Origin of the sequence: Phytohabitans houttuyneae, assembly GCF_011764425.1 — a bacterium.
GTDB lineage: Bacteria > Actinomycetota > Actinomycetes > Mycobacteriales > Micromonosporaceae > Phytohabitans > Phytohabitans houttuyneae.
In genome coordinates this window covers 1717143-1774813 of the sequence record NZ_BLPF01000002.1, presented here as the reverse complement: position 1 = coordinate 1774813, position 57671 = coordinate 1717143, and the positions used below count along the sequence as shown (strand labels likewise).

Below are 57671 nucleotides of genomic sequence, written 5' to 3'. Positions count from 1 at the left end.
ACGGTCCTGGTAAAGGCGGTAACGGTCCTCGTGCTCCCGCTGCTCGCGTCGCAGCCGGGTCGCGTGCCGGGCCTGCATGAGGGCGGTCAGGACGCCCGCTCCGGCCGCCACGGCGCCACCGGTGAGCGTCAGCAGTATCGATTCCCACATGCATCGAATGTTGACGGGCCGGTCAACCCCGACGACAGGGGCGTGGTCGGGCTAGATTTTCGGTCGTGCTCGACTATGACCGGGAGGCAAAGCGCTACGACGAGTCGCGCGGGGGTGAGCCGCGCGCGGCCGCGGCGGCCGGCGCTGTCGAGCGGCTCCTGCCGCCCGGCGCGCGGCTGCTGGTCGACGTGGCCTGCGGCACCGGCATCGTCACCACCCGCCTGCGCCGGCCGGGTCGCACCGTCGTCGGGGTCGACCGGTCCACGGGCATGACCGCCGTGGCCGCCGCCCGGCTCCCCGGCGCCGCGGTCGTCGGCGACGCCACGGCGCTGCCCGTGGACTCCGGACGCGCCGACGCGGTGCTGATGATCTGGCTGCTGCACCTCGTGCCGGACCCGGAGCGGATCGTCGCCGAGGCGGCGCGGCTGCTCGGCCCGGCCGGTCGCCTCATCACCACAGTGGACAAGAACGAAGGACCGTTCGCGGTGGCAAGCGACGTCGCGGAGCTGACCGCGCCGCTGCGGCGCCGGCAAGGCGAGCGGCCCGACGGGTACCGCCGGGTCGTCGCCGCCGCGAGCCGGCACGGCCTGGCCCCGGCGGCCGAGACGGCGTTCGTGGGCGCCGGCCAGGGGCGCACGCCGCGGCAGTGGGTCGAGCACATCGGCCGCGACACGATCCCGTGGGCGGACAAGGCCGAGGCGGACGAGCTGTGCCGCGCGCTGGCGGCCCTGCCCGATCAGGACACGCCCCGCCCGGATCCGGTGTACCGCGTCGTCGCCCTCGCCCGCGCCAGCGCGTAGGTTGAGCGCGCTCAGCGGGTGGCTGATATCAGGATGGTCTGCGTCCTGATGCGGTAGCAGCCCTCTTCGGCTATCCGGGCCCGCACCAGGTCGCGCACCGCGGACCGCTGCGCCTCGGTCAGTGGCTCGGCCGGGAGGCTTTCCTGGTACGCGAGGATCGGCTCCGGTTCGTGCACCACGATGTCGCTCGGGTAGCGCTCGGCGGTGACCGCGGAGAAGTGCTCGGCCACCCGCGCGGGCCCGCTGTCGCCGGTGAAGTCGCTGCGGGTGAGCGCGGCGGCGAGGTCGGGGCGGCCGATCGCCGGGCCGAGCGCGTTCAGCTCCCGCAGGTGGTCGCGGCCGTTGGTGCTGACCGCGAGCCGGCCGCCGGGGCGCAGCACGCGGGCGAACTCCGCCAGGCCGGCACCCGGGTCGTCCAGGTGGTAGAGCATGTGGTTGGCGACCACGACGTCGAAGCTGCCCGACCGAAAGGGCAGGCTCGTCGCGTCGCACCGCAGCACCCGCGCGCCGGAGATGGCGCGCAGGCGGGCACACATGGCCGCCGACGAGTCGGTGAGGGTGAGCCGCAGGTCGCTGGCGCCGTCCGCCCACAGCATTCCGGTGCCGGCGCCCACTTCGAGAAGGTCGCCGGAGGCGGGCAGCCGGTCGCGCACCCACGCGTACCACGGCCGCGTCTGCGTGCTGTGCATGTGCAGCGCGATCCGGGCGTCGAGATTGGCGGTCGTCGCGGCGTACTGCCGGCGGGCGTGCTCCGCGGGCGTGGAGTCCATGCCGCCATGCTGCCCGGTCACGCCGCGGACGGACACTGGGTACGGTCAGCGTGTGGCGTACGACCCTTTGGCGGAGAGCGTCCGCCTGATCGCCGACGGGCTGCCGGACCGGCCGGTGCGGCTGAGCCGTCGCCACCGGTTCGCGCCGGTCGCGGTCGACGTCGACGGTGACATCGCCGCGGCCCGCTTCCTGCGCCGCGGCGCCGGCTGCTTCTGGGACGAGACGCACCTGCTGGTCGCCGACGCGCCCGGCGGCTGGCGCCGGCTCGGCAGCGGCGGGTCCTCCCACGGCACCGAGGATCACGCCGGCACGGAGTTCGAGCGGGCCCGGCAGGGCATCGCGCCACACGATGTCGTGGTGGGCGGCGGCGCCGGCGCCCTGCGCGACTCCGACCGCCTGCTGCCCTGGCGGGGTCGCTGGGTGCAGACCGCCTCGCTGCTCGCCGGCAGCGGGATCGCGCGGGTCACGGTCAAGGGGCGCGAGCTGCACGTCCCGTACCACGGTCATCTGGTCGTGGTCTGGCAGACCCGCCGGCCGCCGTCGGTGGCCGCGCACGACGCGGCCGGACGCCCGGTCCGCGCCGTCACCCTGCCGCGCGGACGGTGAACCACCCTTTGCCGGCCGGCCGCCGCGGCGATCGCCGCGCTGCGTGACGAGGCGCCGGTCTGACCCGCGCCTACCCGACCGGCCCGGACCACTCGGGCAGCGTGAGGTCGTGGCCCTCGGCCCTGGCGCGGGCCGCCAGCCGCTGCCACGCCCGCCACCCGGGACCGCCGGCGGTCTTCTTGAGCGCCGCCGGCGGTGCCGCCTCGACCTCGTCCGCGAAGGCGCGGTTCAGCGCGGCGACGATGGCCGGCTCGGGGCGGGGCGCCAGCAGGTACGCCAGCAGCAGCCCCAGCGTCAGGAACGGCCGCACCTCGGCGTCGTCGTGCCACGCGCCCGGCGCGTGGCGGCGGCACCACGCGAGGTACCGCACGGCGGCCTGCGTCGCGTCCGGGCCGAGCTCGACCGCCGACTCGACGAGGGTGGCGAGCGTGCCCGCCGGTTCCAGCAGGTCGTCCGCCCGCACCAGCACGAGGCAGGCGAACAGCCGCGCCACGTGGCCGCGCGCGTCCTCCGGCCGCGCGTAGCTGGACAGCTGCAGCACCTCGCGCGGCGTCCACGGCAGCTCGGCCGGCAGCCGGCGCACGAGCAGCAGCTCCTCGATGCCCTGCCGGTACTCCTCGACCCGCACGCCGTAGTCGAGCGCCGCCATCTCGCACACGATCGAGGCGTCCAGCCGGTCGCGCACCCAGTCGCGCAGCGCGAGCTCGGCGGGGTGCAGCGCGTCCAGCGTCGGCTCGATCACGCTCAGACCGTACTCGCCGGCGAACCGTTGACTTTGACGCTGCGTCAACCTCTACCGTCGAAATCACCGTACGAGATCGGAGGAGGTCGGCGATGGAGTGGTCGATCCAGGACATCGCCCGGCTGGCGGGGACGACGAGTCGGACGTTGCGCCACTACGGGGCCGTGGGGCTGCTGGAGCCCAGCCGCGTGGGGCGCAACGGCTACCGGTACTACGACCAGGACTGCCTGCTGCGGTTGCAGCGGATCCTGCTGCTGCGCGAGCTGGGCCTCGGCCTGCCCGCGATCGCCCAGGTGCTGGAGGGGCAGCGGGACCCGGTGGCCGCGCTGCGCACCCACCTGCGGGTGCTGGAGCAGGAGCGCGACCGCATCGGGCGGCAGATCGAGTCGGTGAAAACCACCATCCGAAAGACGCAGAGAGGAGAACGGCTGATGGCTGAGGAGGTCCTGGACGGGTTCGACCACACCCGGTACGAGCAGGAGGTGACCGAGCGGTGGGGCCGTGAGGCGTACGAGCGTGGCGACCGCTGGTGGCGCTCGCTGACCGCGGAGCAGCGGACCGAGTTCCAGCAGCGGCAGGTCGCGATCGCGGAGGACTTCGGGCGGGCACACCAGTCGGGCAGCGCGGCCGACAGCGAGGAGGCGCAGCAGATCACCGAGCGGCACGTCGAGTGGCTGTCCGCGACGACCACGCCCACGAAGGGTTACCTGATCGGGCTGGGCGAGATGTACGTGTCCGACCCGCGGTTCACGGCCAACTACGACCGGTACGGCGAGGGCACCGCGGCGTTCATCCGTGACGCGATGAAGGTGTACGCCGAGCGCCACATGACCGACTAACCCGCTGTGGTCGCCACCGCTCCCGGTGGCGGCCACATCGCGGTGCCGCTCACTGGCCGCCGAACCAGCCGGGGATGTCCAGCGGAAAGCCGCTGCGCGGCGCGACCTTGCGAAGGTCGGCCTCCAGCGCGCGCAGGCGCTCATCCCCCAGCACCACCGCCCATCGGGCGCGCAGCTCGTCGAAGATCCGCGCGGATCGCGTCAGCGCGTCGACGCCGCGCTCGGTGAGCAGCACGATCCTGCTCCGCGCGTCTGCGGGGTCGGGCTCGCGCCTGACGTAGCCGAGACGTTCGAGCGTGTCGATGTGCTTGGCGGCCGCCTGCTTGGAGACGCCGAGCCTGCGGCCGAGCCGCACGGCGTTTGTGCCGCCCCGCCCGATCGCCTGCAGGACGAACCCGTGCATCGGGCGCATGTCCGGGTGCCCCTGGCGGGCCAGCTCGGCGTGCATGTCGTCGATCAGCGCGCGGAAGCCCTGGAACAGCTGCAGCGGCAGCTCGAAGCCGGGCGGGTCAGTTGACACGTTAGACAACCTGGTTCACCATCCAGACAACCACGTTGTCTAACTTAGGGGAACCCGACGATGCCTGTCATCCGCCACGCCCAGAGCCGCCGCACCGAGACGCCGAACGCCGTCATGACCACGCTGGCCTCCCCGACACAGGGCGGCGCCGGGCAGGCCGTGTGGCGGGTGGACATGCGACCCGGCCAGTCGGGCCCGCTGCACGCCATCGACACCGAGCAGGTCTGGACCGTGCTGGGCGGCGCCGCCGTCATCGAGGTCGGCGACCAGGCCCACACCGTCGAGCCGGGCGACACGGTGGTGATCCCCGCCGACACGCCCCGGCGCGTGCGCACGCGGCCCGCGGACGGGTTGGTCGCGCTCGTCGTGGCGCCGGCCGGCATGCGGGCGTACACCCTGGACGGCACCGCCGTCGCACCGACCTGCGCCGTTCCGGACGCCGACAAGCTCATCCCGGCCTGGGTGGTCTAATTCGGCGTCAGGGTGGGGTGCGATCGTGGTAGCCGTTTCAGAAGATCTAATTCGAACAGATCCGGGCTACCGCGGCGTCCGTCGTGGTCCGGACCGTTGCTCCCACGGCCTCACCCTCCGCAATCGCCCAGCTCACCCCAACCCCCCGTTGCCGTTCAGACCGTGGCCGGCAACGGCGACACCCCGCTCGGTTGTGGACGGATTCGCCCACCTCGCCCCTAGCGAGTTCGGGTAGGCAAGTCCCGTCCACATCGTGGCGAGCCCTACTAGGACGCCATCCGGGACCGCAACCACTCGACTTCCCGGAGTTGGGTTTGCTTGCCGTGCGACAGCCTCCGGCGCCGTCGTCGCGATCGGTGACTGTCGATCAGGTGCACGCGGTGTGAGCTTCGAAATCTTGGTGAGTTAGCGCGTTATTTCGACGCCAACTTGCCAAGATCTGCCGGAGCGGGCTCCAGGGTTGAGCCGGCGACCGCGGAGGGTGAGGGCGGCAACCGCGGGCACAGCGGCAGCTCACATCTAACTCGGATCGGACTCCAAGAAGGCTCACCACGACGGGCATCGCGGTAGCCCGCGTCTGGTTCGGGGTTGGATCTCCCGAAGGCCGCGCAGATCGCCGCCCGCTCCCCCACCGGATCCAGCGAAGACGAGTATGGTTTCACCGGCTGTAGCCCCGAGTGGTTGGAGCGGCTGGTGCGCGTGCTGACGTGGAACCTGTGGTGGCGGTTCGGACCGGACTGGCAGAAAAGGCAGCCGTACATCAGGGACACGTTGCGCGAGGTCGAGCCCGACATCGCCGCCCTGCAGGAGGTCTGGGGCGCCGACGGTACGAGCCAGGCACACGAGCTGGCCGACGCGCTCGGCTACCACGCGGCGTACGCGGAGCCGTCGCTGCCGCCCGCGCCCCACACGCCCGAGCACGAAGGTGTGGAGGTGGGGCTGGGCCTGGTGAGCCGGTGGCCGGTGCTCGCGTCGGAGGCGGTGCGGATGCCGGCGCGGTTTCGGGTGCCGCCGGTCGCACTGGAGGCCACAGTGGACCATCCGGACGGGCCGCTGCACGTGATCGTCGCGTGCCTGGAGTGGGAGCCGGTGTTCGCGGCGGACCGGCACGCGCAGGCCCACGCCCTCGCCAAGCTGGCCGCCGACCCGGCGCGGGACGGCGCGTTGCCGGTGGTCGTGGCCGGCGACCTCAACGCGGCTCCGGACAGCGCGGTGCTGCGCCCCTTGACGCGGGCCGGCCTCGTCGACGCGTGGAGCGCGGCCGCGGGCGACCCGCACGCGGTCACGTTGAGCTCCAAGCACCCGCACGCGCCCCTGGAGGCCGACGAGCTGATCGACAAGCGGATCGACCACGTCTTCGTCCGCCCCGGCCAGGCCGGTCAGCGGGTCGAGTGCGCCGGCGCCACCCTCGCCGGCGGCTACGAGGCCTCCGACCACCACGCCGTGGTCTGCGACATCACCTGGTAGGTCAGGCGGGCGCCGGGCTGACGTGTGCGGCGATCAGGCGCCACCCGTGGTCGGTGTGCGTCCAGGTCCGGGTGTAGCGCACGCGCGCGGTGAACTCCTCGCCCCGGAAGACACCGGCCAGGGTGCCCAGAAACCAGGTGACGCCGGTCGTGCCGACCACCAGCACGTCGAGGTCCTCCTCGTCGACCCGGGTGAGGCGCTGCCCGCCGCCGCGTTGCAGCTCCAGATCGTCCTGTTTGGAGTAGAGCAGGCCGTCCGGTCCGGTGAACACGAGCCGGTCATCGATCAGCGCGTCGAGCGCGTCCGCGTCGGCGGCGAGTTGGGCGGCCTGCAGGCGGCGCTCCGCGCCCCGCAGCTCGTCGACCTGGTCAGCCATCGCACCAGGCTACCGGTGCGGTACGGTGCGGCCGCGACGCCGCGGCGGGCTTGTCGTGGCGCGTGCCACCACCGCAGCAACGCGAGCTGCGTGGCCGGCGGCGCCGGTGGCGGTGGCGACCCGGGAGATTCCGCCGCCTCGCCCGCTACCCCGACCGCGGACCCGGCAGCGGAGGTCGGGGATCTCGGCGAGCCCTGGCGAGCCGCCGACCGCAGCGGTGCCCGCGGGAGCAAACGGTCCGCAAGTGGCGCGGACCGGGGCAAATTTGCTGGAAGGAACGCACGGTCCCTACTCGTCGTCGGCGAACACCTCCTCGCGGCGCTTGCGGATCGCGGGCAGGACGGCGATGACCAGCGCGGCTGCGGCGAGCGCCAGACACGCCGCCGAGATCGGGCGGGTCAGGAACACCGAGGCGTCGCCGCGGGAGATGATGAGCGCCCGGCGAAGGTTTTCCTCCAGCAGCGGGCCGAGGACGAAGCCCAGCAGCAGCGGCGCGGGCTCGCAGCCGCACTTGATCAGGATGTAGCCGAGGACGCCGAAGAAGACGATCGCGTACACGTCGTAGGCGTTGAAGCCCAGCGAGTAGGTGCCGATCGCGGCGAACAGCATGATCATGGGGAACAGCACGTTGTACGGGATGCGCAGCATGCGCACCCACATGCCGATCAGTGGCAGGTTCAGCAACAGCAGCAGCGCGTTGCCGATCCACATCGACGCGATCAGGCCCCAGAAGAGCTCCGGCTCGTCGTTGATCACGTTGGGTCCGGGGGTGATGCCGTGCACGATGAACGCGCCGACCATCAGCGCCATCACCGGATGCGCGGGCAGGCCCAGCGTGAGCAGCGGGATGAACGACGTCTGCGCGGCGGCGTTGTTCGCCGACTCGGGGCCGGCGACGCCCTCGATCGCGCCGTCCCCGAACTCCTTCTGCCGCTTGGAGATCCGCTTCTCGACGGCGTACGAGGTGAATGACGCCAGCACGTGCCCACCGCCGGGCAGGACGCCGAGCGCCGCGCCCAGGCCGGTGCCGCGCGCGATCGGGCCGACGATGCGGCGCCGGTCCTCGCGGGTGGGCCAGAGGTTCTTGACCTTGCTGACCACGGCGGTGCGCGTCTGCTCGTTCTCCAGGTTGCGCAGGATCTCCGCCACCCCGAACATGCCGACGGCGACCGACACGAAGTCGATGCCGCCGTACAGCTCGCGCTGGTCGAACACGAAGCGCGGCGTGCCGGTGTAGATGTCCTGCCCCACGGTGCCGAAGGCGACGCCGAGCGCGATCATCGCCAGCGCCTTGAGCGCCGTGCCGCGCGCCAGCGCGATCGACACGATCAGGCCGAACAGCACCAGCGAGAAGTACTCGGCGGGGCCGAACTCCAGCGCGATGCTGGCCAGTGGTGGAGCGGCGACGGCCAGGACGACGGTGGCCACCGTGCCGGCGATGAAGGAGCCGACCGCGGCGGCGGCGAGGGCCGGCCCGGCGCGGCCCTGGCGGGCCATCGCGTGCCCGTCGAGCGCCGTGACCGCGGCCGACGACTCGCCCGGCAGGTTGATCAGGATGGCGGTCGTGGAGCCGCCGTACTGGGCGCCGTAGTAGATGCCGGCCAGCATGATCAAGGCGGTCACCGGCTCGAAGCTGAACGTGATCGGCAGCAGCATCGCCACCGTCGCCGTCGGCCCGATGCCCGGCAGCACCCCGACCGCCGTCCCGAGCAGCACGCCCACGAAGCAGTAGAGGATGTTCTGGATCAGCAGGGCGGTCGAGAAGCCCAGCACGAGGTTGTCGAAGAGTTCCATGCCTCAAATCCGGATGCCGGTCAGAACGGGAGCCAGGGGCCGAACAGCGGGATCCGCAGCTGGAGCGCGACGACGAAGATGAGCGTGCTCGCCAGGGTCAGCCCCGCCGCCACCGCCACCGCCATGAGCGGGCGTACCCGGGTGCTCGCGAAGGTGGTCAGCAGGGCGGTGACCGCCGAGGTCGGTACGAAACCGAGGCGCCGCACGGTGAACCCGAAGAACAGCAGCGCGAGCACGATGACCCCGACCGCCCGCCACGGTACCGTCCCGAACGACACCACCTCGCCGGCGACGAGTCCTTTGAGGACGATGCCGAGCCCGAGCGCGGCCAGGATGGCGCCGACGAGCAGGGGAAAGTACCCGGGACCCATCCGCAGTGGGGTGCCCAGCTCGTAGCTGAGCGACCCCACCGCGAATGCCCCCCCGATAAGGACGAAGATCCCCCGACAAGGACGTCCGGAAAGGACCGTCGGCGCTCCACGTCAGGAGACCCCGACGCCGGCGTCCGCGATGATCTTCGCCCAGGTCTTGAGCTGCTCGTCGAGGTGCGCCCGGTGTGCCTGCGGCGTGGCGTCCTCGGCCGGCACCGGCGCGGTGCCGAGCTTGGCCATCTGGTCCACGACTCCCTGGTCGGCCAGCGCCTTCTTCAACGCGTCCGACAGCTTCTGCACGACCTCCTGGGAGGTGCCCTTCGGCACGTACAGGCCGTGCCACACGCTCACCTGCAGCGCGGGCATCCCGGCCTCGGCCGTCGTCGGCAGGTCGGGCAGGCTCTTGACCCGCTCCGGCGTGGTGACCGCGTACGCCTTGACCTTGCCCGCGGAGATCTGACCGCTGGTGTTCGTGGTCTGGTCGCACATGAAGTCGACCTGGCCGCCGACGAGGTCGGTCAGCGCGGGCCCGGTCCCCTCGTACGGGACCTCCTGCAGCTTCACGCCCGCCGCGGACTGGAAGAGCAGGCCGCACAGGTGCGACGCGGCGCCGATGCCGGCGTTGGCGAGCGTGACCTTGCCGGAGTTGGCCTTCACGTAGGTCACGAGTTCCTGCAGGGTCGAGGGCTCGAAGTCCTTGCGGGCCACGATCGTCATCGGCACCTCGGTGACGAGCCCGACCATCTCGAAGTCCTCGAGCGGCTTGTAGTCGAGGTTCTTGTAGAGGGCCGGCGCCGTCGACATGCCGATGTGGTGCATCAGGACGGTGTACCCGTCGGGATCGGCCCGGGCGACCTCGCCCGCGCCGACCGTGCCGCCCGCGCCTTCCACGTTCTGGACGACGATCTTGCCGCCGAGCTCCTTGGCCATCGGCTCGGCGATCATGCGGGTGACGGTGTCTGTCGGGCCGCCCGCGCTGAACGGCACCACGATCGTGATGTTCTGGTCCGGGTAGCCCTCGGCGGTACCACCGCCGTCACTGGAGCCGCCGCCGTCGGAACAGGCGGCGACGAGCGAGACGGTGGCTATCGCGGCTATCGCCCGCGCGGCGCCGTGGCGCCGGATGGTTGAGCTCATTTTCGCGCCTCCTCGTCGGAGAGTGCGTGTCCGTCGAACGCGCACGGCCCTCAGTCTCGGCCGGCAAGGGCGCGACCGGTGTCAGAGAAATCCCAAGGAACGCGCCCCATGTCAGAGGAATCCCAAGAAGTAGCGCGCCGGAGCCGGCGCCCTCGCCGCGGGCCGTCCGCGGGGTTGGTTGCGCAACGGCGGAGGGTGAGGCTGCGGGAGCAACGGTCCGGACCACCACGGACATCGCGGTAGCCCCAACTCTCTTGGAACAGATCCGCCAGGGCTGCATGAGCGTCGATCCGGGCCGTACAATCCGCCGGTATGCGGATTACCGTCATCGAGGATGACGACCGCGTAGCGCGAGGTCTGGTGACCGTCCTGGCCCAGGCGGGCTTCGAGGTGCACCGCATCGCCACCGCCGCCGAGGCGGTGCGGGCCGACCCGTCCGACGTGGTCCTCGTCGACCTCGGCCTGCCCGACGGCGACGGGCTCGACGTGATCCGCCGGCTGCGCGACCGCCCGGAGACGGCCGTGATCGCGGTGACCGCGCGTTCCGAGGAGCACGAGCGGGTCCGCGGCCTGCGCGCCGGCGCCGACGACTACATCGTCAAGCCGTTCGGCATCCCCGAGCTGCTGGCCAGGATCGACGCGGTGCTGCGGCGCACCCGGGCCGCCCGCGCCCAGAGCCGCCCGGACGAGCCGCTCGTCCTCGGCCCGATGCGGATCGCGGTCGGCACCCGCGAGGTCAGCGTCGACGGCGTGACCGTGACGCTGACCCGCAAGGAGTTCGAGCTGCTCCTGCTGCTGGCCCGCCGCGCGCCGAACGTGGTCAGTCGCGACGTCATCCTCGACCAGATCTGGGGCGCGACCTGGGAGTCGTCCAGCCGCACGCTGGACACCCACATCGCGGCGCTGCGGCACAAGCTCGGTGCGGGCGTGCTCATCCGCACCATCCACGGGGTCGGCTATCGGCTCCAGGCCGATCAGCCGGAGCTGATCGGCTAGCGGACCGTGCACCGCCGCCTGCTCGTCGTGCTGGTACCGCTCGCCGTCTTGTTCGCGGCGGCGCTCGGGGTGCCGCTCGGCATCACCGTGGCCGAGCGGGAGATGCAGGAGACGTACGTCGACCGGCTCAATGACGTGGGCCGCTTCGCCTCGCTGGCCGAGACCGCGCTGTCGACGGGGCGGACCGAGGCGCTCGACCAGGAGCTGAGGCGGTACCACGCGCTGTACGGCATTCCCGTCGCCGTGATCGACACCTCGGGCACGGTGCTGCTCGAGCCGGCCGGCGCGTACCAGCGGGCGGCCCGCGGCGAGCCGTCGCTTGCCCGGATCGTGTCCGCGGCCCTGGCCGGGGCGAGATCGGAGCCGTCCCGGAAATGGGCGCCGTGGGACGACTCCGCGCTCGTGGTGGCCGAGCCGGTCGGCCGCGACAGCGAGGTCGTCGGCGCGGTCGTGACGATCTCCGACCTGTCCCGCACGCGCGACCGCATCCTCGTCCGGTGGGCGCAGCTGGCCGGCATCGGGCTGCTGCCGCTGATCGCGCTGGTGGCGGTCGCGTGGCCGGTCTCGGCGTGGGTGCTGCGGCCGGTACGCAAGCTTGACGCGGCGACCTCCCGCATCTCGCAGGGCGACCTCACGATCCGCGCCGACGCCGAGGCCGGACCGGTGGAGCTGCGCCGGCTGGCGGCCTCGTTCAACACGATGATGGAGTCGGTGGAAAACGGCGTGCAGCGGCAGCGCGCGTTCGTCTCCGACGCGTCGCACCAGCTGCGCAACCCGCTGACCAGCCTCCGGCTCGCGGTGGAGAGCCTGGCGCCGCACCTGTCACCGGGCGGGGCCGGGCAGCAGGTGTACGACGTGGCCGTCGACGAGCTCAAGGCGATGCAGCGCCTGCTCAACGCGCTGCAGGCCAGTGCGCGCATGGAGAGCATGCGGACCACCTCGCCGGTCGACCTCGACGCGGTGCTCGCCACCCGGGTCGAACGGTGGCGCGCGCTCACCACGACCGCGGGCCAGACACTCGCCGTCGACGTGCCGCCCGGGCTGCGGCTGCTGGAGCCGCCGGGCGGGCTGGGCAGCATCCTGGACGAGCTGATGAGCAACGCGCTGCGGCTGTCCGACGCCCGCCTGGTGCAGGTGAGCGCCAGCGCGGGCGGCGCGGCGGGCGGCGTCGTCACGATCGCGGTCCGCGACGACGGCCAGGGCATCGAGGCGTCCGAGCGGGAGCAGGCGCTGCGGCGGTTCTGGCGCTCGCCCAAGCACCAGAACGTGCCCGGCACCGGCCTTGGCCTTGCCATCTGCGCGGACCTGGTCGGCGCCGCCGGCGGCGAGCTCCGGCTGGAGGACGGGCTGCCGCGGCCGGACGGCTCCGGGCACGGCTTCGCCGCGGTGGTCGCCCTTCCCGTCGTCGACCCCGCGTGATCCCTGATGCCCGCGGCCCGCGAGGCGGGCCCACCGCGGTCGTCGGCCGGCGTGATCCCTGATGCTCGCGGCCCGCGAGGCCAGCCCCGCCGCGGTTGTCGGCCCGGCGTGATCCCTATGCTTGCGGCCCGCGAAACCCAGACCCGCCGGCCTAACGCTTGCGGTCGCGGAACCACGCCGCCGCGCCGGGATGCAGCGGTATCGACGACGTCGCGATGCCGGTGCGCACGTTGATCCGCCAGGCCTCCGGCAGGTCCTCGGCGTCCTCGCGGCTGGCCGAGGCGATCGTGCCGGTGTAGGTGAAGATCGTGTCGGTGATCGCGTAGACCAGGTCGTCGGGCAGGTCGTTGCGCACGAGGAGCACATTCGGCACGGCGACGGTGCGGGTCGCGGTGATGCCGGCGTATGCGGTCACCGGGATCGTCGCCGGCGCGTAGGGGTCGGGGTAGGCGGTGACGAGCGCGTCCGCCTGCTCGTCCAGCGGCACGAGCCGGATCGCGTGGCGCTGCGCCAGCTCCGTGATGGCCGGCGTCGGCACGCCGGTCAGGGAGAACATCGCGTCGATCTCGCCGTCGCGCAGCGCCTCCGCCGACTCGGCCTGGCTCAGGTACCGGCCGTCGACGCTCACCGGGCGAAGCCCCAGCACCCGCACCGACGTGAACTCCGTGCCCGAGTCGCGCGCGCCGAGAGAGACGCGCTTGCCCGCGAGGTCGCGGAACTCCTCGATCGGCGAGCCCGCCATGACGACGAGGTGCAGGTGGCTGTCGTAGAGGCGGCAGATCGCCGAGATCCCGTCCGGCACGCTGCCGTCAGTCATGATCATGGCGTCCAGGCTGGACAGTCCCAGCTGAACCTCGCCCGCGCGCAGCATCCGGATGTTGTCGGTGGACGCCCCACTCGGCACGGTGGTCACGGTCGCGCCGGGCACCTGCTGGCTGATGTGCTCGGCCAGCGCGCCGCCGATCCGCCGGTACACCGCACCCGCCGGCCCGGTCGCCAGCCGCAGCCGCACGTCGCCGACCTCGGGCTCGCTCGAACACCCCACGACCAGGCCGCCGGCTGCCAGGAGCACCGCCCGCCGGCTCACCCGCATCGGGTACGACATCCCGCGATGATACGTACGTCGATTGATCTCGGTCTCCAGATCAACCCCAAGACTGATGAGGGCTGCCGCGACGTCCGCCGTGGTCCGGACCGTCGCTCCCGCGGCCTCGCCCTCCGCGGCTGGCCGGCCTCACCCCAAACCGCCGCTCCCGCGGTCCGCGGGCGAGGACCCCGTCGCCGGGCGCTACGTGCCGGCGCGGTGTTTGGCGGCCATCAGGTTGGCGCGGACCCCGGCCGTGAGAAGCGAACCGTCCGAGGCGACCGTCAGCATGTCGAAGCCCTGCTCCGCGTACACCGCCGCGATCTCACCGCTGGCACAGTGGATGCCGGCGGCGATGCCGCTGTCCTTGCAGGCGGCCAGGACGCCGTCGATCACGCGGACGAACTCGGGGTCCGGTGGCGCGTGGCCGGGCAGCAGGCCCATCGACAGCGCGAGGTCGCTCGGCCCCACGTAGAGGCCGTGCACGCCGGGGTGGCGGCGATCTCGCGGACGTTGCGGATGGCGTCGGCGGTCTCAATCATGATCAGGCAGGCCTGGTCGGCCAGGATGTCCAGGTCGGCGGTGCCGAGCACCTCGCGGGCGCGGACCGGCCCGTACGAGCGGTCGCCGTGCGGCGGAAAGCGCAGCGCGCGGGCGGCCCGCAGCGCCTCCGCCGCCGTGTTCACCATCGGCACGACCACGCCGCGCGCGCCGGCGTCGGCGACGCGCATGATGCGGTCGGGCTCGTTCCAGCTGACCCGGGCGATCGGCACCGAGCCGCCCGCGTCGATCGCCTGCATCATCGGGATGGCGGTGCTGTGGTCGACGAGGCCGTGCTGGTAGTCGACGCACACGTAGTCGGCCCCCTGCCGCGCGATCAGCTCCGCCGGCACCGAGCCGGGCATGGTGCACCACACGCCGTACGTCTTGCGGCCGGCCCGCCAGGCCGAGATCAGCGGGTTGGTGCTCAAGCGGCTCACTCCTTCACAAGCTCCGCCGGCGGGCCCGCCGGCGGAGGAGTCGATACAAATCATTGCGATTTTACGAACCCCGACGGCGTTGTGCGGCACTCTTACGATCATTGCCATGACGTACGAGCCGATCTTCACCCCCGCCCCCAAACCGAGGCGAACGGCCCGCACCGTCCTCATCGTCGTCGGCGCGGTGCTCGCCGTCTGCTGCGTAGGCGGCGCGGTCGGCGGCTTCGCGCTCTTCCGCTCCGTCAGCAACGCGATCGAGCCAGCCCGCGACGCAGCGACGTCCTATGTGGACGACGTACGGGCCGGCGACTACCCGAGCGCGTACGGCCGCCTGTGCCAAGAGGTCCGCGACACCACCACGCTGGAAGACTTCACCCGCGCCATGTCCGCCGGCCCGCGGATCCAGAGCTACGAGATCAACGGCGTCAACGTCTCCAACTTCAACGGCCGCTCCACCGCCACCGTGACCGCCCGGATGACCCAAGACTCCGGGGCGACGCTCATCCAGGTGTTCCCTCTGGTCAAAGAGGACGGTGAGTGGCGCGTCTGCCAGTAGCCTCCGACCCCGGTCCCGGGCCGACGGCACGCGCCGCCTGACGACGCGCGCCGCGCCGACGACCGGGGGTTGCACCTCGCGGGTGTCCTGGCCGGCACCGAGGCCCGACAGCAGGAGGCCGTCGAACGCGGCGACGCGTCCGCGTTCTGCTCCCGCACCGGGCTACGCCATCCGGAGGCGGCCGAGGACGTCAACCGCCGCGCGGCCGACCAGGGCTGCACCGCCGTGCTGTTGTCACCCGCCGCACTCCGAGCCGGCTCGGTGACACCGCCGAAGCCCGACGCACCAGATCGAGGCGCAACGCCTGCGGCGATCCGGCCCGACCGGCGGCGGCCATCGGGCCGGGCTGACGCCAGCGGGCGTCTGTCCCAAGGGGTTCGGCTTAAAGGGTGCCTGGGCAGTTGACGAGGCGATGGCCTCCAGGATCGACGTTCTGAAGCGACGATGACCACGGTGATCGTGCACGTCGATCTCGATGGCATTCAAGGATCCGCTTTTGTCAGATTGACTGAAAGCTATGACGCAAAGTCATTGACTTTGATGTCCGTCATTGGAAAGAATCCTAAATGCTTTGATCCGTTCTACCCCCACCGGAGCGAATCAATGAAGCGTGCCGCCAGCGTCCCCGCCGCCCTGTTCGCCGTCCTCCTGCTCGTGCTCGCCGCCCTGCCGGCACCGGCACAGGCGGCGCCGCGCTTCCGGGTGCTCGTCTTCTCGAAGGTCACAAACTTCTACCACGACTCGATTCCGGCGGGCATCGCGGCGATCGAGCAGCTCGGCGCGGCCAACAACTTCGAGGTCGAGGCGACCGTCGACGCGGCCGCGTTCACCGACGCCAACCTCGCCCGCTTCGACGTGCTGGTGTTCAACAACACCAACTCGCTGCCGACGTCGGGCCCCCTGCTGGACGCGGCGCAGCGGGCGGCCTTCCAGCGCTTCATCCGGGCCGGTGGCGGCTGGGTCGGCCTGCACGCCGCCACCGCCAGCGAGCGGGACTGGACGTGGTACGAGGGGCTGATCGGGACGATCTTCGACCAGCACCCGGACTTCTCCTCCACCGGCGGCACGTACCCCGGGCGGATCAAGGTCCTCGACAGGGCGCACCCGTCCACCGCCGCGCTGCCGGAGCTGTGGGAGCGCGGCGAGGAGTGGTACAACTGGCGCACCAACCCCACCGGCAAGGTGCACACGCTCGCCCAGATCAAGGTGCGTGACGGCATCCCGGGCCTGGACGAGGGCAACGACCACGCGTACTCGTGGTGCCAGAACTACGACGGCGGCCGCTCGTGGTACACTGCCGGCGGCCACGCCCCCTCCTCGTTCAGCGAGCCGCACTTCCTCACCCACCTGCGCGGCGGGATCGAGTGGGCGGCCGGCGCGGTGCCCGGCGACTGCGGGGCCACCAAGGAGGCCAACTTCCATCGGGTACCGCTGGTCACCAGCAACCTCGCCGACCCCTTCGAGCTTGCCGTGGCGCCGGACCGGCGGGTGTTCTACATCCAGCGCACCGGTGCGGTGAAGGTCGTCAACCAGGACACGCTCGCGGTCACCACGCTCGTCGACTTCGCGTACACGCCGGAGCAGACAAGCCAGTCCGACGGCCTGCTCGGCATGACGCTGGACCGCCAGTTCGCGACCAACAACTGGATCTATCTACTGTGGTCGGACAAGGTGGCCAAGCAGCTCAACCTGTCCCGCTTCACGGTCAGCGGCAGCACGATCGCCATGTCCAGCGAGCGGCGGCTGCTGACGATACCGACGTGGCGCGGCGAGGGGCGGGCCAACTCGCACATGGGCGGCTCGCTGGCCACCGACCGGTCGGGCAACCTCTACGCCGCCATCGGCGACAACACCGACCCGTTCGACTCCAGCGGGTTCACGCCGATCGACGAGCGGGCGGGCCGCCGTGCCTGGGACGCGCAGGCCACCTCGGCCAACACCAACGACCTGCGCGGCAAGATCCTGCGGATCAGGCCGCAGAGCGACGGGACGTACACGATCCCGGCGGGCAACCTCTTCGCGCCCGGCACCGCGCAGACCAGGCCCGAGGTGTACGCGATGGGCATGCGCAACCCGTTCCGCATCACTGTCGACCCGCTCACCGACGCCCTGCTGGTCGCCGACTACGGCCCGGACGCGCGCGCCGCCGATCCCAACCGGGGACCGGAAGGCACTGTGGAGTTCAACCGGATCACGAGCGCCGGCAACTACGGCTGGCCGTACTGCTCCGGAAACAACACCCCGTTCAACGACTTCAACTTCGCGACGAACACGTCCGGACCGAAGTTCAACTGCGCGGCCCCGGTCAACAACTCGCCGAACAACACCGGCCTCACCACCCTGCCGGCCGCCAAGGCGCCGCTGGTGTGGTACGCCTACTCGGCCTCGGCGCAGTTTCCCGAGCTGGGCACCGGCGGCGGTGGCCCGATGAGCGGCCCGGTCTACGACTACGACCCGGCCAACCCGCGTCAGACGAAGTTCCCGCAGTACTTCGAGGGCAAGTGGATCGTGTACGAGCTCACCCGCACGTGGTTCAAGACGCTCTCGACCCACGGCACGGCGCAGACCTTCACCGACCCGCGCTTCGCGCCCACCCGCGTCGGCGACCTCCAGTCGATCAACGCGATCCTCGGTGGCATGTCGTGGATCCAGCCGTTCGAGGCGGAGTTCGGGCCGGACGGCTCGCTCTACGTCATCGACTTCGGCGCCGGTACCGGCAGTGGCCGCGGCGGCACCAACGAGGGCGCCGGCATCTACCGGATCGACTATGTCGCGAGTGGACGGCCGCCGGTGGCGAAGCTGACCGCCAGCACCGACAGCGGGCCGGCGCCCTTGACCGTGGCCTTCTCCAGCGCCGGTTCGGGCTCGGGTGACGGCGCGCCGGTCACCTACGCGTGGGACTTCGACGGCAACGGCAGCACGGACTCCACCGCCGCCAACCCCACGTACACCTACACCACCCGCGGGCAGTTCACCGCGCGGCTGACGGTACGCGGCACCGGCGGTACGACCGCGGTGGCCACGCAGCAGATCACCGCCGGCAACACCCGGCCCACGGTCACGCTGAGCGTGCCCAGCGGCGGGTTCTTCGAGTTCGGCGACCGCATCCCGTACACGGTGACGGTCAACGACCCCGAAGACGGCACCGTCGACTGCTCCCGCGTCGTCGTGCAGACCCAGCTCGGCCACGACAGCCACACCCACCCGCTGGACAACTACACCGGCTGCGGCGGCGTGGCGGTCACCGACGCCAGCGCCGGCGACGGGCACGGCCCCGGGCAGAACCTCTACGTGGTGCTGACCGCCCAGTACACCGACGGCGGCTCGGCCGGCGTGCCGGCGCTGGTCGGCTCGACACTCAGCGAGCTGCAGGTCAAGAACAAGGAGGCCGAGCACTTCGACGGCGCCGGCGGCGTACAGGTCCTCGACCGCACCACCGCCCGCGCCGGCAAGCGCCTCGGCGACATCGACCACGGCGACTGGATCAGCTTCGGCCCGGTCAACCTGGCCGGCATCGCCTCGGTCACGGTCGGCGCCACCTCGGGCAGCACCGGCGGCGCCATCGAGTTCCGCGCCGGTTCGCCGACCGGCCAGCTGCTCGGCCGCGCCACGATCGCCAACACCGGCGGGTGGGACGGCCTTGTCTCGCCCACCGCGACGCTGACCAGGCCCGCGGGCACGTTCACCCTGTACGCGGTCTTCGTCAACCCCGCCCAGGTCGGCGGTACCCCCGATCTGATGTCGCTGGACTGGCTGCGCTTCAACGGCGCCGGCGTGAAGCAGGAGACCGGCGCCGTCGTGACCGCCCGGGCCACCCCGGCGACCGGCACCGCGCCGCTGGCGGTGGCGTTCATCAGCACGATCACGCCACCGGCGGGCCGGACCATCACCGACCAGGCGTGGGACTTCGGCGACAACTCCCCGGTCGTGCACGCCGCTTCGACGAGCCACACCTACACGCGGCGCGGCACGTACACCGCCTGGCTGTCCACCACCGACAACACCGGCGCGACGACTTCCGCCAGCGTCAGCGTGACGGTGAGCTGAGGTCTATGCTTCCGGCAGGACCGCGGCATCGATCATCGCCAATATGATCAGAGGATGCCGCCAGGGAGTCGCCGGGAGGGGTTATGACGGAGATCCAGCGGTACCTCGCCGAGGAGGTCGCGGAAGACCTCGCCGACGGCATCATCACGCGCCGCGAGGCGATGCGCCGCCTCGGCCTGCTCGGCGTGACCGGCGCGGCCGCGACCGGGCTGCTGGCCACGCTGGCCACCGGCGAGGCGGCCGAGGGCCACCCCAAGACCGAGGGCGGGCGCGGCCCCGAGGAGACCTCCTGGGCACCGGTACCCCGCGAGTCGATCACGTTCGCCGGACCCCGCGGTCCGCTGCTGGCCGCGTGGGCGCCCGCCGTCAAGCCGCGCGGCGGCGTGCTCGTCATCCACGAAAACCGCGGCCTGACCGAGCACATCCGCACGGTCGCCGGCCGCCTCGCCGCCAGCGGGTACTCGGCGCTCGCCCTCGACCTTCTCTCCGAGGAAGGCGGCACCGGCGCCTTCCCGGGCGAGGCCGAGGTGGCCGCCGCACTGGCGCAGATCCCGCCGGAGCGCTTCGTCGCCGACATGAAGGCCGCCGTGACCGAGCTGCAACGCCGGGTGCGAGGCCGCAAGCTGGCCGCGATCGGCTTCTGCTTCGGCGGCGCGATGGTGTGGCGCCTGCTCGCCGCGAGCGAGCCGCGCCTCGCCGCGGCCGCACCCTTCTACGGCCCTTTCCCGAGGGCGGCGACCTGTCCGGCTCCCGCGCGGCGGTGCTCGGCGTCTTCGGCGGCCTCGACGCCCGCGTCAACGCCACCCGCCCGGCGGCCAAGGCCGCCCTCGACGCCGCCAGGCTGCGGCACGAGCTGCTCACCTTCACCGAGGCCGACCACGCCTTCTTCAACGACACCGGCGCCCGCTTCAACCCGCACGCCGCGACCGAGGCCTGGCGCCGCACGCTCAACTGGTTCGACGCCGTCGGCCACCGCCACTAGAGACCCGGCGTCAGGGTGGGCGCGATCGCGGCAGCCGTTTCAGAAGGTCCAATTCAAAACAGATCCGGGCTACCGCGACGTCCGCCGTGGTCCGGACCGTTGCGCGGGGCCCCCGGGGAAACGTGGAGCGCAGCGGAGCGTTTTCTTGGGGTGCGTTCCCGCGGCCTCACCCTCCGCGGTCGGCCAGCTCAGCCCAGGAGCCCGCTCCGGCAGATCTTGGCAAGTTGGCGTCGAAATATCGCGCCAACTCACCAAGATCTCGACTGCGGCGCCGGTTGGGTCCGACGGGTGGTGGCTGACGGTAGTAGAGCCCTCCAGGACGGCGCCGCATCGTGGGCGGACTCGGCGCCGCGGTCCGTGACTGCCGATTAGGAGCAGGTCCTTGGGGTTGAGCTCCGCAGACCGACCGGATCGTGCCTGACGGGCGGCTCGTAGCCTGGGCAGATGTTGTTCCAGGACGTGTCGATCGACCGCGTCGTGCACGTCGACGCGCCGGTGCGGCTGCCCACCGCGGAGATCGCGCGGCGGCTGCGGCCGGCCAGCGAGCGGCTCGGTATCACGGCGGACGGCTGGCTCTGGGTGAACGGCCGCTGCGTCTACCAGGTCAGCGGCCTGGGCACGCGCGCGCTCGGCGTGGGCGCCCCACTCACCCCTGGAGGCGCTCCTCAAGGCGGATAGTGACCGTGTCGCCCACGTCCTTGCCGATCGCCTTGCGCACGTCGGCCTTCACGGGCAGCTTGTGCGTGCCGTCTCCCAGCGCCATGAAGGAGCTGCGGAACGGATGCCCGTCGATCGTGCCGCGTATCTTGACCAGCCCTCGGGTGCCGAAGTACGCGGCGGACTCCGGCCAGACGACGTACGTCCAGCCGCCCTTGGCGGGGCTCTTCAGCAATGTCGCGGTGAATTCCTTGTCCATCGCTACTCACCCTTTCCGGTGGCGACCCTTCTCACACGGTACGTAGAAGCCGGGTCGCCGTTTTCGACATCGCGTCAGGCCGGCCACGCCTGCCGGTCGAGAAACTCCTCGACCGCGGACGCGACCTCGCCGAGGACCGCGGCGGAACGGGCCAGCGGGAGGCCCGGCAGGACCATGCCGTGGTCGGCGCCGGGCACCTCCAGCACGTGCGGGGTGAGGGTGCGGGCCAGCGCACCGTCCCACCACCCGTCGGCCGTACCGCCGACGAGCAGGCAGGGTGCGGTGGCGCGGCGCAGGGCGGCGACGCACCGCGCGTCGGTCAGCAGCGGCGTGTGCCAGACGGCCGGCAGCGCCCGGTCGGCCGCCAGCTCCGCCGCGTACGTGGCCAGCGACTTGCCGACCAGCACCGGCCGCTGGACGGGAATCGAATCCAACGCCCGCGCGACCTGCTCCACCACAAACGACGCCGAATCCGCCGGCACGCGCGACGACGGCCGGTCGGCGGGCCACTCGATGTGCAGCGCTTCGGCGCCCCTGGCCCGGCCGGCGAGCCAGGAGTAGTGCAGCAACGGCTGGTGAGGGCCCGATCCCCCGCCTGGGATGAGCACCATGCCCCGTGTCATTCGGCCAGTATGCGCGCCAGGTGCGCAGCTCAGGCGGTGGATCACCACTGTCCAAGATCTGCCATTGGTGGTCGTCCCGCGGGCGGTGGTGACCTGGTTGGCTCATGGTCGGTGAGAGCGGAGGCGCATGTGGACGGTCGTTACATCGGGATCGGCGTCGCCCGGTACCAACACCATCCCCCGCTGCCGAGGGCGGCGGCTGACGTGGCGGCGCTGGCCGGCGCGTTCGGCGGCCATGGTTTCGCCACCGCGACCGTCTCGGACCCGGAGTCCGCCGACCTCGTCCCGCGGCTGCGGACCGCGTTCGCGGGGATACCGCCGGTCGCGGTCGTGCACTGGGCCGGGCACGGCGTCGCGGCCGGTCCCGACGAGCTCGCGCTCCTGCTGAGCGACTCGGGCCAGCCGGTCATCCGGGACGAGACCTACGATCCCGCCACGCTCGTCGACCGCGCGCTGAGGACCGGGGCGCGGCAGGTGCTGCTGATCCTCGACTGCTGTTACGCCGGCACCGCGAGCCTCACCGCGCTGCGCCTCGCGAAGCGGTTCGAGGACACCCAGGTCGCGGCCGAGGGCGAGGACCGGTGGGTCGGCGTGCTGGCCTCGGCGCGCAGCTACGAGGAGGCGGTCGGCGGGCGGCTCGCCGAGACGCTGGCCAGGCTCGTGCGCTACGGGCCGACCTCCCGGGAGTACCAGATCCACTGGAGCGCGCACAACGAGGGCGTGTGCGGCATCGACATCATGCGTGCGCTCGTCGACGAGTGGCCGCACGACGGGCAGAAGCCGGTGGGCAGCGCGCTCGACGTGCGGTCGCTGCCGATGATCCCCAACCCGCGCTACGACCCGCACGCCCCCGACCGCCTCGTCGCGCACCTCGTGCTGTCCGCGCGCGGCGCCGCCCCCGACGAGGAGGGCTGGTTCTTCACCGGCCGGCTGCGGGTGCTCGGCGCGATCACCGCCTGGCTGGCCGGCCCCGGACCCGGCATGTTCGTGGTTACCGGGCCCGCCGGCTCGGGAAAGTCCGCGGTGGTCGGCCGCGTCGCGGCCCTTTCCGACCCGCGCACGCGGGCGGACATGCTCGCGCACGGCGCACTCGCCGCCCACGACCCGGACCCCGGCCAGGGTACTGTCGACGTCGCACTCTACGCCCGCGGACAGCGGTACACCGCGCTGCTCGGAGAGCTGGCCCGCGGGCTGGACATCGCGGCCGGGTCCGATCCCGTCTCGATCGACGATGTGCTGCGGGTCCTGGAAAGCCGCGGCGGCCACCCGACCGTGCTGCTCGACGCGCTGGACGAGGCGTACGCCCCCGACCTGCACCGGATCGCCACCGACCTGCTCGTGCCGCTCGGCACCCGCGCTAAGGTGCTCGTCGGCACCCGACCCGGACGCCTCGACCGGCAGACCACGCTCGTCGACCTTCTCGGTCCACAGGGTACGGTTGCCGACCTGGCAGCCGAGCCGGCCACGGAGGAGGACATCAGGTCGTACGTGTCCCGCCGGCTGGGCGACGTACCCGAGGCCGGCGCGGTCGCCGCCGAGGTGACCCGCCGCGCGGTCCGGGACGGCGGCGGCTTCCTGTACGCCCGCGTGGTCACCAGCCAGCTCGCCGCGGAGCCGGTCGACGCCACAGTGGATGGTTGGCAGCATCGGCTGGCGGCGAGCGTGACGTCGGCGTTCGCCGGCGACCTGGACAGGTCCGGCCAGCCCGGCGCGCGTCACCTGCTGACCGCTCTGGCCTGGTCGTACGGGAAGGGTCTGCCGGCCCGTGACGTCCTGCCGGCACTCGCCTCGGCCGTCGCCGGCGGGCCGGGCGCTGGAGGCTCCGATGTGGAGGATGCCCTGCACGCGTTCGGCCGGTACGTGGTCGAGAGCGGCGAGGACGGCCACGCGGTGTACCGGCTGTTCCACCAGGAGCTGGTGGACCACCTGGCCGGTGACCCCGAGGAAGGGCGCCGCGTGGACCTGGCCGTCGGTGCGCTGCTCGTGGCGCAGAGCGCCGGCGGCACCCGGCCCGCGGATGTCGCGCCGTACCTCCGCCGCCACGCGGCCAGCCACCTCGCCCGCGCCGGAACGGACGGCATCGCCGTGCTGCGCCGCCTGGCCGAGACGAACCCGGACGCGTACCGGCCCGGGCTCACCGCGGCATTGACCTATCGCTTCGCCAGCCTCGGCAGCGAGATGGCCGAGTCACACGCCGCCCTCGAAGACGCCATCGCGGGCGCCTGGGAGTCGACCACGCTCGCCCGCCACCGCGCAAATACCGGTCAGGCCCCGGACCTGTCCGACCTCGCGATGGAGGTGACCCGCCTCGGCACCCTGCTCGGGACAGCCGGCCGCCACGAGGAGGCGATCGGCCTCGTCGAGGAGGCGGTCGAGCTCTACCGCGGTCCGGTAGACCACGAGCCCAATCTGGCCCTGGCCTTGAGGCAGCTGGGCGACTGCCTGACCGCCCTCGGCCGGCCCCTGGAGGCACAGGTGGCGCTGCAGGAGGCCGTCGCCGTGAACAGAGGCCTCGCCGCGGCACACCCGGGAGAACACCTGACGAGCCTCGCCTTTGTGCTTGTCGACCTCAGCCGGAGTCACGCCTCACTCGGCCGCCACGACGAGGCGCTCGCGTCCGCGCAGGAGGCCGTCGCGACGCTGCGCCACCTCAGCGCCCGCGATCCCGGCACCGGCCTGGAACCGCTCGCCGGCGCCCTGGACAACCTCAGCAACCAGCTGGCCGCGAGCGGCCACGACGACGGCGCCCTCGCCGCCCTCCAGGAGGCCGTCACCATCCACCGCGGCTTGGCCGCCGCCGACCCCCGCCGCCTGACCGGCCTCGCCAACGCGCTTGTCAATCTCAGCGGCCGACTCGGCGGGCCCGCGCACCGCACCGAAGCCGTCGCCGCGAGCAGGGAGGCCGTGGCGATCCGGCGCCAGCTCGCCGATCCGGCCAACCCGGAAACCGTCCGCTTCCTCGCGATGGTGCTGCACAGCCACAGCGTGCGCCTCAGCTTCGACGGCGACCACCATGACGCCTGTGCGGCGAGCCGCGAGGCCGTCGCGATCATCCGGCTGTTCGCCGAGGCGGATCCGGACAGCCACCTCTTCTTACTCGCCCTCATGGCGAACCAGCTCGGGCAGTGCCTGCGCGAGCTCGGCCGCACCGACGAGCTGCTCGCGCTTCGCGCGGACCTGGTGGACGGGCCGTTCCTTCCGGCCGATCGCGCCTACCTGCTGCTGCACTGCGTCGGAGGGCTCTCCGACCGGCCGCTCGCGGACCGCTTCGACGATTTAGCGACGGCGCTCGACCTGCTGTCACCCGGTCCGATGTCGCGCCCGGACCGCGTTGCACAGGTCCATGCGGCCATGCGCGACCTGCGGGCGCAGGACCAGGCCGCCTTCGACGACAGCTGGCGGCGGCGGTTCGGCGACCTGCCCTTGTGGCTCACCTACGAGCACGGCCTCCTGCCGGCGGTGCGCGAATGGTTCGCCGCCCCCGGCTGGACCGCCTCCCGGGACTACCTCGCACAGCATCCGGAACTGCTCACCGACGAAGCCGACGCGCTCCTGGCCGACCTGCTGCTCGACCAGCCGGACGCCATGGGGATCTGGGCCAGGCGCCTCGCCGCGCGGCTCGTCACGCGATGCGGCTGCACGGTGCGGGAGGCGTACGCACCGCTGATCGCCATGGAAGACACCGCCGGACCGTTGGAGGATGCGCCGCTCTACGTCGCGACGGTCGCGGCCCTCGCGCACAACAGGGTGAACGACGCCGACGCCGCGCCCTTGCCCGTCACCGACGGGCATGCGGCGACGTGGGTCGACCGGCTCACCACGCTCGCCGGTGCGCATCCGGAGCGCGCCGAGGCCCTGATCGCCCTTCGCGACACCGTCGCGGAGCCCGGCGGCAGGTGGCGAGAGGCATGAACCGCGCCCCGTTCGACGACGTCCTCGTGGTGCTGCCCGGCATCATGGGCAGCACGCTGCTCGACCGCGACGGACGCGAGGTCTGGGGCCAGGACGCCGCGACGCTGCACGGGCTGCTGCGCGGCGGCACGAGCCGGCTCGCCCTGCCCGCCGGCATCGGCGACGAGCACCCTGGAGACGGGATCACCCCGGGCGTGCTCATGCCCGGGATCTACGCCTCCGTCGGCGTGTGGACCACGTCGCTCGGGTACCGCCGGCTGCTCGACCACCTCACCCGGCGGTACACGCTCACGCCGGACAACCTCGTCGCGTTCGCCTATGACTGGCGACTGTCCAACCGCTACAACGGCCGCCGCCTCAAGCGCGTCGTCGAGCCGGTACTGGCCCGCTGGCGCGAGCAGCCCGGCCGGCGGGACGCCAAGCTCGTGTTCCTGTGCCACTCGATGGGCGGCCTCGTCGCCCGCTGGTACACCGAGCGGGAGGGCGGCGCCACACACACGCGCACGCTCCTCACCATCGGCACCCCGCACCGCGGCGCCGCCAAGGCGATCGACCGTCTCGTCAACGGGGTACGGCTGAAGCTGGGGCGCTTCGGCATCGACCTGACCGAGGTGGCCCGCGGCCTGCCCGCGCTGCACCAGCTCCTGCCCAGCTACGCATGCATCGAAGAGGGCGGCGCGCTGCGCACCATCGCGGAGGCCGGCGGCCTGCCCGGCGTGAGCGCGGCGGCGCTCGACGACGCGGCCCGCTTCCACGCCCAGCTCGACGGCTCGCCGGACACCGCGCGCCTCCACCCGCTCGTCGGCATCAACCAGCCGACCGCCGCCAGCGCCCGCATCACCCGCGGCACCGCCGTGCTCCAGCGCACCATGCTCACCGCCGAAGGCATCGCCGTCGACCGGCTCGGCGACGGCACGGTCCCGCGCTTCGCCGCGTACCCCAAGGGTTTCGGCGACCGCTTCCCCGCGCTGAGCTGGTCCGCCCAGACGCATGGTGGGCTTCCCGGACACCGGGGCGTGCTCGACCAGATCGACGGCGTCCTGACCGGCACCGGCGTGGAGTTCCGCGCGTCCGGCACCGCGATCGGCGTCGAGGCCGACCCGCTTGTCCTCGCGGGCGAACCGCTGACGGTCCGCGCGGAGTCCACCGACCCGGCGCTCCTCATGGACGCGCAGCTGATCGAGCCCGCCACCGGCACACCCGTGGCCCGCCAGGTGATGCGCCACCTCGGCGCGGGCCGGCACGAGGCCACCTTCGTCGGCCTGCCATCCGGCGGGTACGTCGTACGGGTGGGCGCCCTGCGCCACCCGGACCCGCTCCTCGACCCGGTGACCGCACCCACCGTGGTCGTGGATCCGTCCGCCCTGGGCGGGTCCGGCGCTGTTCAGGGGGCGTAGCCGCGCGGGCGCAGGTCATCGATGCGGTCGTCCGCGGGTCGGGTGACCACCGCCAGCCGCCCGGTCTCCCGGTCCAGCAGCTCCAGCTCGACGGATCCGGCGAGTCCCCGGTGCCACACCAGGATGCCCTCCGGCGCGCTCGCGACCACCTCGCAGGTGTCGAACGGGCCGCCTCCCACCTCGAAGACCGGGTCGGGCAGCGCGAGCCGGCGCGACACCGTACCCGCCGCGCCGTCCAGCCCCAGGATGTCGTCGGGCTCCTCGTGGACGACGTCGTCCACGGTCTTTCGGAGCCACGTCCGCACCAGCACGCTGGAGCCGTCCGCCAGCACCTGGTTGGGCAGCATGTCGAGCCGCTCGCCGGGCCTGAGCGCACCGCGGACCGCGAGCGGGAGCGACCGTTCGGCGCTGGACGGGTCGGGCACACCCAGCGGCTCGTCGCCGTCGAGCGAAGCGCCGGCGTCCGCGCCGAGGTCGACGGTCAGGATCTCCCCGGAGTCGAGGACGGCCCGCACCAATGTGTACGGCGCCAAGTCACGCTCCAACGTGGACCGTCCGGTGGTCAGGTCGACCAGGTTGAGCGAGTGGTCGCCGGTCGCTTCGGCGGCGTCGGCCAGCCCGGGCCGATCGCGAGCCACCTGCCGTTCGCCGACCACCGCCACAGGGGCGCGGCTGGGGCCGGCCGTGGGCGGGCTGGTTCGGCGTGGCCATCTTCCTGGTGTACCTCGTCCCGCCCAGCCTGCTCTTCCTGTCCCTGTCCCGGCTCGTGGTGGCGATCGGCCTGCAGGACTCGACCTGGTCGCTGGTGCTGATCTACCCGACCATCACGGTCCCGGTGTCGGTGTGGCTGCTGATCGGCTTTCTCAAGTCGGTGCCGCGGGACATCGAGGAGCAGGCGATGGTCGACGGTTACAGCCGGCTGGGCGCCTTCTGGCGCGCGGTGGTGCCGCTGACCTTCCCCGGCATCGTGGCGGTCGTGGTCTTCGCGTTCACCCTGACCGCGAGCGAGTTCATCTACGCGCTGTCGTTCGTCTCCCCCACCGACCAGAAGGTCATCTCCACCGGCGTCCCCACCGAGCTGATCCGCGGCGACGTCTTCTTCTGGCAGTCGCTGCAGGCCGCGACGGTGCTGGTCGCCGTGCCGATCGCCCTGGTCTTCAACCTCTTCCTGGACCGCTTCATCGCCGGCTTCACCCAGGGCGCCGTCAAGGGCTAGGCACCCCGTGCAGGACGACGTGGTCGGGTGGCTCGGCGTCGAACGTGACGTCGCCGTGGAAGGTGGCGTGGCCGCCCGGACCGTCCAATGTGAACACCGCGCGGTCGAAGCGGCTGCCGTCGAGGCGGGTCGTGCCGTGAAACTGGGCGCCGGTGAAGTCGGCGTAGCCGGCGGCGCAGCCGCGCAGGTCGAAATCGACGAGGGTGGCGCCGCAGAGGAAGAGGTCCATGTCCGGCCACTGGCCCGGGCGCAGCCGCGACGCGAGCAGCCGCTGCGCCTCGTCCCGCAGCCGCAGCAGGGCGGACTGCTCGGCGGTGCGGCCCGGCGCGCGCAGGTCGAACGGGACCGGGATCCGCAGGAACGCGCAGAGCGTGTCGACCACCCGCTGCCGCAGCTCGGGCCGGTCGTCGCCGAGCCTGGCCAGGGCTTGCAGGCCCTCGGCGCGGACGGCCGGGTCGGTGCTTGCCAGCTGCCGGGTGTACGGCGCCACCGACTCGTCCGGCACCACGTCGCCGCCGGCGGCCGGTCGCACGGTCCAGCCCAGCGGCCACACCGACTCGCCGTCCTCGGTGTCGCCGATCCAGTGCGCGCCGGTGAGGTCGACCGCGGGCTGTTCGAGGTTTACCCGACCGGCGAACCGCGCTCCCGCGAACGTGGCGCGCGCCCCGAACCGGGCGTTGTAGAACCAGGCCGGGCCGTCGAAGCGCGCATCGCGGAAGGAGGCGTCGCCGGCGAAGCGCGCACCGTCGCCGCCCTCCTCCCAGTCCTGGTAGTCCTCGATGAGCACCGCGACGGGCCAGTCCGGGTCGTCCTCGTTCAGCTCGTCCCACGGCGCCGGGTCGATGTCCTCGACCGTCTCCCACGCCTCGTCGTCCTCCCACCACGTGTCGGTGCCCCGGCCGAACCAGGCCATGCCGGCGAAGACCACGCCGGTGAAGTCCGCCCGCCCGCGAAACCGGGTCCGGCCCAGCTCGGCGTCGCCCTCGAACCGCGCGCCCGTGAAGCCGGCGTCACCGTCGAAGACCGCCCGCTGGAACGCGGCGTCGCCGTCGAACGTGGCGCCGTCGAAGGCCGTCGCGCCGTGGAAGCGCGTGTCGGCGAAGGCGGCGCCGTCGAGCCGGCAGCCGCTGAAGTCGGCGTCGACGAGCCTCGCCCCGGACAGGTCGACGCCGATGCCGTCCCACGCGGGCGTGTCGCCGGGGCGCAGCCGGTCGGCGAGCGACCGCAGGGCCGCGCGGCGCTCGGCGTCTTCCGCCGCGTCCGTGCACAGCCACGCGCAGATCGTGTCCGTGACCGGCTGCCGCAGCTCGGGGTCGGCCTCGCCCAGCGCGACAAGGTCGTCAACCGCCGCCTGCCGCGCTCCCGGTGCGGCGTCCGCGAGGCGGTCGGCCGCCGCCTGGTACGCCGTCAACGTCTCATCCACGCCGCGCAGCCTAGAAAAGTCGGTCCACCGCGCCGGTCCGTGGATGTGGTCACAATTAAGCGGGAGTTCAGAGTTGTCTGCTTAGTATCCGTTCATGTCGTCCACCGGGTTCCCGCTCGCCGCGGACTTTCCGGCGGCCACCGCCGAGCAGTGGCAGCGGGCGGCGCTGGGGGTGCTGCGCAAGACCGGAGCCGCGGGCGAGGACGCCGGGCTGGAGGCGGTCGACGCGCTGCTCGCGACGAGCAGCCACGACGGGGTGCGCTCCGCGCCGCTCTACACCCGTGCCGACACCGCACCCGCCGCCGGTCTGCCCGGTTTGTTCCCGTTCACGCGGGGCGGGCGCGCCGCCGGTGCGGTCGTGAGCGGCTGGGACGTGCGGCAGCGGCACGACGAGGCCGACCCCAAGCTGGCGAACGAGGCCATCCACGCCGACCTTGAAAACGGCGCCACCTCGCTGTGGCTGGCGCTCGGCGAGGACGGGCTCGCCGCCGGCGCGCTGCCGGACGTACTCGATGGCGTTTATCTGGATCTTGCCGGCGTCGTGCTGGACGCTGGCGGCGCGGCGCTGGAGGCCGCGGAGGCCTGGCTCGGATTCGCCGCCTCGACCGGCGTCGCCGCCGCGGACCTGAGCGGCGGCCTGGGCCTGGACCCGCTGGGCTGGCGGGCGCGCACCGGCCTGGAGGGGCCGCCGCTGCCCGCGGTCGCCGCGCTGGCTGGCCGGCTGACGACGGGGTACCCGGGGCTGCGGGCGGTCACTGTGGACGCGACCGTCTACCACGACGCGGGCGCCGGCGACGCGCAGGAGCTGGGCTGCGCGGCGGCGGCCGGTGTGGCGTACCTGCGGGCGCTGACCGGCGCGGGCCTCGACGCCGCGGCCGCGTTCGGCCAGCTGGAGTTCCGGTACGCGGCGACGGCCGACCAGTTCGCCACGATCGCGAAGCTGCGCGCCGCCCGCCGGATCTGGTCCCGGGTCGCCGAGCTCTGCGGTGTCCCGGACGCGGGCGCACAGCGGCAGCACGCGGTCACCTCGGCGGCGATGATGACCGCCCGCGACCCGTGGGTGAACATGCTGCGCACCACCCTCGCCTGCTTCGCGGCGGGGGTCGGCGGCGCGGACGCGGTGACGGTGCGCCCGTTCGACGAGCGGCTGGGCGGGCCGGACGGGTTCTCCCGCCGGATCGCCCGCAACACCCAGGCGCTGCTGCTGGACGAGGCGCACGCCGGGCGGGTCGTCGACCCGGCCGGCGGCTCCTGGTACGTGGAGCGGCTGACCGAGGAGACCGCGCGGGCGGCGTGGGACTGGTTCACCGAGATCGAGCGGGCCGGCGGGATGGCCGCGGCGCTCGGCAGCGGCCTTGTCGCCGACCGGCTCGCCGAGACCTGGCAGCGGCGCGCCGCGAGCATCGCGCACCGCCGCGACCCGATCACCGGCGTCAGCGAGTTTCCCCAGGTGGACGAGCGCCTGCCCCGGCAGCCGGCCGAGGTGGCCACCCCGCCGGCGGGTGGGCTGCCGCGGCACCACTACGCGGAGGCGTTCGAGCGGCTGCGCGACCGCGGCGACGCGCACGCGGCGGCGACCGGCAGCCGGCCGGTGGTGTTCCTGGCGACGCTCGGGCCGCCGCCGGCGCACACCGCGCGGGCCACGTTCGCCGCAAACCTCTTCGCCGCCGGCGGCATCGCCGCCGTGACCGGCGCCGTCGAGGAGTTCGCCGCCAGCGGCGCGCCGGTCGCCTGCCTCTGCTCGTCCGACCGGACCTACACGGACGCCGCCACACCGGCCGCGAGGGCGCTGGCCGCCGCCGGTGCCCGCCGGATCTGGCTGGCCGGCAAGCCCGGCGGGTACGAGGCGGTGGACGGCTACCTGTACAGCGGTTGCGACGCCGTCGACGTGCTGGAGACCACGCTGCGCGAGCTGGGGGTGCCGTGACGATCCCGGACTTTTCCTCGGCGGTGCTCGGCGAGGCCGCCGCGGACGGCGACGTGTCCCGCTGGGAGGCCGCGGTACGGGCGGAGACCGGCAAGGACCCCGAGGCGTTCGCCTGGCAGACGCCGGAGGGGATCGCGGTACCCGCCCTCTACACCGCCGCCGACCTGGACGGCGTCGACTTCCTCGACACCTACCCCGGGATCGCGCCCTACCTGCGCGGGCCGTACCCGACGATGTATACGACCCAGCCGTGGACGATCCGCCAGTACGCCGGCTTCTCCACGGCCGAGGAGTCGAACGCGTTCTACCGGCGCAACCTCGCCGCCGGCCAGAAAGGGCTGTCGATCGCGTTCGACCTGCCCACGCACCGCGGGTACGACTCCGACCACCCGCGCGTGGCCGGCGACGTGGGCATGGCGGGCGTGGCCATCGACTCCATCTACGACATGCGGCAGCTCTTCGACGGCATCCCGCTGGACCGGATGAGCGTGTCGATGACGATGAACGGCGCCGTGCTGCCGGTGCTGGCGCTCTACATCGTCGCCGCGCAGGAGCAGGGTGTCGCGCCGGAGCAGCTGTCCGGGACCATCCAGAACGACATCCTCAAAGAGTTCATGGTCCGCAACACGTACATCTACCCGCCGCAGCCGTCGATGCGGATCATCTCCGACATCTTCGCGTACACCTCGCAGAAGATGCCGCGCTTCAACTCGATCTCGATCTCCGGCTACCACATCCAGGAGGCCGGGGCGACCGCCGACCTGGAGCTGGCGTACACGCTCGCGGACGGCGTCGAGTACCTGCGCGCCGGCCGGGACGCGGGGCTTTCCATCGACGCGTTCGCGCCGCGGCTCTCGTTCTTCTGGGCCATCGGCATGAACTTCTTCATGGAGGTCGCCAAGCTGCGCGCGGCCCGGCTGCTGTGGGCCCGGCTGGTCCGCGACTTCGGCGCGACGGACCCCAAGTCGCTGAGCCTGCGCGCGCACTGCCAGACCTCCGGGTGGTCGCTGACCGCGCAGGACGTGTTCAACAACGTGGTGCGCACGTGCGTCGAGGCGATGGCCGCCACGCAGGGGCACACGCAGTCGCTGCACACCAACGCGCTGGACGAGGCGCTCGCGCTGCCCACCGACTTCTCCGCGCGGATCGCCCGCAACACGCAGCTGGTGCTCCAGCAGGAGTCCGGTACCACGCGGGTGATCGACCCGTGGGGCGGCAGCGCGTACGTCGAGAAGCTCACCCACGACCTCGCGGCGCGGGCGTGGGAGCACATCAGCGAGGTGGAGGCCGCCGGCGGGATGGCCCGCGCGATCGACGAGGGCATCCCGAAGCTGCGGGTGGAGGAGGCCGCCGCCCGCACGCAGGCGCGGATCGACTCGGGCCGGCAGCCGGTGATCGGCGTCAACAAGTACCGGCCCGACGCGGACCAGCCGATCGACGTGCTCAAGGTTGACAACGGCGCGGTACGGGCGCAGCAGCTGGAGAAGCTGCGGCGACTGCGCGCCGACCGCGACGAGGCGGCGTGCGCGGCCGCGCTTGACGCGCTCACCCGCGCCGCCGGCGCCGCGCAGGACGGCTCGCGCGGGCCCGGCCTGGAGCAGAACCTGCTCGCGGTCGCGATCGAGGCCGCGCGGGCGAAGGCGACCGTCGGGGAGATCTCCGGCGCGCTGGAGCGGGTGTACGGGCGGCACGCGGCGAGGATCCGTACGATCACCGGCGTGTACCGCGACGAGGCCGGGCCGGGCGCCAACATCGACAAGGTGCGCGCGGCGGCCGCCGCGTTCGCCGAGGCCGAGGGGCGGCAGCCGCGGATCCTGGTCGCGAAGATGGGGCAGGACGGGCACGACCGCGGCCAGAAGGTGATCGCGACCGCCTTCGCCGACCTCGGCTTCGACGTCGACGTGGGTCCGCTGTTTCAGACACCCGGCGAGGTGGCGCGGCAGGCGGTCGAGGCCGACGTGCACATCGTCGGCGTCTCCAGCCTCGCGGCGGGGCACCTGACCCTCGTGCCGGCGCTGCGCGACGAGCTGGCCGCTCTGGGCCGCGACGACATCATGGTGATCGTCGGCGGGGTCATCCCGCCGCAGGACCACGAGACCCTGCGCGCCGCCGGCGCGGCCGCCATCTTCCCGCCCGGCACCGTGATCGCCGACGCGGCCCTCGACCTGCTCGCCCAGCTCTCCACGCGCCTCGGCCACCCGGCTCCATGAGCCCGGGACGGGCTGTCGATGTCGAGGAGTACGCGGCCGGGGTGCGGTCGGGCTCGCGGGCCTTCCTCGGTCGCGCGATAACGCTTGTCGAGTCGACCCGGCCGGACCATCGCGCGCTGGCCCAGCGGCTGCTCGTCGCGCTCGGCCCGGCGCCGGCCGGCACCCGGCGCGTCGGCGTCACCGGGGTACCGGGCGTGGGCAAGTCGACCTTCATCGACGCGCTCGGCAGCATGCTCACGGCCGCCGGGCACCGGGTCGCCGTCCTCGCGGTCGACCCGTCCTCCACCCGTACCGGCGGCAGCATCCTGGGCGACAAGACCCGGATGTCCCGCCTGGCCACCGACCCGCACGCGTTCGTCCGCCCGTCGCCGACCGCCGGCACCCTCGGCGGCGTCGCCAACGCCACCCGCGAGGCCATCGCGGTCGTCGAAGCGGCCGGCTACGACGTCGTGATCGTGGAGACCGTCGGTGTCGGCCAGTCGGAGATCACGGTCGCCGAGATGGTCGACACGTTCCTGCTGCTCGCCCTGGCCCGGACCGGCGACCAGCTGCAGGGCATCAAGAAGGGCGTGCTGGAGATCGCCGACGTGATCGCGGTGAACAAGGCCGACGGCCCGCACGCCGCCGACGCCCGCCGCGCCGCCCGGGAGCTGGCCGGCGCCCTACGGCTGCTGCGCGGACCCGACGGCTCGTGGCAGCCGCCGGTCGTCACCTGCAGCGCGATCGAGGGCACCGGCCTTGACGACGTGTGGCGGCACCTGCTGCGGCACCACGACACGCTGGCCGCCTCGGGCGAGCTGGAGCAGCGCCGCAGCCGCCAGCAGATCGGCTGGGTGTGGGCCACCGTGCGCCGCAACCTCGTGGACCGGCTGCGGTCCGATCCGGCGGTCACCGCGGTCGCCCCGCAGGCCGAGCGCCAGGTACTGGACGGCAGCCTCACGCCCGCGCAGGCCGCGGATCGCATCCTCGCCGCCTTCACCGGCGTCACCGCCGTCCCGGGCGAGGGCGTCGCCCGGGACAGCGGCCGGAGCTGACCGGTCAGAAGTCGTCGTCGAAGCTGACCGTGCCGGAGACACCGACCTGGTACGCCGAGACCCGCCGCTCGAAGAAGTTGGACAGCTCCTGCACGTCCTGCAGCTCCATGAACGCGAACGGGTTCTTGCTCTGGTACATCGGCGCGATGCCGAGCACGGCGAGCCGGCGGTCGGCGACGTGCTGCAGGTACTCGCGCATGTCGGACAGGGCCATGCCGGACACACCCTGGCCGAGCAGGTCCTCGGCGAACTGGACCTCGCACTCGACCGCCTCGGCCAGCATCTCGGTGACCTGGCGTTCCATCTCGGCGTCGAACAGGTCAGGCTCCTCGCGGCGCACCGTCTCCACCACGTCGAACGCGAACGCCATGTGCATCGACTCGTCGCGGAAGACCCAGTTGGTGCCGGAGGCGAGGCCGTGCAGCAGCCCGCGCGAGCGCAGGAAGTACACGTACGCGAACGCGCCGTAGAAGAACAGCCCTTCGATGCAGGCGGCGAAGCAGATCAGGTTGAGCAGGAACGCCCGCCGATCCTCCCGTGTGGACAGTCGACGCAGCGCGAAGACCGAGTCGATCCACTTGAAGCAGAACTCGGCCTTGCGCGCGATCGACGGGATGTTTTCCACGGCGGCGAACGCCTCGAAGCGCTGCTGCTCGTCGGGCACGTACGTGTCCAGCAGGTTCAGGTAGAACTGGACGTGCACGGCCTCCTCGAACAGCTGCCGCGACAGGTAGAGCCGCCCCTCCGGCGAGTTGACGTGCTGGTAGAGGTTGAGCACAAGGTTGTTGGCGACGATGGTGTCGCCGGTGGCGAAGAACGCGACAAGGCGGCTGACCAGGTGCTGCTCGGCCGGCGAGAGCCGGGCCAGGTCGGCGAGGTCGGAGTGCAGGTCGACCTCCTCCACCGTCCAGGTGTTCTTGATGGCGTCCTTGAAGCGGTCGAAGAACTCGGGGTAACGCATCGGCCGCAGGGTCAGGTCCATGCCGGGATCGAGCAAGCTCACTGACACGCCTCGCAGGTCTCGGGGTTTTCCAGGGAGCAGGCCACGGCCTCGGTCGGGAGGGTGACCGCCACGGTCGCCTGCTGGATCCGGGTCGCCGGCCGCGACCGCAGGTAGTAGGTGGTCTTCAGGCCGGATTTCCAGGCGTGCAGGTACATCGAGGAGAGCTTGCCGATCGTCGGCGCGCTCATGAACAGGTTCAGCGACTGGGACTGGTCCACGTACGGCGCCCGGGCCGAGGCCAGGTCGATCAGGGCCCGCTGCGGCAGCTCCCACGCGGTGCGGAACAGGTCGCGCACGTCCTGCGGCAGGTCGGCGATGCCCTGCACGGAACCCTCGGCCCGCTTGATCTGCTCCCGGATCGGTGCGGTCCACAGGCCGCGGGCCTTCAGCTCCCGTACCAGATAGGTGTTGATCTGAAGGAACTCGCCCGACATCGTCTCGCGTTTGAAGAGGTTGGACACCTGCGGCTCGATGCACTCGTAGCAGCCGGCGATCGACGCGATCGTCGCCGTCGGCGCGATCGCCACCAGCAGCGAGTTGCGCAGGCCGTGCGCGGCGACCCGCTCCCGCAGGGCCGCCCAGCGCTCCGTCTGGGTCGGCTCCACGCCCCACAGGTCCGGGTGCAGCGCGCCGCCGGCCGCGCGGGTCTGCGGGTACGCCGGGTGCGGCCCGTGCTCCTCGGCGAGCCCGGCCGAGGTCTCCAGCGCGGTCAGGAAGATCTCCTCCTGTACCCGCGTGGACAGCTCCCGCGCCGGCGCCGAGTCGAACGGCAGGCGCAGCGTGAAGAACGCGTCCTGCAACCCCATCAGGCCGAGCCCGACCGGACGCCACCGCGGGTTCGACGCGGCGGCCTGCGCGCTCGGGTAGTAGTTGAGGTCGATCACCCGGTCGAGGAAGACGACCGCGGTGGCGACGGTCGCGCGCAGCTTCTCCCAGTCGACGCCGTCGGCCGTGACGTGCGCACCGAGGTTGATCGAGCCGAGGTTGCAGACCGCGGTCTCGTCGTCGCTGTTGACCTCGAGGATCTCGGTGCACAGGTTCGACAGGTGGATGGTGTTGCCCGGCTCGCCGGTCTGGTTGGACAGCCGGTTCGACGGGTCCTTGAACGTCATCCAGCCGTTGCCGGTCTGCGCGAGCGTGCGCATCATCCGCCCGTACAGGTCGCGCGCCTTGACCGTCTTGACGGCCTTCTTCTCCGCGGCCCGGTACGCCTCGTCGAACTCCTCACCCCACAGGTCCGGCAGCTCCGGCGCGTCCGACGGGTCGACCAGCGACCACTCGCCGTCCGCCTCGACCCGGCGCATGAACTCGTCCGGTATCCAGTTGGCGAGGTTCAGGTTGTGGGTGCGCCGCGCCTCCTCGCCGGTGTTGTCCCGCAGCTCCAGAAACTCCTCGATGTCCGGGTGCCACGGCTCCAGGTACACGCACGCCGCGCCCTTGCGCCGGCCGCCCTGGTTGACCGCTGCCACGCCGGCGTCGAGCGTCTTGAGGAACGGCACGATCCCGTTCGACCTGCCGTTGGTGCCGCGGATGAGCGCGCCGCGCCCGCGGATGCGGCTCCAGGAGATCCCGATGCCGCCGGAAAACTTCGACAGCCGCGCCACCTGGTGGTACCGCTCGTAGATCGAGTCCAGCTCGTCGCGCGGCGAGTCCACCAGGAAGCACGAGGACATCTGGGTGTGCCGGGTGCCGGAGTTGAAGAGGGTCGGCGAGCTCGGCAGGTACGCCAGGCTCGACATCAGCCGGTAGAAGCCGATCGCCTCGGCCGGCGTCCGCGACAGGCCGCAGGCCACCCGCAGCAGCCAGTACTGCGGCGTCTCCACGACAAGGCGGGTCTGCGGGTGGCGCAGCAGGTAGCGGTCGGCGACGGTGCGCAGCCCGAAGTACTCGAAGCGCAGGTCGCCGGCCAGGTCGACGGCGTCGTCGAGCTTGCGCGCGTTGCGGGAGACGAAACCGGCCACGCCGTCGCCGATCAGGCCCAGCCCGTGCGCGTACCGGACGCACTGGCTGAAGCTGGCCACCCCCTGGCCGCGCACCTCCTTGTCCACATAGGACGACAGCAGCCGCGCCGCCAGCTTCGAGTACTGCGGCTCCTCGCCGATCAGCTCGGCGGCCGTCTGGATCGACAGCTTGTCCAGCTCGGCCGTCGTAGCACCGTCGTACAGCCCGCTGATCGTCTTGGTGGCCACCCGCAGCGGATCGACCTCGTCCAGGTCGGCGACCCACCGCTCCACCGCCCGGACGATCTTGTTGACGTCGACCGGCTCGGTGTCGCCGTTGCGCTTGCGGACCTGCATGTTCCCCCTCCTCGCACCCGGTTGCCCAGGTCGGCGGACGCGCAGGAGAACGCCACCGGTCACGGTGCGTGGCGCACCGCCCCGGCTGTGGCGCAGACCGTCCCGCGCGGCCTTCGACCACCGCACGCCCGGTGGCGTGCGGCGCGCTGGCAGGTCTTCGGACTCGCGGGCGCGACCCGGAGGTCACCTACTGGCCGTCGCTTCCCAGACCCGAAGGTCCAGTGCCATATGACGGCGGTCGTTCCCACTCACCGCTGCGGGGCAGTCCCGGACTCGCACCGGGGTTCCCTCTTGCCTCGACCCTCCACACGGAACGGCCGAACCAGCTGCGAGCGACACCATATATGGGTACCGCACGGAAAAGCCAACACCACATGATGTGCCGGCGTGTCGGGCGTGTCACCGGCGGCCGGTCGCCTCCCAGGCCTGCCGCAGCCGGTCGACCATCGCGGCGAGCGTCCGCGGCGGATAGTTGAACCCCACCCGCACGTACGAGTCGTGCGCGCCGGTCGGGTCGGTCGCCGCGCCGGCCACCACCTCCACCCCGTGGCGCAGGGCCACCTGTGCGAACGCGACCGAGTCCGCGCCCGGCAGCTCGATCCACAGTGACGATCCGGCCGCCGGGCTCCGCCACCGCCACGCCGGCAGGCTCTCGGCAAGCGCCGCCTCGAGAAAGTCCCGGCGCTCGCGCAACGCCGCCTCGCGCTCCGCGGTCAGCGCGTCCAGCCGGGGCAGCAGGCGGGCGGCGAGCGCCTGGTCGAGCACCGGCGAGCCGAGGTCGGCCAGCGCCTTGAGCCGGGCGAGGCGGGCGGCCACGTCGGCCGGCGCGCGTACCCAGCCGATCCGCAGGCCCGCCCACACCGGCTTGGTCAGCGAGCCCAGCGTCAGCGTCACCCCCGGGCTGAACGCCGCGACCGGCAACGGATCGAGGCCGGGGTCGGGGCTGTCCTCCAGCACCGGTACGCCGTGCCGGGCGGCGAGGTCGGCCACCTGCCGCCGCCGGGGCGCGGACATCGTGACGCCGGTCGGGTTGTGCGCGTTCGGCATCACGTAGACGAGGTCGGGGCGGTGCTCGGGCAGTGCCCGCGCCAGCAGGTCGGGCCGGATGCCCTCGTCGTCCAGGGGCACCCCGACAAGGCGCACCCCGGCGGCCCGGAGCGCGTCGAGGCAGCCTGGCCAGCTCGGCGACTCGACCACCACCGTGCTGCCGCGGGTCAGCAGCAGCTGGGTGACCAGGGCGATCGCCTGGCTCGCCCCGGTGGTCACGACGAGCTGGTCGGCGGTGGTGGCGAGGCCCGCGGCGGCGTACCGGGCGGCAATCGCCTCGCGCAGCCGCGGCAGGCCACGCGGGTGGTAGCCGGACTCCCCCAGCACCTGCGCCAGGTCCTCGCGCACCAGCCCGTGCAGCTCCTCGGTGAGCAGGTCCAGCCCGGGAGCCGTCACGTTGCCCAACGAGATCATCTCGCCCGGCGTGTCGATCAGCCGCTGCACGATCGCGGTCGCCGTACCGCCGTGCACGCGCCCCGTGCGCTCCGGCGCCACCCCGCGGCGGACCCTTGTGCCGCTGCCCTGCCGGCTGTCCACAATGGACTCGGCGCGCAGGTCGTCGTACGCGGACACCACGGTGGCGCGGCTGACCGCGAGCGCCTTGGCCAGGTCTCGCTCGGAGGGGAGCCGGTCGCCGGCGACCAGGTTGCCCTGCGCCACGGCGTCGCGGACGGCGGCGGAGAGCCGCTGGTACATCGGGCCGGGCCGGTCGGCCCAGTCGCCGAGCACCTCCAGCAGCTCAGGCGCCGCCCACAACCGGTCCACTTCCGCCTCCAATGGCCCGGGTGACCCTCCTCGATCTTCCGAAGACTACTGGTCAGGACCTTCACCGCCCTGCCGCAGGAGGAGAAATGACCAGCCGGATGATCGCCTTCACGCTCGCCTCGCTGACGCTCATCGCGATACCGGGACCGAACATGATCTTCATCGTCACCCGGACCGCCGCGCAGGGGCTCCGCGCGGGGCTCGCGTCGGCGCTCGGCGTCGAGGCCGGCACACTGCTGCACATCGCGCTCGCCGGTATCGGGGTGGCCGCGCTCGTGGCCGCCTCGCCGGTCGCCTTCACCGTGGTCAAGTACGCCGGCGTCGGCTACCTGGTCTACCTCGGCGTACAGGCGCTGCGCAGCAAGGCCGGGCCCGGCACCGAGACCGTGCGGCCGGCCTCGCCCGCCCGGCTCTTCCTGGACGGCGCGCTCATCAACGCGCTCAACCCGAAGGTCGTGCTGTTCTTCCTGGCGTTCCTGCCCCAGTTCGTCCGCTCGGAGAGCGAGCTGCCGCTGTTCGGCGCGGTCCTCTTCGCGCTGGCGTTGGCCGCCGACATCACCTACTGCCTGGCCGCCAACGCGATCGGCCCGTGGCTGCGCCGCCGGGCGTCCGGGAACCGCGTGGTCGCCTCGATCTACTTCGGTCTCGGCCTGTTCACCGTCCTGGCCGGCTGACCTATGCGGTCGCGCTGCTGGTTCGGTCTCGGCCTGTCACCGTTCCGGCCGGGCAGACCGGGCGCGGCCGCGTTTGCCCGGCATCGCGGCGGGAATCCAGCGCCGCAGGGCTGGCAGGACCTGTGCGCGCAGGACGCCCTCACCGGCGGCAGGCCACTGGCCGCCCGCATCGGCGAGGTGCCGGTGCTGGTCACCCGCACCGACGCCGGGATGACCGCGATGATCGCGCACTGCGGCCACCAGACCGGCCCACTCGCCGACGGCGAACTGACCACAGTGGACGGCGCCGACTGCATGGTCTGCCCGTGGCACGGCAGCACCTTCAGGCTCACCGACGGCGCCGTCGTGCACGGTCCCGCCGCCACCGGCCAGCCGCTCCTGCGCACCCGCGTGGTCGCCGGCCGCGTACAGGCGACCCCGCCCTAAAAATGCATGGTTGTCGATCGGTGCTGGCGCTACCCTGCGTTCCATGGCCGTGGGTGTGGTGCCGCGATCGCGGCGCGGCGGTCGGGCCCTGCTCCCCCTCGGTCTGCTCTTCTTCGCGATCGGCGTCTCCGGCGCGGTGGTCGAGCCGTTCCGCGCGCTGTTTCTGAGCACGGCGGTCCGGGCCAGCCCGGTCCAGCTGACGGTCTTCCTGATCGTCGCGCCGCTGTCCGGCGTGGTCGCGGCGACGCTGGTCGGCCGGTTGTCCGACCGGCGCGCGATCCGGCGAGAGCTGCTGGTCGCCACGTCCGTGGCGGGCCTGGTCGGAATGGGCCTGACCGCTTTCGTGCGCGACTACTGGGCGCTGCTCGCGCTGACGGCGACGGCGACCGCGCTGGCCGGCGCGCTGTTTCCGCAGGCGCTCGCCTACGCCCGGCAACACCTGACCCGCGGCGGCGCCAGCGCGGCGATGGGCATCAGTACACTTCGGACGGTCTTTTCGGCGTCCTGGGTCGCCGGGCCGCCGCTCGCCGCCATCCTGCTGCGGGCCGGCGGTTTCGCCTCCATCTTCGTCGCGGCCGCCGCGATGTACGTGGTCGCGGCGCTCATCGCCGTGCTCCTTCTGCACAAAGTGGACGCTCCACTGTCGACGGCAGGACCGGCGCCCGATCTCGCCGGCACGCCATCGGCCTCCCGCTCGACGCTGTTGAGGACCGCGGCGGCGTTCACGCTCCTGCAGTGCCCGATGACCCTGTGCGTGCAGGCGTTGCCGCTGTACATCGACGCCGACCTGGGCGGCGACGCGACCGACGCGGGCCTGATCCTCGGCCTGTGCGCCGCGCTGGAGATCCCGCTCATGCTCAGCCTCGGCGTGCTGGCGAGCCGGATCCGGATCCGCGTGCTGGTGCTCGCCGGGGCGGGCTGCGGTGTCGCGTACTACGCGTTCGCCACGATCACGCCGTCGGTCTGGGCGCTGGGTGGCGCCCAGATCCTCAACGCGGCTTTCATCGCGGCGGTGGCCGGCCTCGGCATCTCCTACATGCAGGACATGCTGCCGGAGCAGCCCGGGCGGGTGACGACGCTGTTCATCAACTCGTTCCCGGTCGGCGCGATGCTGGCCGGTCCGCTGTTCGGCCTGTCCCAGCGCTTCGGCTACCGGTACGCGTTCCTCATCGCCTCGGCCCTGTGCCTCGCCGGCCTGCTCGTCCTGCTGGCGACCGACCCGCGCGGCCGCTCCAGGCTCAGTTCCCCACGCCCAAGCTCGCCATGAACGCGGCCGGGTACCGGTCACCGCGCGCCGAGCCCGCCGGTACCGCCTTCTCTATCTCGGCGAGGTCGTCACCGGTGAGGCGCAGCTGCGCCGCGGGCAGCGCCTCGGCCAGCCGCGCGCGGGTGCGCGCGCCGACCAGCGGCACGATCTCGTCGCCCTGCGCGGCGACCCAGGCGATGGCGAGCTGCGCGACGGTGCAGTCCTTCGCCTCGGCGACCCGGCGTAGCGCGTCCACGAGCGCGAGGTTGTGCGTCACGTTGTCGCCGGTGAACCGGGGGCTGATGCCGCGCATGTCGCCGGGGCCGGCCACCCGGCCGGCGGCCCAGTGGCCCGAGATGAGGCCGCGGCTGAGCACGCCGTACGCGGTCAGGCCGATGCCGAGCTCCCGCAGCGTGGGCAGGACGTCCGCCTCCACCGCGCGGGACAGCAGCGAGTACTCGATCTGCAGGTCGGCGATCGGATGTACCGCGTGTGCCCGCCGGATCGTGGCGGCGTCGACCTCCGACAGGCCGATGTGCCGCACGTACCCGGCGTCGACCATCTCCTTAATCGCGCCGACCGTCTCCTCGATCGGCACGGCCGGGTCCAGCCGCGCGGGGCGGTAGATGTCGATGTGGTCGACGCCCAGCCTGGTCAGCGAGTAGGCCAGGAAGTTTCGCACCGCCTCGGGCCGGCCGTCCGGCCCGCCGAACACATGACCCGGCCCCCGCAGCTGGCCGAACTTCACGCTCAGCAGGTAGCCGTCCCGGTCCCGCCCGCGCAGCGCCTCGGCGAGCAGCAGCTCGTTGTGGCCCATGGCGTAGAAGTCGCCGGTGTCGATCAGAGTGACGCCCGCGTCCAGCGCGGCGTGCACGGTGGCGATGCTCTCCCCGCGGTCGGCCGGACCGTAGGCGCCGCCGGACATGCCCATCGCACCCAGTCCCAGCGCGGATACTGCCGGGCCGGTACTTCCCAGTTTCCGTGTCTGCATGCGACCCACACTGCGCCGGCGACGGGCGGTGCGGGAGCGGAGCGCTCATCGTGGGAGAGCCGCTCCCTGGCTGGGCCCGCCGGACGCGAGGCAGCATGAAGACATGCAGCGTGACGAGCTAGCCGACTTCCTGCGCCGCCGCCGCGAGGCGATCCGCCCGGGCGAGGTCGGCATCGCCGGCGGCCCGCGCCGCCGCACCACCGGCCTGCGCCGGGAGGAGGTGGCGATGCTCTCCGGCATGTCGGTCGACTACGTGGTACGCCTCGAACAGGGCCGCAGCAGCCAGCCGTCGACCCAGCTGCTCGGTGCGCTGGCCCGGGCGTTGCGCCTGTCCGACGACGAGCGCGACCACCTGTTTCACCTCGCCGGCCACCAGCCGCCGCCCGCCGACGGCGTGGCCCGCCTGGCGCGCGCCGGCCTGATCCGCATGCTCGACCTGCTCGGCGACACCCCCGCGCTGGTGCTGTCCGACCTCGGCGAGGTCCTCGCCCAGAACAGGGCGTCGCTCCTGCTGATGGGCGACCACACAAGGTTCACCGGCGACCGGCGGTACATGGCTTACCGCTGGTTTACCGAACCCGCCGCCCGCACGGTCCATCCGCCCGAGGAGGAGGACCGCCACGCCCGCCAGATCGTGGCCGACCTCCGCGCTGCCGCGGGTCGCCGCACCGGCGATCCCACGGTCGAGGGACTTGTCGAACGGCTGCGGGCCGCGAGCGCGGACTTCCGCCGCCGCTGGGCCGAGCACGAGGTCGCGGTCCGCCGCAACGACCGCAAGACTCTGGTACACCCGCGGGTCGGCCCCCTGCTGATGGACTGCGAAACGCTCGTCACTCCCGACCAGGGCCAGCAACTGCTGGTGCTCACCCCTGCGGACGCCGAGGCCCGCGAGCGCCTGGACCTGCTGCGGGTGGTCGGCATCGAGGAGTTTCCGACCGGGCCCGTCGACGCGCCGGGTGCGAGCGAACGACCGGCCTCCGGGGGAGATAGCCGGTCGTCGGCCCGGCCTGTCGCCGGACGGGGCAGCCGCCACCGGCGCAGGTTGCGGCCAGGGTACCGGCGCCGGCCCGCATCGCTCTACATCGGAGCGGCCGTCCTGTGTCACCGATCGTCGGCGGCGTACACCACATGCGCTTCCCACCCCAGCTCGGCACAGCCCGCGTTCAGCGGCCAGACCACCGTCCCCGGCGGATGGCCGTCGAGCGGGGCGACCGCCAGGGTCGCTTTCACGCCGCGACTGTCGACGCGCCTGCCGACAGGCGGGAGGCTGATGCGGTAGTCCGCGGCGGCGATCTGCTGGAGCCACCCGAGTGATCCGTCGAGCAGGTGCCACCACCAGCTCGAGAACGGCAACGGCCGGACCGAGGGACGACTCCCCGGCGCGATCGTCCGCAGCCACGCGTCGACCTCCAGCGCAGCCTTCGCGTACTCCCCGGCGGCGTCGATCCCATCCAGCTGCCACAGCAGGTTGAGCAGCCCGGCACGAAACAAGCCGTAGTCCGACTCCTTCTCGTAGCGACGTATCTTCACCGCGTGCCGGTCCAGGTGAACGAGGCCTTCCGCATGTCGGGCTATGCCGAGGATGCCGTGGACCGCCTCCGCCAAGGAGGGCGAGAGCCTGTCGACGGCGGCATCGACCTCCTCGTCAGCCGGTTCCGCCAGCAGGAGCCGTGTCCCCCGGTCGACAGGCCCCGATCTCGTCGGCGAGCATCCGCTCGGCCGCACGGGCGTCGGCCGCGGGCGGCACGAGCGTGTACCACAACGCGGAGCGGATCTGGGCATCCGTGGCGTCCGATGGCAGGGGTGACGCGCGGCGCTGGTCCGCGCTCAGCTGCTCGACCATGCGCTCGTAGCGCTCCACGAGCGGGTTTCGGCTCGGCGGTTCGGGCGCTGGGAGCGGCGGCTCGGGCGGGCGGTGGTGGCGCAGCGCGAGGACCTCGCCGCCGTTGACGATCAGCAGTTCGCCGTCGTCGCCACCGACCAGTTGGTCGATCGGGCGGCCGACCACGACGGTGTCGAGGATCTGGCGGGTCCGCGGGTCCCAGATGTGGACCACGCCGCCGGTGTCTCCGGTGTAGACGCGCGCCTCGCCGTCGACGGCGCCGACCGCCGTACTGACCACGGGCGCCTGGTGGCCGTCGAGCGGATGCCGTTCGCCGTCGACGATGACCGCCGGCTGCCCCGAGACCACGTCGCACCAGACCCCGTGCGCGGGTGCCGCGCCGGAGGGCGGCGGGCCGGTCGACAGTGCCCCGGTCCGCGACGCCGTGGGCAGATCCCAAAGGGTCCCGCGGAAGTCCGCGCCCCAGAGCGCCGCTACCGCCCTGCCGCCGAGCTGGCCGAAGCGCATCTCGAGGATCTCGTGGTCGACCTGGATCGGCGGGAACAGCGGCGTCCCGTCATCCACAGTGCGGAACTGGACCGTGCGGTCCCGCCCTACCGAGACCACGGCGGGGCGGCCGTCCGGCTCATGGGTCTGGATGGACAGGACGGCGTCGTCGTGTGCCGGGATGGGGCCGACCGCCACCGCGTCGTCGGTCACGGGGCGGAGCTCGATGGTGCCGCCGGCGGTACCGAGTATCGCCACGCTGCGATCCGCGGAGCTGGCCAGCGCCGCGGCGGTGACGGCCTCGCTTTCCACGGTCTTGATGGCTGCCGTGCGGCGCCCCTCGCCCACGTCCCACTGCCCGACCATCACGCCGGACCCACCACCGGCCACGGCGACGACACGGTCGTCGACGTGCACGAGGCTGAGCGTGGTGACCTCCATGTCCGCGTCCCAGTCGGGAAACTCGCGGATCGTGTCGTCTGTCCGGGCCCATGAGTTGAGCCTGACCGAACGCCCTGACGTCGACACGACGTAGACGGTCTCGCCAACCACGGCGCAGGCGACGGCCGGCACCGAACCGACGTGCCGGCTGAGCACGACAGACCTCACCGTGCTCGCCAGCGTCCCGAGCCTGACGTGGCCGTCGGCGCCGCCGGTGACGATGATGTCGGCAGCTGATGCGTGCGACCGGATGACGGGGCCAAGGCCGAGGGGCACGTACCGGGGTCTGGTCCCCAGGCCGAGCTCGCGCACCGATAGCTGACCCGTGCGGGTGCGCGCCACGACGTGGGCCCGGCCGCCGTACTCGCCAGCGGTCAGCGCGACGATCGGGTCGGACTCGGAGACCAGCCACTGACCAGCGGGCCGGTGACTGTGCAGGTCCCAGACTCGCGCTTTGTTGGCGGCGCAGATCCCGGCCATTGCCTGGTTGCCGGCGCGCACGGCGGCGACCACTACGTCGCCCCGCACGTCGCCACCGATGTCAATCGGCTTGATATCGCCGGTGCGTGCGTCGATCACTCGGATCACCGCGCTCGCGTCCGACGTGATCAGCGACAGACCCGACTCCAGGTCCACTATCGACATTCCCGTGACGGGACCGGGATGTGGAGCGAACACCCAGTGTGCCGGCGTCGCCAGGTCGTGGAGGTGGATCTGGCCGTCCCGGGCGCCGATGTACGCCGACAGCCGGCCTTCCCCCACAGCCACCCCGACCACGGAGGCGTCGGTCGCGCGCAGCATGTGACCCTGACGGTGGATGTTGCCGTGCTCGTCACAGCTGAACGCGAGCAGGCTGCCGGCGACCGCGCCGACCAGTTCGTCGGCGGCCACCCGGGGCGTCGACCCCCGGTGCCGGCCGGCGACCCACACCGGCGCCCAGCTTCCGCCGGTACCGGCCAGGCCGCGGCCCGGCACGCCGGCGAGCGCGCGGGCGAGCCGGCTGTCGCCCGATCTCGCGGCGGCCACGGCGAGGACCCGTGCCCGCTGCTCCCGCGTCTCGCCCAGGCCGGCCTCGCGAGCGGCCCGGTAGACCTCGGCGAGGGGGCCGGCGGCGTCACCGGCCCGTTCCAGCTCGGGCAGCACCGTGGCGGGGTCGGCCTCGACGAGGAAGCCCGCATCGCCGATCAGCTCGTCCATGCGCCCGGCGGCCGCGGCGTGGGCGGGCATGTGCCGCAGCAGGTACGGCTCGGCGAGGGACCAGTAGCGCTCGGCGCGTCCCGGCAACGACGCCAGCAGGCCGGTGAAGACAGCGCCGGCCTCGTCCGGGTCGCGCAGGTGGTCGGCGAGGCCCTGGTGAAACAGCCGGTACCGGGTGGTGCCGTCGACGTCGGCGCTGTGCCGCAGGTAGAAGGATGCCTCGTCGAGCGCGGTGAGGATCTCCCCCGGCTCGGGTGCCGCCTCGCCCGCCAGCGCGGCCGCGACGTGCCTGATCGACTCGGCCGGCATGCCCTCGCCCAGCGCGTGTGCCGTGGCGGTCAGCACGGGTCGCATCCAGCGCAGCCGGGTGCGGGTGGCCAGGTCGAGGTCGAGCAGCTCCGGCAGGGAACGCGGCACCCGCCGCCCGAGGCTCGCGGCCTCGGCCGGATCCTTGATCGGCTCGGCGTGGGTGCGCAGGATGTGGTTGGTGTACAGGCTGGCGACCAGGAACGCGCCCCACTGCTGGTCGGGCTGCTCGGTCAGGGTGTGCGCGATGGCGTGGGCGAGCGTGTGCGTGGCGCCGCTGACCTCCAGCTCGTCCCACCGCCGGTCGAGCGTCAGCAGCCCGGCCACGTAGTGGCGGACGTCGTCGCGGAGCAGGTCGTTGGGGACCGCGTCGAGGTCGATCAGGCCGTCGCCGGCCGCCTCCCGCAGCGGCGCGAAGTCGGGCCAGGGTCGCACGCCGACCAGCAGCCGGACCGCCCGGCCGTCGGCGCAGGTGGTGGCGGCCAGCGGGAGCAGCAGCTCGCGCATGATGGCCGGGCCGTCGACCGCCTCGTCGAGCGCGTCGACCACGATGGCCGGTGGCTTCGGCAGGTGCGCCACCGCGGCGAGCAGGCCCTCGATGCCCGACACGTCGAGTCGCAGCTGCCGCGCGATCGAGGCGGCCACCTGGGCGAGCGTGCGCTGCCGGGCGTGGACGGCGGCGAACAGGTCGCTCGGAAACGGGGACTGGGCCACCCCGTACCAGATGTCCCTGGTGTGCGGGCGCAGCCGGGGGTGGGTGGCGCAGACCAGGATGCCCAGCAGCGCGGACTTGCCCACGCCGGGGCTGCCGGTGACCACGCGCAGGCCGACGTCGTCGTGCAGGTTGATCCACGGTGCCAGGATCCTCAGCTCGCGGCCGCGGCCGCTGAAGCAGCCGGCCAGCCGTCCGGTCCGCAGGTTTGCCCGCCCGGCCGCGCGGCGCACGAAGTGCTCGGCGTCGAGCGCCTCGTCGAGGTCGTCCAGAAACGGTGCGGTGGCGGCGTCCACCTCACCGCTGAAGCGGCGGCGGCGCCGCCCGTCGTACTGGAGGTTGCGGAAGAACCGCAGGTCGGGCACCTCGGCGCTCATGTCCAGCAGGCTGGCGGTCACCCGCTGCGCGAGCTGGCCCCGCGCGTCGGCGAGCTCGTTGACCGTCCGCCGCACGTGCCGGGCGAGGGTGTCCAGCGGTACGAACTCCCGCGACTCGTCGATGTCGAGCTCGCCCGCGGCCAGCCGGCGCAGCACGGTGGTGACCGCCTCGGTGAACCGGCCGGCGAACGCGCTCTCCTCCGGGCCGCATGCCGCGATCACCCACGCGCGACTGTCGATTTCGGACACCTTCGGCAGCCACGCGGGCCGTGCCGCGTCGCCGCCGTGGCAGACGTCCAGCAGGAACAGGGTGGTCGCGGTGCGACCCTGTGCGTTGACGATCATTTTGAGCCAGCCGTCGACGTCCGTGGAGTCGTGGAAGCCGCCGTCTCCGCCGACCACGTGCAGCCCGGTCGGCGCCAGCGCGCCGTGGCTGAGGACGTGCACGACGAGCGTGCCCTCGGGGTCGGCCTCGGCTATCGCCTTCCGGACGGTCGCCCCCACCTCGGCGGCGGACACGGAGTCGTCGACGCAGGTGGCCGCGTAGCCGAAGCCGCCGAGCAGCTCCGCCAGCTCGCGCGCCATGCGCCCGGCGAACGGCAGGTCGCGTGGCGCTCCGGGCAGGCCTTCCACACCCGCGGAGCCGAACGAGGACACTCCGATGCACAGTGCACTCGATCGTGGTTCGCTCATCGCGCTCCCTGACGCCATCGCCGTACCGAAGCCCACCATAAGGCGCGGATGGGAGCGGAAACACTCGCCGGATCACCTGTCGTGATTGTGACAGCGCCCGATGCGGGGTCCGATAGCGTGGCCTGGTGAGCGTTGAGACGGCGATCGTGGCCGTGCACGGCATCGGAAACCAGCAGGGCGGGATGCTCCCCGACGAGGCGGCCACCGTGCTGGCGGAGCGGTGGAGCGGCAAGCTCGCCGCCGGCTACCGCGACGCGGGGCTCACCGGCGCACCGCCACGGATCGTCGCGGCCTACTACGCGCACCTCGTCGACGACATGGCTCAAGGGTCCACATCGGACGTCGACCGCCTCACGCCGGCCGAGAAGGAGTGGGCCTGGGCGTGGCTGCGTGAGCTGGGGGTGCCGGAACCGGTGGCGCAGGGCCCGCTCACCCGCCCGCTGCGGCAGGGCCTGGACTGGCTGGCCAGGCGCCGCGGCACGGGCGCGGAGGTGCTCGGCCGCATCATGGTGGCACTGCTCCGCGAGGTGTACGTGTACATGACCCGGCCCGCCGTCCGCGAGCGCTGCCAGGCGGTCGTCGTCGAGGCGCTGCGCACGAGCGGCGCGCGGGTCGTGGCCGCGCACTCGCTCGGCTCGGTCGTGGCGTACGAGGCGCTCTGCGCCAACCCCGACCTCGACGTCGACCTGCTGGTCACCCTCGGCTCGCCGCTCGGCCTGCCCGGCGCGGTGTTCGACGGCCTGATGCCGGAGCCGAGCGGCGGCAGGGCACACCGCCCGGCGGGCGTGCGGCGGTGGGTCAACCTCGCCGACCCCGGCGACCTCGTCGCCGTCCCCGCCCGCCTGGGCGACAAGTTTCCCGTCGACCAGCACGCCGAGGCGTACATCGGCGCGGGCGACTTCCACACCTTCGGCGGCTACCTGGCCAGCGGCCTCACCGCGGCGGCGCTGGCGCCGTACACGGACCCGCTGCCGCCACCTGTCGCCTCCGGCGCGTGAGGCCCGTGCTCAGGCCGCACCGAAGGTGGGGTCGTCGATGAGAAAGCGCCAGGTGCCGTCGGGCTGCCGGTGTGCCACCTCGCCGCTGACACCGGCCAGCTCACCACCCACCGCGCGGAAGCTCGCCGACATCAAGGCGTGGTCGCCGTGCACGACCACCTTGCGCGTCTCCCCCTCGATGCGGTCCACGGCGGCGAGCAGCCCCGACAGCATCGCGCCCAGCGACGCATGGTCGGCGTGCCGGGTGCCGTCCAGGCCGATGGTCACCGAGTCGGGCTCGTAGAGCGCGAGCAGCGCGTCCACATCCTTGCGGTTGACGCCGTCGACGAAGAGCTGGTGCAGGTCCTCGGGGCGTTGTGCGTTCGACATGGCGTGGACCGTAGGCCGGGCGTCGCGGCCCGCGACATCCCGCGCCGTGGGGATACCGTGGGCGCCGTGCGGGCGATCAAGGCGCAGGCGCGCGACCGCGTCCTGCGGGTCGCGCGGACGGCGCCCGACCTCACCTGGCTGCTGCGGCAGTCCGCGGCGGCGATCGGGCGGGCGGTCCCGGTGGAGGGCTGGTGCGGCTTCAGTCTCGACCCCGCGACGCTGACGAAGGCGACCGGCGTGCACGGTGCCCAGCTCGCGCCCGCGCTGCTCGGCCGGCTCTTCGAGCTGGAGTACGGCCGCGGCGACGCCAACCTCTTCGGCCCGCATCGCCGTCTCCATCGAGCGCAGCCGTCCGGAGGCGGTCGCCGCGCTCGCGCTGGACGCGTACGGGCTGTCGGCGCGCGAGCGGCAGATCGCGGCACTGCTCCTCGCGGGACTATCCACTCAGGACATAGCGGCCAGGCTGTACCTGTCGCCACACACCGTCCGCGACCATGTCAAGACGGTCTTCGCCAAGACCGGCGTGCGCAGCCGCCCCGCGCTGACCGCGGCGCTACGCCCGATCTAGCGACCTTTGTGTCGTGGTGGGTGGGGATCTCCGCGGCCTTCAGCAAATCCAACCCCAAAACGAGATGTGAGCTGCCGCGACGCCCGCGGTGGTCCGGACCGTTGCTCCCGCGGCCTCACCCTCCGCGGTCGCCCAGCTCACCCCGCTCCCGCAGATTCTTTTCCTACCCCGTGCTTCTGCAGCTCCTTCGAGGCGGGAGTGCACGAGTCCGCCCGCGGTTCGGCGCCGCCGTCGCGGTCGGTGACTGCCGATCAGTTGGGTCGGCGTGAGCTTCGAGATCTTGGTGAGTAAGCCCGCCATTTCGACGCTAACTTGCCAAGATCTGCCGGAGCGGGCTCCGGGGCTGAGCTGGCCGACCGCGGAGGGTGAGGCCAAGATCTCGGCTGCGTCGCCGCATGCGTCCAACGGATGGTCACTGACGGCAGTAAAGCACTCCCCGACGGCGCCGCGTCAGTCCGTGACTGTCGATCAGGAGCAGGCCCTTGGGGTTGAGCCTGGCGCCCGCGCAGGGCGAGGCCGCGGGAGCAACGGTCCGGAGCACGACGCACGTCGCGGCAGCTCACATCCCGTTCGGATTGAGGCTCCAAATAGGGCTCAACCTGACCGCGAGAGGTCTAGGCCCTGACGGCCGGTGCCTTCGGCTAGCACCGGGAGCAGGCGCCAGCCGGCCGGGTCGGTCGGGTCCGGGGGCGTGCCGTCGCAGATCACGTACCGCTGGGGTGTCATCGCGGTCAGGCGGTCGGACAGGGCGGCCAGGCAGCGCGCGTGGAGCTGTTCGGGGCTTGCCGGCTCGCCGCGCGAACCGTCCACGTAGGCCACCAGCGTGGTGTCGGGTCCGGCCGGCTCGGCGAAGACCTGGGCCACGCCCGCGCCCAGCGCGTCGTCGAGCAGGCGCCGCACCTCGTCCAGCTCGACCCAGCAGGAGTCGACAAACAGCCAGCCCGGCCCGCGGGCGATCGGCTCCAGGCCGGTGGCCGGGCCGACGGCCGCCGCGTCGAGGTCGGCGCCGGCCGCCGCGAGCAGCAGCCGCTCGACCGCGAGGAGGAGTGACTCCGCCTCGTTCCGGTCCGCCCGGCCGGTGTCGGAGCTCCAGCAGCTGAACAGCAGCGCGCCGTCGACCTGCCACAGGTCGAACCGGAGCAGCGTCGAGGTGGGCGGCGCCGGCGACCAGACGATCTGGCTGCCGGACGCGGCGGCGGCCAGCGCCTCGACCGGCTCGGGCGGCGCCTCGGGCGCGGACGAGTCGACGACGAGGTTATTGAACAGCGGCTCGAACCGCAGGCGCAGGCCCCGCTCCGCGGCCACCCGCCGGTGCAGCCGGATCGCGACGCCGGCGTCCCAGGCACCGTTGCGGCTGGCGCTCAGCATCGCGCCGAACGCCCGCCGCACCAGCTCGTCGAAGCCCGCGTCAGTGGTGTCGAGGCGGACCAGCACCGACTGTGCCAGCGTGCCGATGTACCGCTCGAGCCTCGACTCGAACCGGTTTCCGGACAGGATCGGGAAGCGGCATTCGCGGTAGCCGGTGCGCCGGGCGAGCACCGCGCACAGCGCGGCGAAGACGATCGTCGGCCGGCTCGCGCGGGTACGGGCGGCGATGTGGCGAAGGGCGGCGGCCCCGGCCGGCGATGTCAGCTGTGCGATCCCGCCGCCCGCCGCGGGTCCGGTGCGCGGCCGGGCGTACAGGCACTGTGGCACCTGCCGCAGGTGCCGCTCCCAGTGCCGGATCGCGGCCTCGGCGCGGCGCCGGGCGCGCGGGTCGGCCTCCGCCTCGGCCTGGGCGAGGGGCTGGTGGACCTCGGCCGGCTGGTGTCCCGGCTCGCGCAGCAGCGCGGTGAACTCCCGGCCCAGCAGCGTCATCGCCTGGAAGTCGACGGCGAGGTGGGAGAAGACCATGACCGCCGCGCGTACCAGCTCGCCCTGGACGGCGACCGCGACCCGCAGCGGAAGCGGCGCGTCCGGACCGATGCCGGCGGCGAGCCGGGCGAGCAGCGCATAGTCCAGCGCCGTCTGGTCGACCGGCCCGGTCTGCCGCTCGTCCAGCGACCAGACCTCGATCGGCAGCTCGCCGGAGCCGGTGACCCGCTGGGTAGGCACGTCGCCGCCGAGGAAGCGCGTGCGGAGCCCTTCGTGCCGCGTGACCAGTGCTCCGGCGGCGGCGGCCACCTCGGCCAGGGTGGTGCCCTCGGGCACGTCGAACCTCCACTTGAGAGTGGAGTAGCAGTGGTCCGGTGACTGGTCCAGCCACACCTTGATGTTGAGCTGGCCGAGCGTGTACGGCCCTTCCGCGTCGGACCCGCCCGCGAACGCGACCGGTACCGCCGGTAGCGGCGTCAGGCTTACCGTGCCCGCGTCATCGATCTGGATCACCACAGCGCACCGTCCTCGACCGAGCCCGCAGGCTACGACACCAGCTTATACTTTTACGAGCATCTATATTTATGGAGGATTACATGGTCCGTGCCAGCCTGACGCTCGTTCTCGCGGCGGCCTTCGCCGTCACCGGTGGCCTTGTCGCACCCGCCGGTGCGGCCGTCGCCGCACCGCCACCGGCCGCGGCCGCCGCCGCGCTGACCCCGCTGCCGGCGCCCGGACAGCCGGCCGTCTCCGAGCTGACACCGACCAGCGCCCGGCTCACCTGGACCCGCCCGGCCGGACCGGTCTTCCGCTACTCGATGAAGCAGCTCGTCAACGGCGAATGGCAGGGCTACGCGTCGATGCCGAGCACCACGTTCGTCGTCGGCGGGCTGGTGCCCGGCGGTACCTACACGTTCGCGGTCTACGCCGCGCCGCTGGCGTTCTCCGGCTACACGGTCAGCGACCTGTCGCCGCCGGTCACGTTCACCACGCCGCTCAGCTGAGGTCATCTCACGGTCCGCCGACGGTGAGCAGCTCGGCCACGCTGACCGGTGGGTGTTCGGCCACGGCCTCGACCGTGACCCGCCACGAGCCGGGCCGCGACTCGAACGACGTGCGGTAGCCGCCGGCGCCGTCGGGAAGCAGCTCGGCCTGCGCGAGCACCTCACCGGTCACCGGGTCCTCCAGCCGGGCCTCGAGCAGCAGGTCCTCACGGTCGGCGTCGACCCGTACCGGTATCGGGTCGCCGGCCGCGAGGATGTCCGGCAGGTCGAGCCCCAGCTCGCACGGCGGGGCCAGCACGCCGCCGAGGTCGAGCGGCTCGATCTTGTCCAGGACGAGGTCGAGGACGTCCTCGGCGGCGCAGATGCCGCCGTGCCGCACGGCGTGGGCGATGGCCCCCTCGGTGGTGGTCCACTCTGGAGGGACGGCGCTGAAGAGCGGCACCGTCCCGTCACCGCGGTGGTCGCGGCCGCGCTGGCTGCGGGCGTACCGCCGCGGCCCGCCACCGGCCGCCACGCTCTGCCAGGTCGCCTGCCGCTTGCCGACGAAGGCGTGCACCGGGTAGGGCGGAGTGCCGTTGCGCGCCACGGCGTCGGCGATCTCGGCGTGGAAGGCCGCGCCGGCGGTCACCATCGCGGTGGTCAGGTCGGCCAGCCCCGCGTCACCGAGGGTCCGCGGCTCGCCGTCGCCGGCCACGCAGCGGTACGTCGGCAGCAGCTCGTGGAGGGCCGGAAAGGACCGGGCCGCCTCGGTCACCGCGCCGTCCCAGCCGAACGGGCGGCGCAGCGCACCGAACGCGTCGCCGGTCAACGCGCGGATCGCGTTCACCGAGCCGCGGTACGGCGTGCCGAGCGTGATGAGCCGGCGCGTGTGCTCCCGGCCGCCGAGCACCTCGATGTAGTAGCGGGCCACGAGGCCCCCATCGAGTGGCAGACGAACACGACCTTGGCTTCGGGCTGTGCGGTGTCGCGCCGCCACTCGTGCAGCCACTGCTCCACCCGGGTCGCGAGCAGCCGCGCGGTGTGCCGGTTGGACAGGCGCCAGTCGTACCCGAAGGCGCGCACGGCGCCGGCGGCGAGCGCGTCGAGCCGGGCGAGCAGGTCGCGGTAGCCCGGTCCACCGGCGATGGCGGGCCACAGGTGCCAGCCTCGGATCAGCCCGCCGACCTCCATCGCCGCGTGCGTGGGCGCCGGTCCGCCGCCGACGTCGTCGGGCAGCCGCAGCGCGCCGACCGTCCGGGTGAACGCGGCAAGCCCGCGGCCCACCGCGGACAGCGACAGGTCCCACAGGTCGCGGCCGTCGCGGCGCAGGACGGACCCGGTGATGCCCGGTATGACGACGACCAGGTCGCGCATCGGCTCACGCCCCTCCGGCGTCGCGGACCGGCTCGATCCTGGTGAACTCGCTCATGTGCAGCCCGTCGTCCCCGCCGGTGGCCAGCAGCGGCCGGCCGTCCACCTCGGCGAGGAACACCGCGGTCACCGGTCCGGCGTGGTCGGCCATCAGGCCCAGGGCCTGGCCGTCGCGGGCGTCCCACAACCGGACGGTACGGTCGGTGCCGCCGGACACGACGACCGGACGGCCGCAGACGACGCCGAGCGCCACGCCCGTCACCGCACCGGCGTGTCCCTTCAGTACCGCCGTCTCCTGGTTTCTGGCCAGGTCCCACAGCCGGACCGTCTGGTCGTCGCCGGCGCTGGCCACGACCGGCCGGCCGTCGAGGTGGGCGAAGGCGACGCCGTTGACCGCCTCGGCGTGTCCCTCCAAAGTGGACGAGCGGAACGTCTTCAGGTCGGTGACGACCACCGCCCCCTGCGCGGCGGCACCGACGAGCACCTGCCGGCCGTCGACCGAGCCGAGCGCGAGCGGCCCGCGGGAGCCGGCACCCTCCAGGCTCCGCACCAGCCGGCCGCTACCCGGGTCCCACACGGACACCCCGCCGTAGCCGGCCGCGGTGAACACCGCGGACTCGCCGCCCACGTCGCCGACCAGGACACCCTCGGCGTCCGCCGCGCGCGCGGCCGGCCCCCGCAGGTCGAGCCGGTGCAGTTGATCGCCGGTGACCGCGTCCCAGAGCACCACGACGCCGCCCTCACCGCCGCTGGCGACGATCGGGCGGTGACCGTTGACGGTGCCCATCGCGACCGTGTTGACGACCCGGCCGTGCCCGTCCAGCACCCGCAGCTGGCGGCCGGACCGGGCGTCGCGCAGACGCACCATGCCGTCGCTGGCCGCCACGGCGATCAGCGGGTACCCGTGCACCGTGCCGGCGGCCAGGGCCTTGACCAGGCCCACCTCCCGGTTGGGTTCGGCGATGCCGCCCATGGTGGCGTCCCAGAGCCGGGCCAGCCAGTCCCCGTCGCCGCTGGCCAGGACCGAGGCGCCGGCGACCGTGCCCCAGGCCAGGGATGTCACGGACCCGGCACGCCCGTAGCCCGACACCACCGCCTCCGGGCCCGGGTCGGGGTCGGCCGCCCGCGAGACACCGGAACCGATCGCCGGTACAAGCTTTTCGGACTCGGCGCTGAGGTCCGTGACGTGCAGCGGCGCGGTCCGGGTCAGCGTCTGCACGGCGGTGCCGTCGCGCGGGTCCCACAGCCGGATGGCGCCGTCGTCCCCGCCGGTCGCGAGCAGCGTACGGCCGTGCACGGTGCCGAACGCCAGCGTGTTCACCGAGCCGGTGTGCCCGGTGAAGCTCGTGCGGTGCTCGCCGGTGGCCACGTCCCACAGCCGGACCGTGCCGAACGCGCTGGCGGTGGCGAGCACGTCGCGGTCGTCGAGGTGGTCCAGCGCGGCCGCGTAGATCCAGCCCATGCCGCGGAACTCGCGCAGCTGCCGCCACTGTCGCAGGTCCCAGATCCGGGCGCGGCCGTCGTCGCCGCCGCTGACCATGATCTGCCGGGTGCCGTCGACGCCGAAGGCCAGCGTCCGCACCGGCACGTGGTGGCCGCGCAGCTCGCCCGCGCTCTGGCCGGTGTCCGGGTCCCAGAGGCGGATCGTACCGTCCTCGCCGGCCGCGGCGAGCAGCGCGCCCTGCGCCGTCTCGGCGATGGCGACCGCGTAGACCGGGCCGTCGCCGGTGTACAGCGAGCGGATCAGCCGGCCGTCGGCGGGGTCCCACAGGTCGACGTGCCCGTCCTGGGCGCCGGTGGCCAGCATCCGGCGCAGCCCGCTGCGGTCGAAGGCGAGGGCGAAGATCGTGCCCCGGTGTGCGGAGAACCGCGCCCACTGCTCGCCGGTGGCCGGGTTCCACAGCCGCACCACCCCGTCGCCGGTGCCGGTCGCCAGCAGCATCGTCCGGCCGGCCTGGCCGAACGCCACCGAGGTCACCGGGCTGGCGTGGCTGGGCAGCCGGCGGTGGAAGGCGGCCCGCTGGCCGGCGCTCCACACCCCGCGCCAGGCCAGCTCCGGCTCGGTGTGCAGCAGCGGCAGCGCCTCCGGCTCGTCCCGCAGGGCAACACCTTGGAAGATCGCCGCGCGCCGGCTCGGGTCCGCGCCGGCCAGGCCGTCGACGCAGCGCAGGTACATCCGCACGAGCGGGTCGAGGTTGAGGTTGGCCGCCAGCAGCGCGCGCTGCAGCCGCTGCGGCTCGGCGTACAGCAGGTAGCGC

The 57671-nt window shown here is 72.9% G+C and carries 48 protein-coding genes, 2 pseudogenes and 1 riboswitch (2 of these 51 cut by a window edge); of the genes and pseudogenes, 25 read left to right on the top strand and 25 right to left on the bottom strand.

Annotated features, from left to right (window positions below):
- Positions 1 to 150, bottom strand: partial view of a hypothetical protein gene (locus Phou_RS31195; RefSeq protein WP_173062593.1) — the 5' portion only. 390 nt of this gene lie to the left of the window's left edge; only the first 150 of its 540 coding nucleotides appear in the window; its start codon is at positions 148 to 150; its stop codon lies off the left edge, out of view.
- A gap of 65 nt (positions 151 to 215) precedes the next feature.
- Here Phou_RS31195 and Phou_RS31190 point away from each other — a divergent pair, with 65 nt between their 5' ends.
- Positions 216 to 950 (top strand): class I SAM-dependent methyltransferase, encoded by a 735-nt coding sequence (locus Phou_RS31190; RefSeq protein ID WP_173062590.1) that lies wholly within the window; start codon positions 216 to 218, stop codon positions 948 to 950.
- Positions 951 to 961: 11 nt separating this feature from the next.
- Here Phou_RS31190 and Phou_RS31185 read toward each other — a convergent pair whose 3' ends face one another.
- Positions 962 to 1720, bottom strand: coding sequence for a class I SAM-dependent methyltransferase (locus tag Phou_RS31185; RefSeq protein ID WP_173062587.1), 759 nt, complete (start codon positions 1718 to 1720; stop codon positions 962 to 964).
- A 52-nt stretch (positions 1721 to 1772) separates the two neighbouring features.
- Here Phou_RS31185 and Phou_RS31180 point away from each other — a divergent pair, with 52 nt between their 5' ends.
- Entirely contained in the window at positions 1773 to 2327 is a 555-nt protein-coding gene (locus tag Phou_RS31180) for a hypothetical protein (protein ID WP_173062584.1), read from the top strand.
- Positions 2328 to 2397: 70 nt separating this feature from the next.
- Here Phou_RS31180 and Phou_RS31175 read toward each other — a convergent pair whose 3' ends face one another.
- Positions 2398 to 3069: a hypothetical protein gene (locus Phou_RS31175; protein WP_173062581.1), complete on the bottom strand. Its 672-nt coding sequence runs from the start codon at positions 3067 to 3069 to the stop codon at positions 2398 to 2400.
- Between the two features lie 92 nt (positions 3070 to 3161).
- Between Phou_RS31175 and Phou_RS31170 the strand changes: the two genes are divergently transcribed.
- On the top strand, positions 3162 to 3908 hold the full coding sequence (locus tag Phou_RS31170; RefSeq protein ID WP_173062578.1) for a MerR family transcriptional regulator: 747 nt from the start codon (positions 3162 to 3164) through the stop codon (positions 3906 to 3908).
- Between the two features lie 49 nt (positions 3909 to 3957).
- On the opposite strand, the gene Phou_RS31165 is transcribed toward Phou_RS31170, so the two are convergent.
- Positions 3958 to 4428, bottom strand: a complete 471-nt coding sequence (locus Phou_RS31165) for a MarR family winged helix-turn-helix transcriptional regulator (protein ID WP_246273979.1) — start codon at positions 4426 to 4428, stop codon at positions 3958 to 3960.
- 60 nt (positions 4429 to 4488) lie between these two features.
- Between Phou_RS31165 and Phou_RS31160 the strand changes: the two genes are divergently transcribed.
- Positions 4489 to 4899 carry a cupin domain-containing protein gene (locus Phou_RS31160; protein ID WP_173062575.1) on the top strand — a complete coding sequence of 137 codons (411 nt, stop codon included), beginning with the start codon at positions 4489 to 4491 and terminating at the stop codon, positions 4897 to 4899.
- A 588-nt stretch (positions 4900 to 5487) separates the two neighbouring features.
- Positions 5488 to 6366 (top strand): endonuclease/exonuclease/phosphatase family protein, encoded by an 879-nt coding sequence (locus Phou_RS31155; protein WP_173062572.1) that lies wholly within the window; start codon positions 5488 to 5490, stop codon positions 6364 to 6366.
- Between the two features lies 1 nt (position 6367).
- On the opposite strand, the gene Phou_RS31150 is transcribed toward Phou_RS31155, so the two are convergent.
- The 4 genes from Phou_RS31150 to Phou_RS31135 form a co-directional block, all read right to left on the bottom strand.
- Positions 6368 to 6742 (bottom strand): nuclear transport factor 2 family protein, encoded by a 375-nt coding sequence (locus Phou_RS31150; RefSeq protein ID WP_173062569.1) that lies wholly within the window; start codon positions 6740 to 6742, stop codon positions 6368 to 6370.
- A gap of 288 nt (positions 6743 to 7030) precedes the next feature.
- Complete coding sequence (locus Phou_RS31145) at positions 7031 to 8536, bottom strand: tripartite tricarboxylate transporter permease (protein ID WP_173062566.1); 1506 nt, start codon at positions 8534 to 8536, stop codon at positions 7031 to 7033.
- Between the two features lie 20 nt (positions 8537 to 8556).
- The gene (locus tag Phou_RS31140; protein ID WP_281365126.1) at positions 8557 to 8964 is read right to left on the bottom strand and encodes a tripartite tricarboxylate transporter TctB family protein; all 408 of its coding nucleotides are present in this window, start codon (positions 8962 to 8964) and stop codon (positions 8557 to 8559) included.
- Between the two features lie 54 nt (positions 8965 to 9018).
- Entirely contained in the window at positions 9019 to 10044 is a 1026-nt protein-coding gene (locus Phou_RS31135; RefSeq protein WP_173062562.1) for a tripartite tricarboxylate transporter substrate binding protein BugD, read from the bottom strand.
- A gap of 312 nt (positions 10045 to 10356) precedes the next feature.
- Between Phou_RS31135 and Phou_RS31130 the strand changes: the two genes are divergently transcribed.
- Positions 10357 to 11040 (top strand): response regulator transcription factor, encoded by a 684-nt coding sequence (locus tag Phou_RS31130; protein ID WP_173062559.1) that lies wholly within the window; start codon positions 10357 to 10359, stop codon positions 11038 to 11040.
- 6 nt (positions 11041 to 11046) lie between these two features.
- On the top strand, positions 11047 to 12459 hold the full coding sequence (locus Phou_RS31125; RefSeq protein ID WP_173062556.1) for a sensor histidine kinase: 1413 nt from the start codon (positions 11047 to 11049) through the stop codon (positions 12457 to 12459).
- Positions 12460 to 12610: 151 nt separating this feature from the next.
- Here the strand turns inward: Phou_RS31125 and Phou_RS31120 are convergent, their stop codons facing one another.
- The 3 genes from Phou_RS31120 to Phou_RS53270 form a co-directional block, all read right to left on the bottom strand.
- The gene (locus Phou_RS31120) at positions 12611 to 13564 is read right to left on the bottom strand and encodes a TAXI family TRAP transporter solute-binding subunit (protein WP_218579282.1); all 954 of its coding nucleotides are present in this window, start codon (positions 13562 to 13564) and stop codon (positions 12611 to 12613) included.
- Positions 13565 to 13747: 183 nt separating this feature from the next.
- Positions 13748 to 13939, bottom strand: coding sequence for a hypothetical protein (locus Phou_RS55085; RefSeq protein WP_308784632.1), 192 nt, complete (start codon positions 13937 to 13939; stop codon positions 13748 to 13750).
- Positions 13936 to 14514: an HpcH/HpaI aldolase family protein gene (locus Phou_RS53270; protein WP_173062550.1), complete on the bottom strand. Its 579-nt coding sequence runs from the start codon at positions 14512 to 14514 to the stop codon at positions 13936 to 13938. Before Phou_RS53270 ends, Phou_RS55085 begins: the two co-directional genes overlap by 4 nt.
- A 115-nt stretch (positions 14515 to 14629) precedes the next feature.
- Between Phou_RS53270 and Phou_RS31105 the strand changes: the two genes are divergently transcribed.
- The 5 genes and pseudogenes from Phou_RS31105 to Phou_RS31090 all read left to right on the top strand — a co-directional run bounded on the left by Phou_RS31105 (position 14630) and on the right by Phou_RS31090 (position 20786).
- Positions 14630 to 15079: an Rv0361 family membrane protein gene (locus tag Phou_RS31105; RefSeq protein ID WP_173062547.1), complete on the top strand. Its 450-nt coding sequence runs from the start codon at positions 14630 to 14632 to the stop codon at positions 15077 to 15079.
- Positions 15080 to 15682: 603 nt separating this feature from the next.
- Positions 15683 to 19126, top strand: a complete 3444-nt coding sequence (locus tag Phou_RS31100) for a ThuA domain-containing protein (protein ID WP_173062544.1) — start codon at positions 15683 to 15685, stop codon at positions 19124 to 19126.
- Between the two features lie 83 nt (positions 19127 to 19209).
- Positions 19210 to 19797 (top strand): annotated as a pseudogene (locus tag Phou_RS55790) (dienelactone hydrolase family protein); the annotation flags it as partial.
- Positions 19788 to 20108, top strand: coding sequence for a dienelactone hydrolase family protein (locus Phou_RS51415; protein ID WP_218579281.1), 321 nt, complete (start codon positions 19788 to 19790; stop codon positions 20106 to 20108). The pseudogene Phou_RS55790 and the gene Phou_RS51415, both read left to right, overlap by 10 nt.
- 444 nt (positions 20109 to 20552) lie before the next feature.
- Positions 20553 to 20786 carry a hotdog family protein gene (locus Phou_RS31090; protein WP_173062541.1) on the top strand — a complete coding sequence of 78 codons (234 nt, stop codon included), beginning with the start codon at positions 20553 to 20555 and terminating at the stop codon, positions 20784 to 20786.
- Here Phou_RS31090 and Phou_RS31085 read toward each other — a convergent pair.
- Together Phou_RS31085 and Phou_RS31080 are read right to left on the bottom strand one after the other, a co-directional pair.
- Positions 20755 to 21024, bottom strand: a complete 270-nt coding sequence (locus Phou_RS31085; protein WP_173062538.1) for a DUF1905 domain-containing protein — start codon at positions 21022 to 21024, stop codon at positions 20755 to 20757. The genes Phou_RS31090 and Phou_RS31085 overlap by 32 nt on opposite strands.
- Before the next feature lie 74 nt (positions 21025 to 21098).
- Positions 21099 to 21647, bottom strand: a complete 549-nt coding sequence (locus Phou_RS31080; protein WP_173062534.1) for an alpha/beta fold hydrolase — start codon at positions 21645 to 21647, stop codon at positions 21099 to 21101.
- Between the two features lie 129 nt (positions 21648 to 21776).
- Here Phou_RS31080 and Phou_RS31075 point away from each other — a divergent pair, with 129 nt between their 5' ends.
- Together Phou_RS31075 and Phou_RS31070 are read left to right on the top strand one after the other, a co-directional pair.
- Complete coding sequence (locus Phou_RS31075) at positions 21777 to 25559, top strand: tetratricopeptide repeat protein (RefSeq protein WP_173062531.1); 3783 nt, start codon at positions 21777 to 21779, stop codon at positions 25557 to 25559.
- A complete protein-coding gene (locus Phou_RS31070; RefSeq protein ID WP_173062528.1) occupies positions 25556 to 26956 on the top strand; it encodes a lipase family alpha/beta hydrolase in 1401 nt (466 codons plus the stop codon). Before Phou_RS31075 ends, Phou_RS31070 begins: the two co-directional genes overlap by 4 nt.
- On the opposite strand, the gene Phou_RS31065 is transcribed toward Phou_RS31070, so the two are convergent.
- The gene (locus tag Phou_RS31065) at positions 26944 to 27594 is read right to left on the bottom strand and encodes a hypothetical protein (protein ID WP_173062525.1); all 651 of its coding nucleotides are present in this window, start codon (positions 27592 to 27594) and stop codon (positions 26944 to 26946) included. The two genes, Phou_RS31070 and Phou_RS31065, sit on opposite strands and share 13 nt — an antisense overlap.
- A gap of 53 nt (positions 27595 to 27647) precedes the next feature.
- On the opposite strand from Phou_RS31065, the pseudogene Phou_RS31060 reads away from it, so the two are divergent.
- Positions 27648 to 28172: pseudogene (locus Phou_RS31060) on the top strand (carbohydrate ABC transporter permease); the annotation flags it as partial.
- On the opposite strand, the gene Phou_RS31055 reads toward Phou_RS31060, so the two are convergent.
- Positions 28162 to 29595 carry a pentapeptide repeat-containing protein gene (locus Phou_RS31055; protein ID WP_173062522.1) on the bottom strand — a complete coding sequence of 478 codons (1434 nt, stop codon included), beginning with the start codon at positions 29593 to 29595 and terminating at the stop codon, positions 28162 to 28164. The pseudogene Phou_RS31060 and the gene Phou_RS31055 sit on opposite strands and share 11 nt — an antisense overlap.
- A gap of 94 nt (positions 29596 to 29689) precedes the next feature.
- Between Phou_RS31055 and Phou_RS31050 the strand changes: the two genes are divergently transcribed.
- The 3 genes from Phou_RS31050 to meaB are packed head-to-tail and all read left to right on the top strand — an operon-like array spanning position 29690 to position 34766.
- A complete protein-coding gene (locus tag Phou_RS31050; RefSeq protein ID WP_173062519.1) occupies positions 29690 to 31522 on the top strand; it encodes a methylmalonyl-CoA mutase subunit beta in 1833 nt (610 codons plus the stop codon).
- The gene (gene scpA / locus Phou_RS31045) at positions 31519 to 33732 is read left to right on the top strand and encodes a methylmalonyl-CoA mutase (protein WP_173062516.1); all 2214 of its coding nucleotides are present in this window, start codon (positions 31519 to 31521) and stop codon (positions 33730 to 33732) included. Before Phou_RS31050 ends, scpA begins: the two co-directional genes overlap by 4 nt.
- Positions 33729 to 34766, top strand: a complete 1038-nt coding sequence (meaB, locus tag Phou_RS31040; protein ID WP_173062513.1) for a methylmalonyl Co-A mutase-associated GTPase MeaB — start codon at positions 33729 to 33731, stop codon at positions 34764 to 34766. Before scpA ends, meaB begins: the two co-directional genes overlap by 4 nt.
- A 4-nt stretch (positions 34767 to 34770) precedes the next feature.
- Here meaB and Phou_RS31035 read toward each other — a convergent pair whose 3' ends face one another.
- The 3 genes from Phou_RS31035 to Phou_RS31025 all read right to left on the bottom strand — a co-directional run bounded on the left by Phou_RS31035 (position 34771) and on the right by Phou_RS31025 (position 39878).
- Positions 34771 to 35748, bottom strand: coding sequence for a ribonucleotide-diphosphate reductase subunit beta (locus Phou_RS31035; protein WP_246274088.1), 978 nt, complete (start codon positions 35746 to 35748; stop codon positions 34771 to 34773).
- 17 nt (positions 35749 to 35765) lie between these two features.
- Complete coding sequence (locus Phou_RS31030) at positions 35766 to 38066, bottom strand: ribonucleoside-diphosphate reductase subunit alpha (protein WP_173062510.1); 2301 nt, start codon at positions 38064 to 38066, stop codon at positions 35766 to 35768.
- 131 nt (positions 38067 to 38197) lie between these two features.
- Positions 38198 to 38408, bottom strand: a riboswitch (cobalamin riboswitch).
- Between the two features lie 57 nt (positions 38409 to 38465).
- Positions 38466 to 39878, bottom strand: a complete 1413-nt coding sequence (locus Phou_RS31025) for an aminotransferase-like domain-containing protein (protein WP_218579280.1) — start codon at positions 39876 to 39878, stop codon at positions 38466 to 38468.
- An 86-nt stretch (positions 39879 to 39964) separates the two neighbouring features.
- Between Phou_RS31025 and Phou_RS31020 the strand changes: the two genes are divergently transcribed.
- From Phou_RS31020 to Phou_RS31010, 3 genes are read left to right on the top strand one after another with little or no spacing between them, the layout of a single operon-like run.
- A complete protein-coding gene (locus tag Phou_RS31020; protein ID WP_173062507.1) occupies positions 39965 to 40552 on the top strand; it encodes a LysE family translocator in 588 nt (195 codons plus the stop codon).
- Positions 40553 to 40555: 3 nt separating this feature from the next.
- Positions 40556 to 40978 carry a Rieske (2Fe-2S) protein gene (locus Phou_RS31015; RefSeq protein ID WP_173062504.1) on the top strand — a complete coding sequence of 141 codons (423 nt, stop codon included), beginning with the start codon at positions 40556 to 40558 and terminating at the stop codon, positions 40976 to 40978.
- Between the two features lie 43 nt (positions 40979 to 41021).
- Positions 41022 to 42245 (top strand): sugar efflux transporter, encoded by a 1224-nt coding sequence (locus tag Phou_RS31010; protein ID WP_173062502.1) that lies wholly within the window; start codon positions 41022 to 41024, stop codon positions 42243 to 42245.
- Here Phou_RS31010 and Phou_RS31005 read toward each other — a convergent pair.
- Complete coding sequence (locus Phou_RS31005) at positions 42217 to 43215, bottom strand: aldo/keto reductase (protein ID WP_173062500.1); 999 nt, start codon at positions 43213 to 43215, stop codon at positions 42217 to 42219. The two genes, Phou_RS31010 and Phou_RS31005, sit on opposite strands and share 29 nt — an antisense overlap.
- A gap of 103 nt (positions 43216 to 43318) precedes the next feature.
- Between Phou_RS31005 and Phou_RS31000 the strand changes: the two genes are divergently transcribed.
- Positions 43319 to 44494 (top strand): helix-turn-helix transcriptional regulator, encoded by a 1176-nt coding sequence (locus tag Phou_RS31000; RefSeq protein WP_246273976.1) that lies wholly within the window; start codon positions 43319 to 43321, stop codon positions 44492 to 44494.
- 366 nt (positions 44495 to 44860) lie between these two features.
- Here the strand turns inward: Phou_RS31000 and Phou_RS30995 are convergent, their stop codons facing one another.
- Entirely contained in the window at positions 44861 to 49270 is a 4410-nt protein-coding gene (locus Phou_RS30995; protein WP_173062498.1) for a caspase family protein, read from the bottom strand.
- A gap of 125 nt (positions 49271 to 49395) precedes the next feature.
- Between Phou_RS30995 and Phou_RS30990 the strand changes: the two genes are divergently transcribed.
- Complete coding sequence (locus Phou_RS30990; protein ID WP_218579279.1) at positions 49396 to 50268, top strand: hypothetical protein; 873 nt, start codon at positions 49396 to 49398, stop codon at positions 50266 to 50268.
- 9 nt (positions 50269 to 50277) lie between these two features.
- On the opposite strand, the gene Phou_RS30985 is transcribed toward Phou_RS30990, so the two are convergent.
- Positions 50278 to 50637, bottom strand: coding sequence for a YybH family protein (locus Phou_RS30985; RefSeq protein WP_173062496.1), 360 nt, complete (start codon positions 50635 to 50637; stop codon positions 50278 to 50280).
- A 244-nt stretch (positions 50638 to 50881) separates the two neighbouring features.
- On the opposite strand from Phou_RS30985, the gene Phou_RS30980 reads away from it, so the two are divergent.
- Positions 50882 to 51205, top strand: coding sequence for a response regulator transcription factor (locus tag Phou_RS30980; protein ID WP_173062494.1), 324 nt, complete (start codon positions 50882 to 50884; stop codon positions 51203 to 51205).
- 594 nt (positions 51206 to 51799) lie between these two features.
- Here Phou_RS30980 and Phou_RS30975 read toward each other — a convergent pair.
- Positions 51800 to 53572, bottom strand: coding sequence for a condensation domain-containing protein (locus Phou_RS30975; protein ID WP_173062492.1), 1773 nt, complete (start codon positions 53570 to 53572; stop codon positions 51800 to 51802).
- A gap of 83 nt (positions 53573 to 53655) precedes the next feature.
- Between Phou_RS30975 and Phou_RS30970 the strand changes: the two genes are divergently transcribed.
- Positions 53656 to 54063 (top strand): fibronectin type III domain-containing protein, encoded by a 408-nt coding sequence (locus Phou_RS30970; RefSeq protein ID WP_173062490.1) that lies wholly within the window; start codon positions 53656 to 53658, stop codon positions 54061 to 54063.
- Between the two features lie 7 nt (positions 54064 to 54070).
- Here the strand turns inward: Phou_RS30970 and Phou_RS30965 are convergent, their stop codons facing one another.
- The 3 genes in view from Phou_RS30965 to Phou_RS30955 are tightly spaced (at most 4 nt apart) and all read right to left on the bottom strand, a layout consistent with a single transcriptional unit that may run on beyond the window.
- Complete coding sequence (locus Phou_RS30965; protein ID WP_173062487.1) at positions 54071 to 54973, bottom strand: lipase family protein; 903 nt, start codon at positions 54971 to 54973, stop codon at positions 54071 to 54073.
- Positions 54886 to 55416 carry a lipase family protein gene (locus Phou_RS30960; RefSeq protein ID WP_173062484.1) on the bottom strand — a complete coding sequence of 177 codons (531 nt, stop codon included), beginning with the start codon at positions 55414 to 55416 and terminating at the stop codon, positions 54886 to 54888. The genes Phou_RS30965 and Phou_RS30960 overlap by 88 nt, the downstream gene beginning before the upstream one ends.
- Before the next feature lie 4 nt (positions 55417 to 55420).
- Positions 55421 to 57671: the 3' portion of an AAA family ATPase gene (locus Phou_RS30955; protein ID WP_173062481.1), read on the bottom strand. Its footprint extends 2144 nt past the window's final position; 2251 of the gene's 4395 nt are visible here — the last part of the coding sequence; the start codon falls outside the window, past its right edge — the gene reads right to left on this strand; its stop codon occupies positions 55421 to 55423.

Coding starts and splice junctions, on each gene's coding strand:
- Phou_RS31030 (WP_173062510.1), bottom strand. CDS start 38,066: ATGCAGGTCCGCAAGCGCAACGGCGACACCGAGCCGGTCGACGTCAAC.
- Phou_RS31135 (WP_173062562.1), bottom strand. CDS start 10,044: ATGAGCTCAACCATCCGGCGCCACGGCGCCGCGCGGGCGATAGCCGCG.
- Phou_RS31070 (WP_173062528.1), top strand. CDS start 25,556: ATGAACCGCGCCCCGTTCGACGACGTCCTCGTGGTGCTGCCCGGCATC.
- Phou_RS30970 (WP_173062490.1), top strand. CDS start 53,656: ATGGTCCGTGCCAGCCTGACGCTCGTTCTCGCGGCGGCCTTCGCCGTC.
- Phou_RS31090 (WP_173062541.1), top strand. CDS start 20,553: ATGTTGTTCCAGGACGTGTCGATCGACCGCGTCGTGCACGTCGACGCG.
- meaB (WP_173062513.1), top strand. CDS start 33,729: ATGAGCCCGGGACGGGCTGTCGATGTCGAGGAGTACGCGGCCGGGGTG.
- Phou_RS31005 (WP_173062500.1), bottom strand. CDS start 43,215: ATGCAGACACGGAAACTGGGAAGTACCGGCCCGGCAGTATCCGCGCTG.
- Phou_RS30960 (WP_173062484.1), bottom strand. CDS start 55,416: ATGCGCGACCTGGTCGTCGTCATACCGGGCATCACCGGGTCCGTCCTG.
- Phou_RS30985 (WP_173062496.1), bottom strand. CDS start 50,637: ATGTCGAACGCACAACGCCCCGAGGACCTGCACCAGCTCTTCGTCGAC.
- Phou_RS31085 (WP_173062538.1), bottom strand. CDS start 21,024: ATGGACAAGGAATTCACCGCGACATTGCTGAAGAGCCCCGCCAAGGGC.
- Phou_RS30995 (WP_173062498.1), bottom strand. CDS start 49,270: ATGAGCGAACCACGATCGAGTGCACTGTGCATCGGAGTGTCCTCGTTC.
- Phou_RS31100 (WP_173062544.1), top strand. CDS start 15,683: ATGAAGCGTGCCGCCAGCGTCCCCGCCGCCCTGTTCGCCGTCCTCCTG.
- Phou_RS31170 (WP_173062578.1), top strand. CDS start 3,162: ATGGAGTGGTCGATCCAGGACATCGCCCGGCTGGCGGGGACGACGAGT.
- Phou_RS31035 (WP_246274088.1), bottom strand. CDS start 35,748: ATGGACCTGACCCTGCGGCCGATGCGTTACCCCGAGTTCTTCGACCGC.
- Phou_RS31185 (WP_173062587.1), bottom strand. CDS start 1,720: ATGGACTCCACGCCCGCGGAGCACGCCCGCCGGCAGTACGCCGCGACG.
- Phou_RS31020 (WP_173062507.1), top strand. CDS start 39,965: ATGACCAGCCGGATGATCGCCTTCACGCTCGCCTCGCTGACGCTCATC.
- Phou_RS31130 (WP_173062559.1), top strand. CDS start 10,357: ATGCGGATTACCGTCATCGAGGATGACGACCGCGTAGCGCGAGGTCTG.
- Phou_RS31105 (WP_173062547.1), top strand. CDS start 14,630: ATGACGTACGAGCCGATCTTCACCCCCGCCCCCAAACCGAGGCGAACG.
- Phou_RS31050 (WP_173062519.1), top strand. CDS start 29,690: ATGTCGTCCACCGGGTTCCCGCTCGCCGCGGACTTTCCGGCGGCCACC.
- Phou_RS31145 (WP_173062566.1), bottom strand. CDS start 8,536: ATGGAACTCTTCGACAACCTCGTGCTGGGCTTCTCGACCGCCCTGCTG.
- Phou_RS31080 (WP_173062534.1), bottom strand. CDS start 21,647: ATGACACGGGGCATGGTGCTCATCCCAGGCGGGGGATCGGGCCCTCAC.
- Phou_RS31160 (WP_173062575.1), top strand. CDS start 4,489: ATGCCTGTCATCCGCCACGCCCAGAGCCGCCGCACCGAGACGCCGAAC.
- Phou_RS31015 (WP_173062504.1), top strand. CDS start 40,556: ATGCGGTCGCGCTGCTGGTTCGGTCTCGGCCTGTCACCGTTCCGGCCG.
- Phou_RS31010 (WP_173062502.1), top strand. CDS start 41,022: ATGGCCGTGGGTGTGGTGCCGCGATCGCGGCGCGGCGGTCGGGCCCTG.
- Phou_RS31150 (WP_173062569.1), bottom strand. CDS start 6,742: ATGGCTGACCAGGTCGACGAGCTGCGGGGCGCGGAGCGCCGCCTGCAG.
- Phou_RS31120 (WP_218579282.1), bottom strand. CDS start 13,564: ATGTCGTACCCGATGCGGGTGAGCCGGCGGGCGGTGCTCCTGGCAGCC.
- Phou_RS31000 (WP_246273976.1), top strand. CDS start 43,319: ATGCAGCGTGACGAGCTAGCCGACTTCCTGCGCCGCCGCCGCGAGGCG.